The organism is Streptomyces pilosus (assembly GCF_014649835.1).
GTDB lineage: Bacteria > Actinomycetota > Actinomycetes > Streptomycetales > Streptomycetaceae > Streptomyces > Streptomyces pilosus.
In genome coordinates this window covers 171,263-227,113 of sequence record NZ_BMTU01000010.1, presented here as the reverse complement: position 1 = coordinate 227,113, position 55,851 = coordinate 171,263, and the positions used below count along the sequence as shown (strand labels likewise).

The following is a 55,851-nucleotide window of genomic DNA, read 5'->3' as shown; positions in this document are numbered from 1 at the left end:
CCCTGCCGGTCACCCTCGCCCACCTCGTCACCCACACCGCCGGGCTGCCCGCACTTCCCGCGGGCTTCTACCCGCGCGCCCTGCCGGCCTGGCGCACCAACCCCTACGCCCGCTTCGGCGACGCGCGCGTGACCGGCGCCTTCCTGCGCCACCGCCCACGCCACCGGCCCGGCACCCGCTGGCGCTACTCCAACTTCGGCGTCGCCGTGCTCGGCCACGCCCTGGCCGCCGCCACCGGCACCCCCTGGCAGGACCTGGTCACCGGCCGGCTGCTGCGGCCCCTCGGCCTGCGGCACACGGCACTGCGGGCGGACCCCGCCGCGGCGGCGGACGCCACCGGGCACGGCAAGGACGGCACCGCCGTGCCCGCCTTCGACGCGGGCGGCTTCCAGGCGGCCGGGGCCCTCCGGGCCACCCCGCACGACCTGCTCACCTTCCTGGAGGCCCACCTCGACCCCGGCCGGTGCCCCCCGCTGGCGGGGGCGCTGCACGCCGTGCGCACCCCCGTACTGCGGCGCGGACTCGGGCACCGGCACGTGCACACCGTCGCCTGGTTCCGGCACCCGGCGGACGGCGGGCCCCTCTACTTCCACAGCGGGGCGACCCTCGGTCAGCAGACCTTCCTCGGCTTCCGGCCCGGCACCGGGACCGCCCTGGCCGCGGTCTGCACCCGCCGCTTCCGCCCCCACGACCCGTTCCTCGCCACGGCGTACGCCCTGCTGGCCGAGGAGTAGGGGACCCGCCGCCGAGCGGGGCCCGCGCACGCCGGTGCGCCGGCCGCGGCCGAAGCCGTGGCCGGCGCACCGGCCTTCACCGGGTCAGACCCGCTGCCACAGCGCCGGGGTGCCGGCGGGTGCCCAGGCGCCCTGCGCCTGGTGCGTCTGCAGGCACTGGTACGTCACGCCGTCCCGCGTCACGGTCGCCCCCGTCTCGTAGACCCGGCCGGCCGTCCACGCCCGCGCGCCGCCCTCCTGCTGGTCCGGCGTGGTGTTCGCGGCCGACGTGGTGAGGGTGAGCCCGAAGTCACTGAGGATCGGGTTGACCGGCTGGTAGAACGTGGTGCCGCCGGCGGTGCAGTCACCGGACCCGCCGGAGGTGACGCCCTGGGCCTGCGCGCCCGCGACGAACGGCCCGCCCGAGTCGCCCGGCTCCGCGCACACCGTCGTCCGGGTGAGCCCGTCGACCGTGCCCTCGGCGTAGCTGACGCTGGTGTCGTGCTGCTGGACGGTCCCGCAGCGCCAACCCGTGGTCGAGCCGGAACGGCACACCGACGCCCCGACGAGCGCCTGCGCCGAACCGGTGACCTGCACCTCCTGGCTGTCCTGCGCCTTCACGTCGGGCGTCGGCGTCCACTGGTCGTTCGTTGCCACCCACGCCATGTCCTTGCCGGGGAACGTGGAGGCCCGGAAGGTGCCCTGCGCGGTGCGGTCGTACCCGGTGGTCGTCGCGCCCGGCCTGCCGCAGTGCCCGGCGGTCACGAAGCCAGGCTGTTCGTCCCCGGTGACGGAGAAGCCGACGGAACAGCGCGCGGAGTCGTCGATGTAGAAGGCGTCGCCGCCGGTGATGTCCTGCAGCAGCCGCGGCCGCACCGTCGTCATGCGGACGCCGACGTCCTCCCCTTCGAGCCCGGCGGCCTCGACGAACGCGGTGCCGGCGGCCTGACTGGCGGCCTCCAGCACGATCCGGTTCTTCGGCACGTCGACGTACCAGACGGGCGTGTCCGCGGTGGGCACCCGGGTGGCCGCCGCGTCCAGCTTCTCCTTGGCCGCCCCCAGTTCGGCCAGCGTCCGCTGCACCACCCTGGCCCTGGCGCCCTGCGCCTCGATGGCCGCCACGTCCCCGGCGTCGGTGCTCGCGACCGTCAGCTCACCGGAGGTGTCGCCGCTCACCCAGGCACCGGCGAACCGCTCGCCCAGGGCGATGCGCAGCCGGCCCGCGCGGGTCCCCGCCTCCGCCTCGTTCACCAGCCGCTCCGACGCCTGCCCGGGCTCCAGGCCCAGATCGCGCTGGAGGGCGCTGAGCAACTGGGGCGAGGGCCGGTCCGCGCCGAGGGTCTGCGCCGCGCTGGGCGCCGGGCCCGCCCCGGGTGCGGGATCGGCCGCCGCGACGGAGGGGAGTCCGGCGAGGACGAGTGCGCCGAGGGCGGTGAGGGCCGAGTGGCGCACGGCCCGGACATGACTGGGGACCATTCGGTACGTCTCCTTCGATCGGGGCGGCGGAGCTGCCGGGGAGCCTTAGGCCTTTCCCGGCGGGCCCGGCGTGATGTCGGGACACGCCGGGGTTAGCGCTTTGGAGACACGGAGGGACGCCATGTGCAGTACGGCCGTGCGACGGCGGGCATCCGGACGGGTCACACGGGTGTGAGGCCGGGCGAGCCCGCCTCCGTCACGAAGGAGGCGGCCGTCGAGACGGGCGCGCCCGGGGTCGTCACGGCCGGGACGATCCGGAAGTCCGCGCGGGCGTTCTCCCGGCCCAGCTCGACGCGCACGTAGCCGCGCCGGCCGTCGTAGAACCGCAGGTGCGGGTTGGCCCGCATGTAGGTGTCCCAGTTGGCCGGGTGTTCCGCCCCGTCCATGCCGCTGGCGACGGAGGTACAGGTCAGCTCCGTCCCCAGGGTGGGGGAGCCGGGGTCGTCGAAGTCGTCCTTGATGTCGAAGGCGTACGCGACATGGACGTCGCCGGTGAGGACCAGCCAGTTGCCGGCACCGGCGGCCTTCGCGCCGGCGACGAGCCGGCCGCGGTTGGCCCGGTAGCCGTCCCAGGCGTCCATCGACATCCTGGCGTCCGCGCCCAGGTCCATCTTGCGCTGGGAGAAGGTGACCTGCTGGGGCATCACGTTCCACAGGGCGGGGGAGTCCGCCCAGCCGTCGATCAGCCACCGCTCCTGGGCGTCCCCGGTGAGGCTGCGCGCGGGGTCGTCCGACTCCGGCCCGGGAACGTGCAGGGTGTCGCCGTAGGCCTGGTCGGAGCGGTACTGGCGGGTGTCCAGGATGTCGAACTGGGCGAGGGTGCCCCAGCGCAGCCGGCGGAACAACCGGGCGTCGGGGCCGTCGGGCAGCTGGTCGGCGCGCAGCGGCTGGTTCTCCCAGTACGCGCGGTAGGCGGCGGCCCGGCGGATCAGGAACTGGGCCGGGTCGCTGCCGTTCTCGTCGATGTCGCCCGCGTAGTTGTTCTCCGTCTCGTGGTCGTCCCAGGTGACGACGAACGGGTGCGCGGCGTGCACGGCGCGCAGGTCGGGATCGCTCTTGTAGAGCGCGTACCGCATCCGGTAGTCCGCCAGGGTCGTCGTCTCGCGGTTGAACACCGACGGCAGCGTGCCGTCGGTGTAGTCGCGGGCCCCGCCCGCCGAGTCCACGGCGTACTCGTACAGGTAGTCGCCGAGGTGGAGGACCAGGTCGACGTCCTCCTGCGCGAGGTGGCCGTGCACGGTGTAGTAGCCGTGGTGGTACGCCTGGCAGGCGACCGCCGCCAGCCGCAGGCTCGCGGTGCCGCCGTCCGGCGGGGGAGCGGTGCGGGTACGGCCGGCCGGGCTGATCCAGGTGCCCGCGCGGAAGCGGTAGAAGTAGTGGCTGCCCGGTTCCAGTCCCTTCACGTCGACGCGGACGCTGTGGGCGTACTCGGGGTAGGCGAGCGCGGTGCCGCTGCGGACGACCAGGACGAAGGACTCGTCGAGGGCCACCTCCCAGGAGACCTCGATCCGCTGCTGTCCCAGACCCCCGTCCGGTTCGAAGGGCGCGGGGGCGAGCCGGGTCCAGATGAGCACCGAGTCGGGCAGCGGGTCCCCGGAGGCGACGCCGAGGGTGAAGGGGTCCTCGGTGATCCGGGCCGGGTCGAGCCGGGACGCCGCGAAGGCGCCGCGCGGCGGGAGCTGGGTGGTGAAGGCGAGGGCGGCGGCCGCCGCGGTGAAGGTCAGGAACCGGCGCCGGGCCAGATGCCCTGCGGCGGCGCGCAGTTCGGTGTCGTGCGGGGTGGAGGCGAGAGCGGACGATGGTCCGCAGCGGCCCGACAGCGCCATCCGGGGTCCTCTCCTACGGGGGCGGGCGGATCGAACCGACGGGCGCGCGGGCCGCCGGGTCCGGGCGTACGCGGGTGAGCCTCGGGGCACGACGGACCCTGCATGCTAAACAGACAAAATGATCGATAACGGCGTGACGGGCCGGGTGTTCACGCGACAGGCGTACGGATCCCGCGACCCCGGACAGCACGAGGAGCGCCGCCGGCGGGTACCGGCGGCGCTCCTGCTGCGGGGACGGGTCAGGCGGTCGGTGCCTCCGCGCCGACGCGGGAGCGGACCGGCAGGTGGTAGACGTGGAAGGCGCGGCCGATGACCGGCTGGGCGACGTTGCGCACCTTGACCCCGCCCGTGGTCATGCCGTGCTCGGTGCCGGCGTGCGCGTGGCCGTGCACGGCGAGGTCCGCGCCCGCCGTGTCGATCGCCTCGGCCAGCAGGTAGCTGCCCAGGAACGGATAGATCTCCAGCGGTTCACCGGCCAGGGTCTCCGGCACGGGGGAGTAGTGCGTGAGGGCGATCCGGACGTCACAGTCCTGCCGCGCCAGGTCGTCCAGCGCGGCCCGCAGGCCGTCGGCGCACCGCCGGGAGACCCGCACGAACTCCTTCATCACCGGCTCGCCGAACTCCCCGGCACTGGCGCCGACGAACCCGCCGCCGAAGCCCTTGGTGCCGGCCACCCCGACCCGCGCGCCTCCCACCGGGACCACCGTCGACTCCCCCTCCAGGACCGTGGCCCCGGCGTCCCGCAGCACGGCCGTGACCTCGTCCTGCCGGTCGTCGTGGTGGTCGTGGTTGCCGAGCACGGCCACCACCGGGACTCCCAGGTCCCGGATCTCGTCGGCCACCACACGGGCCTCCTCGACGGTACCGTGCCGGGTGAGGTCGCCGGCCAGCAGCAGCAGGTCGGCGCACGCGGGCAGGGTGTCGAACGCGGGACGGAGCACGCCCCGGGTCTCCGGGCTCAGGTGGATGTCCCCGACGGCGGCGATCCGGATCATGACAGCTCCTCCGCGCGGTCGGGGGAGGAGGGCTCGCTGACCACGATGTCGCAGTGCACCTCGAGGCCCGCGAGTTCCTCCCGCACCGTGCTCAGGACCTCCTCGCGGCAGTGCGCCGAGGGGACGGTCCCCGTGACCAGTACGGTCTCGCCCCTGACCTCGGTGCGCACGCCCAGTTCGCCGAGCTCACCGGCGGCGAGCCGGTCCTGGAGGTGGGCGACGCGGTACTCCGGGCTCCGCGCGGCGTGGGTGCCGGCCGCCGGACCGGCGTCGTGGGTGCTCATCAGGGTTCCTTCCGCGGACGTTCAGATGACGTTCAGGCGTTCCAGGAGGAAGAAGAAGGCCGCGGGCATCGGCTCGTCGCCGCTCTCCCGCCGTACCCGGTCCCAGTCGACCTTCTCGCGCAGGGCGCGGGCGATGGGCAGGACCGCACCGAAGTCGCAGTGGTGCTCCGAGAAGGCGGACACCAGGCCGGACAGCAGATCGGTGGGCGCCAGCACCGGCATGCGCACCGACTCCACCGGCAGCTCCTGCGCCCGCTCCAGCATCTCGGTGGAGACGGGCCGGTGCGCCAGCTCGAAGATGATGTCCACGTCCTGCCCGAAACAGGTGGCCTTGATCAGCCAGTCCTCGGGAGGGGCGTAGACGGTCAGTCCCGCCTCGCGGAGCGTGGCGGCCACCGCGTCGGCGTCCTGCGGACGGACGCAGAAGTCGACGTCGTGCTGCAGGTTCCCGCTGCCCCCGTGGGCGCGGACGGCGACGCTGCCGGCCAGGGCGAACAGGTGCCCGCCCCGCTTGAGCACCGCGCCGACCTGCTTGGCCGCCTCCAGGATGGCCTGGTTGCGGTCACGGGGCAGGTCCGGCACCTCGTCCTCCACCGGCGCCGGCGCCTCGCGCCGCACGTCGAGCGGCGGCACCTCGCCCGGGGCGTCCGAGGCCAGACGGAGGTCCGGGACCGCCGGGCGCCGGGCGAGCGTGGTGTCCTCGCCGTTCTCCGTCATGACCACTCCCTTCCCCGGCCGGACGGTCCGTACGGCCGCTGTGTCCGGCTCCCCCGCCCGGGACAGCCCTGTCTGCCCGCACCTAGTACCCGGCGTGCCCGTTCCGACACGGGATGCACGCCGACGGCGGAGAGCGCGCGAGGACCGGCTCGGGCGCACTGGGAAAGCGCTCGGGCCCGTTACGGACGATTATGGGGCCAGGCAGACAAACCGATGGTTTCCCAGAGGGTCCCGCTCGTGGAGGTCGCCATGGACCAGGACACGTCTCGTTCGCCGGATCTCGCGCAGCCCTTCCGGGCGGTCGCCTCCGGGCTGCGCCGGCTGCCCGGCGCGGCACAGGTGGAGAAAGTGGCCGGCGGTGCCCTCGACACGATCGGCGCGGTGTCCCCGCGCGGACGGCGGATGGCCGTCTACGCCGGAGCGGGCGTGCTCGGGGTGGCCGGAGTGGTCGAGTGGCCGGTGGCGCTGACCGGCGCCGCCGTCGCCTGGCTCACCCGGCCGCGCTCCGCGCAGCGGCCCGGGGGAGCGGAGACGGGCACGGACGACCCGGCGGCCGCTCCGGAGCGGGACCGTCCGCGCGCCGCCCGCCCCGCCGGCTCCGAGCCGCCCGCCGGCCCCGGCGACCGGCTCACCCCCTCCCGCCACCGCGACGGCGGTACCGACCGCACCGCGCACCAGGAACCCGCCAAGGTGGGCGACACCGCCACCGCGGAGGGCCTCAAGCACGTGGCCGCGGCCACCGCGCACCACACCCCGCCCGCCGGCTCCGCGCCGCCGCGCGACGACCGGCGCACGCGCTGAGCCGGGAACACGGACCCCCCATGCTCACACTCCTCGACCCCGCCCCCCTCGCCGGTGCCGTCGCCGGCGCCGCCGCGGGAGTCGCCCGCGGCACCGCGCGGAGCCTCACCTCCGTCCACGACACCACCCGCCGCCTGGGCCACGTCGCCCGCAACGCCGCCGGCGGCGGCCGGCACTGGCGGGCCGGACACCGCGTCCACCTGGCCCTGCACAGCCCGGACGGCGCGGTCGCCCCGCTCGCCCGCAGGGCCGCCGCCGAACTCCTCGACCACCCCGACGTGCTGACCGCGTACTGGGACGACGGACTGTCCCGGCTGGTCGTGACCGCCGTGACGGACGCGGCCGGTGACCGCGTGACCGGGCACGCCGTCGAACTCGCCGCCCGTCTCGGACTGACCGAGGACGCGGACCCCGAGGAACAGCCCGGTACCGGGCATCCCGGCGACCCCCGCGACGTACGCGTCGCCGCCGCCGGGCTGCTGCTGGACGCCGCCGGCGTGGCCGGCGCCCTGGCCGGCCGTTCGCTGCGCCTGCCCCGCAGCCCCAAGGCCGCCACCGCCGCCGTCACCCTGCTGCGGGAGAACCCCCGCTTCCGCGCCCTGCTCGGCCGGCGGTTCGGCCACAGCGGCATGGAACTCCTCCTCGCCGCCGCCAACGCCGCCGCGCACGGCGCCGCACAGTCCCCCGTGTCGCTCGTGCTCGACGGACTGCTGCGCACCGGCCAGCTGGCCGAGGCGACCGCCCGGGCCGCCGCGTTCGAGACCCAGCACGACGACATCTGCGGCGAGCGGCGCACCAGCCTGCCCGCGCCCGCCGGCGTCCGCCCGCCCCTGCGCGTGACACCGACCCAGGCCTACGCAGCCCACGCCGGCACCGGCAGCGTGGCGGGGGCCGCCGCCACCCTCCTCATCACGCACAGCACGGCCGAGGCGGCCGAGGCGGTCCTCGCCGGATCCCCCAAGGCGGCGCGCTACGGTCCCGCCGCCTTCGACGCGCTCCTCGGCGCCCGCCTCGCCGCGACCGGCGTCCTGGTCCGCGACGGCAGGCGGCTGTGGCAGCTGGAGATCGCCGACTCCCTCGTCCTGCACGCGGACGCCCTGCGCGGCCGCACGCCGCCCGGCGACGACGCCGTGTTCCACGACCCCGTCGACCCCTGCGCCGAGGCCGTCCTCGACGCGGCCCGCCGGGCCGGGCTGCACGTCGTGATCACCGGCGGCTCCGACCTGAAGGACATCACGCGCCTCGCCGACGAGGTGGCCCCCGCCGACCTGCCGTTCGGCGACGTCGTACGGGCGCTGCAGAACGACGGGCACATCGTGGTGAGCGTCGCGCGCGTGGCCGCGCACGGTGCCGGCGACGTGGCGGAAGGCCTGACCGCGGGCGACGTGGCCATCGCCCTCACCGACGACCGCTCGGCGGTCGCCTGGGGCGCCGACGCCCTCGCCCCCGGCGGACTCGGTGACGTGTGGCGGCTGCTGACGGCGATTCCGGCCGCCCGCCGCGTCGGCCGCCGCTCCCAGACCCTGGCCCGGGCGGGCGCCGCCCTCTCCGGGCTCATGGTGGCCCGCGGCGGCACCCCGGGCGGGCGGCTGTGGCAGCGGCTCACCCGGCACGCCCCGGTGAACATCGCCGCGGCGGCCGCCCTGCTCACCGGCTGGACGGAGGCCGTACGGGTGGCCCGCGCCGCGCCGCCCGAGCCCCGCTGGCACGTGCCCTGGCACGCGCTGGAACCGCACGAGGCACGCGACCTGCTGCGCCGCGCCCGCACCGACGCCGAGCCCGAGGGGCTCGCCCTGTTCGCCGGCCGGGCCCGGCAGCGTGCCGCCCGCCTCTCCCGCACGCCCGCCCTGGCACCCGCCCGCTGGACCTGGCAGGCGGCCGGTGCCGTACGCCGTGAGCTCGACGACCCGCTCACCCCCGTCCTGGCCACCGGGGCGGTCGCCTCGGCGCTGCTCGGCTCGCTCGTCGACGCGCTGCTCGTCGTCGGCGCGATGGACATCAACGCGGTGGCGGGGGGACTGCAGCGGCTGCGCGCCGAACGGGCGCTGGCCCGGCTGGCCGCCCGGCAGCGGCCCCAGGCGCGCCGCCGTGAGGGCCGCGAGGGCACCGTCACCGTGGACGCCGCCCGGCTGCGGCCAGGGGACCGGATCACCCTCGGCGCCGGGGACGTCGTCCCCGCGGACGCGCGACTGCTGGACGAGGACGGGCTGGAGGTCGACGAGTCGTCGCTCACCGGCGAGTCACTGCCGGTGACCAAGTCCCTCGAACCCGCCCCGGGCGCGCCCGTGCCCCGGCGGACCTGCATGGTCTTCGAGGGCACCACCGTGGTGGCCGGCCGGGCCGAGGCGCTCGTGGTGGACACCGGCGACCGCACCGAGGCGGGCCGCGCCGTCGCCCTGGCCGCCCGCACCCCGCCGCCCGCCGGTGTCCAGGCGCGCCTCCAGGAGATCACCCGTAAAGCCCTGCCCGTCACCCTCACCGGCGGGGCGCTGGTCACCGGCCTGTCCCTGCTGCGCGGCAGCCCCGTCCGGCGCGCCGTCAGCGGCGGCGTCGCCGTGGCCGTCGCCGCCGTTCCCGAGGGCCTGCCGCTGGTCGCGACCGTCGCCCAGATGGCCGCCGCCCGCCGGCTGTCCCGGCGCGGCGTCCTGGTGCGTACCCCGCGCACCCTGGAGGCGCTCGGCCGGGTGGACACCGTCTGCTTCGACAAGACCGGCACCCTCACCGAGAACCGGCTCCGCCTGGTCGGGGTCGCCACCGCCGACGGCGGCGTCCGCACCCCGGGAGCCGCCGAAGCCGCGCCCGTCGTCCGGCTGGCGGCCCGGGCCTGCCCGCAGGAGGAGACCGCCGGGGGGCGGCGGGTCGCGCACGCCACCGACGAGGCGGTCCTCGACGCCGCCCCGCCCGACGAGACCTGGACCGCCGAGGGCGAACTGGCCTTCGAGGCGAGCCGCGGCTACGCGGCGGCGGTCGGCCGCGAGGGCGGCACGGGCACGGGCCGGACGCTCGTCGTCAAGGGCGCCCCGGAGACGGTGCTGCCGGCCTGCCGGGACCTTCCCGACGCGGCGGCCGGGGCGGCCCACACCCTCGCGGGGCAGGGACTGCGCGTCCTGGCCGTCGCCCGGCGCCCCTGCCGGGGACCGGACGCGGACGCGGAGCTCGACGCCCCGCTCGACGGCCTGGAGTTCGCCGGACTGGTCGCCCTGGCGGACGTACCGCGCGACACCTCGCAGGAGCTGCTCACCGAGCTGCGCCGGGCCGGCATCCTGCCCGTCATGCTGACCGGGGACCATCCGGAGACCGCCCGTGCCATCGCCGTGCAACTGGGATGGCCGGAGGGCACCACCGTGGTCACCGGGGACGAACTCGTCGCCATGGGCCGCAGCGACCGGGTGCGCGCCCTGCACGGTGCCGGGGTCGTGGCCCGGGTCGCACCCGAGCAGAAGCTCCACGTCGTGGAGGCCCTCCAGCAGGCGGGCCGGGTGGTGGCGATGGCGGGTGACGGCGCCAACGACGCCGCCGCGATCCGCGCCGCCGACGTGGGGGTCGCCATCGAGTCCCGCGGCTCCGCCGCCGCCCGCAACGCCGCCGACATCGTGCTCACCACCGGCGACCTGTCGGTCCTGGTCGACGCCGTCGGCGAGGGCCGCGCGCTGTGGCGCAGCGTCGCCGACGCGGTGAGCATCCTCATCGGCGGCAACGCGGGCGAGGTCGGCTTCAGCGTGCTGGGGACCCTCCTCGCCGGGTCCTCGCCCCTGTCGACCCGGCAACTGCTCCTGGTCAACCTGCTCACCGACATGTTCCCCGCGATGGCGGTGGCGGTGACGCCGAGCGACGACCCGGCGACGGCGGCGCACGCCGAGACCGGCCCGATGGGGCTGGACGTCCTCGGCGCGCCCCTGCTGCGCTCCATCCGCCGCCGGGGCGTGACCACGTGCCTCGGCGCGGTCACGGCGTACCTGTTCGGCCGCCTCACCCCCGGCACCGAACGGCGCTCCACCACCATGGCCCTGTGCGGAGTGGTCGGCGCCCAGCTGGTGCAGACCCTCTCCGGCCGCCGCCACAGCACCCTGGTGTGGGTGACGGCCCTCGGCTCGGCGGCGGTGCTCGCCGCCCTCGTGCAGACGCCGGGCGTCAGCCACTTCTTCGGCTGCACCCCGCTCGGCCCCGTCGCCTGGCTCGGCATCGGCCTGGCCATCGCCCTGTCGGCGGCGGCCCCGCGCCTGGAACGGCTGGAAGCGGTACGACGCCTCTACGACCTCACCGCCCGCCTCCTGAGGCACCTGGCCGCCTCCGCGGCCCGGACCCGCCATCTCCTGGACAGCGGCATCGCCCGCCCCGTGGCCTAGGTGTATTGATCACGAGCGTTGACAACACTCGTGATCAATACACCTGGGGACGGGCGATGCCGTGCCGGTGTGCGGCTCCGCCGTGCGGGCGCGAGAGAAGGGCTCAGCGGCACCCGACCCGGCCCCGCCCTCCCCGCCCCTCCGGCCCGAGCGCATCTTCCGTCCCGCGCCCACACTGGAAGTGCGGGGCGGCCCCGGCACCCACCCGGGCCCCGCCGCAGCGAGCGGGCGCGCACACCCCGCGCCGAAGCCCGCCGCACAGCGAGAAGCGAGAAGCGAGAGGGTGTGGATCGGCATGAAGGGTTACGTCTTCCACGGCCCCGGGCAGTCCGCCTGGGAAGAGGTCCCCGATCCGGAGATCAAGGACCCCGGTGACGTGATCGTGCGCGTCGACGCCGTCACCATCTGCGGTACCGACCTGCACATCCTCAAGGGCGACGTGCCCGAGGTCCGTCCGGGAACCGTCCTCGGTCACGAAGCGGTCGGGGAGATCGTCGAGACCGGCACCGACGTCCGCACGGTACGCCCCGGGGACCGGGTCCTCGTCTCCTGCATCTCCGCCTGCGGGCGCTGCGACTACTGCCGCGTGACCAGCTACAGCCAGTGCCGGGGCGGCGGCGGCTGGATCCTCGGCCACCTCGTCGACGGCACCCAGGCCGAGTACGTCCGGGTCCCGCACGCCGACCTCTCGGTGCACCCGCTGCCCGGGGCCGTGGCCAACGAGGACGCCGTACTGCTCGCCGACATCTTCCCCACCGGCTACGAGGTCGGCGTGCTCAACGGGCGGGTCCGCCCCGGTGACACGGTCGCCGTGGTCGGCGCGGGTCCCGTCGGACTCGCCGCGATCGCCACCGCGCGGCTGTTCGCGCCCGAACGTATCGTCGCCGTGGACCTGGCCGCATCCCGGCTCCAGGCGGCGAAGGAGTTCGGGGCCGACGCCGTGGCCGACGCGAGCGAGGCCCCCGAGCAGCTGATCGGGGACCTCACCGGGGAGCTGGGCGCGGACGTGGTCATCGAGGCGGTGGGCGTACCGGAGACCTTCGAACTGTGCGCCCGCATGGTGCGCCCCGGCGGCCACCTCGCCAACGTCGGCGTGCACGGCGCGCCCGCCACCCTGCACCTCGAGGACCTGTGGAGCAGGAACGTCACCATCACCACCGGGCTCGTCGACACCCGTTCCACCCCCGCCCTGCTGCGGATGGCCGCCGCCGGACGGCTGCCCACCCGGCGGATGGTCACCCACACCTTCCCGCTGGACCACATGCAGGAGGCGTACGACGTCTTCGGCAACGCCGCCGAGACCGGGGCGCTCAAGGTCGTGCTGGGCGTGCCGCAGCACGAGGTGGTGCCCGTGCACCCGACGCCCTGAGGGACCGGAGACCCCGGCCGGTCCGGCCCGCCCGCCGCGTCACGCGCCGGGGAGCGGGCCGTTCGGCCCCGTGCGGGACCGGGTGCCCAGGGTCCACCCTGGAGAGGTGGCGCCGTAGGCATCCTCGCGAGGAGGTGACCTCCCATGGCCGGGACGCATGGTGCGAGGCCGCGGAGGGTGCGGCTGTGGCGGTGGCGGAGCAACCCGCTGCGACGCCGCAGCGACGTGATCGAGGCCTGGGTGCTGCTCGCCACCGTCGTTCTCGCCCTGCTCGTCGGGGCGTTCGCCGGCGTGACGGCGGCCGGAGTCGTGGACGGGTCGATCGAGGACCGGCGTGAGGGCGTCCGCCCCGTTCCGGCCGTCCTCGTGGAGGACGCCGCGCACGCGCTGCCGGCGTCCGTGACGGAGGACAGCGACGGCGGTGTCTGGGCCAAGGTGCGGTGGACCGCTCCCGACGGAGCCGTTCGTACCGGCCGGGCGGAGGTCGGGGCGGGCACGAAGGCGGGCACCGAGGTCACCGTGTGGAACGACCGGGCCGGCCGGCTCGCCTCCGCTCCGCCCGAGGGTGCGGAGGCGCGCTTCCAGGTCGTCATGGCCGGGACCACGGTCGCCGTCGCCACCGGCGGACTGGTCGTGCTCGGCGGATGGCTGCTGCGGTCCCGGCTGCAGTGGCGGCGTCTGGCCGAGTGGGAGGCCGAGTGGCAGCGGGTCGAGCCGTCGTGGCGGAAACGGATGACGGGCTGACGGCGGGGATCCGGTGACGCCCCCTGCCACCGTCAGCCGACGGGGCGCGCGGGCTCGCGGCGGCAGTGCAGGAAGAGGTGGGGTTCCGGGCGGGCGTCCGGGTGGCTCGGGGTGAACATGACGCTGTCCTGCGACTGCACCGTCAGCCCCGCCTCCCGGACCAGGGCGACGACGTCCTCCGCCGCGAAACTGGTGACCCGCACGGGCTGCCCCATGAACACCCCGTCGAACTCCTCGACGTCCAGCGGCACGGTGGCCAGCACGAACAGACCCCCGGGCCGCAGCGCGCGTGCCAGCCGGCGCACGAGCCCGGACTGTTCCGCCCGGGGCATCTGCAGCAGCGCGAAGTACACGCAGACCGCGTCGAAGGAGCCGTCCTCCAGCGCCATGCCGCGGACGTCCGCGCACCGGAACTCGGCCCCGGGAACCTGCCGCGAGGCGATCTCCACCATCACCGGTGACACGTCGACGCCCAGGACCCGGTGTCCGGCGCCGGCGAGCACGGCGGCCGTGGGCCGGCCCGTGCCGCTGCCCACGTCCAGCACCCTGCTGCCGGGCTCCAGCCGTTCGAGCAGCCGGCCCAGGGAAGCGTGATGGGCCGCCGACGAGGCGAACGCCTTCTCGTACTCGCTGCCCAGCGCGTCGAACACCGCCGCCGCCGGTGACCCGTGACCCTCGTGACCCTCGTGACCTTCGTCGACCAAGACACACCCCGTCTCCGCGTTCCGATGCCGGGCATCGTGCCACCCGCGGCCCCGGGCTCACAACGGCCCCGGCTTGCGGGCGCGGCGACCGGCACGGCAAGGTCGGGACGTGCCCACTCTGCTGATCGTCCACCACACGCCCTCGCCGAACTGCCAGGCGATGTTCGAAGCGGTACTGGCCGGTGCCACCACCCCGGAGATCGAGGACGTGCGGGTGGTGCGGCGGGCCGCCCTGTCCGCCACCCCCACCGACGTGCTGGAGGCCGACGGCTACCTTCTCGGCACACCGGCGAACCTCGGTTACATGTCGGGCGCCCTCAAGCACTTCCTGGACCAGGTGTACTACCCGTGCCTGGACACCACCCGGGGCCGCCCCTTCGGGTACTACGTGCACGGCGGCAGCGACGTCACGGGCGCGCTGCGGGGCATCGAGTCGATCACGAGGGGGCTGGGCTGGCGCCGCGCGGCGGAGCCCGTCACGGTCACCGGCGAGCCCGACAGGGCCGCCGTCGAACGCTGCTGGGAACTGGGCGCGACGCTCGCGGCGGGCCTGACGGAATGACAGGGCCGCCCCGGCACCCGCGGGTGCCGGGGCGGCCACGGGGAGGCCGGCCGGTCGCGTCAGGCGTCGTCCACCCGCCTGCGGTCCTGCTCGTCCCAGGCGCGCGTGTCGCGCGGCTGCGTGTACGGCTCCGCCTCCGGCGGGTGCCCTCCGGCGATGGCCCGCTGCCGGGCGATCTCCGCGTCGAACTCCAGCCCCAGCAGAATGGCCAGGTTGGAGATCCACAGCCAGATCAGGAACACGATGACACCCGCCATCGTGCCGTACGTCTTGTTGTACGAGCCGAAGTTGGCGACGTAGAGGGCGAACCCGGCGGAGGCGACCAGCCAGATCACCAGGGCCAGGAAACTGCCCGGAGTGATCCACCTGAAGCCCCTGACCTTGGCGTTCGGGGCCGCCCAGTACAGCAGCGCGATCATCATGGTGACCAGCACGACCAGCACCGGCCACTTGGCGATCGACCACACGGTCAGCGCGGTGTCGCCCAGCCCCAGCAGATCACCGGCCTGCCGGGCGAGCCCGCCGGTGAACACCACGATCAGCGCGCTGATCACGGCCATCAGCATCAGGGCGACCGTCACCCCGACCCGTACCGGCAGCACCTTCCAGACCGGGCGTCCCTCGGGCATGTCGTAGACCGCGTTCGACGACCTCATGAACGCCGCCACGTAGCCCGAGGCCGACCAGATGGCCAGCAGCAGACTCACGATCGCCACGATCGAGCCGATGCCGGCCCGGCCCTGCAGTTGCTCCACCGCCTGCGTCATGATGTCGCGGGCCGCGCCGGGGGCGGTGAGTTCCTGGAGGTTGTCGACCACCTTGTCGGTGGTCGATTTGCCGGTGAGGCCCAGGATCGACACCAGGGCCAGCAGCGCCGGGAACAGGGACAGCACACCGTAGTACGTCAGCGCCGCGGCCCGGTCGGTGAGCTCGTCGTCCTTGAACTCGCGCAGACTGCCCTTGAGTGCCGCGCCCCACGCCCCCTTCGGCAGCTTGGTGGGGGAGTCCGGCGCCGCCCGCTCCACCTGATCGCTCGGCCCGGGGCCCTCCTGCTCACCGCTCCGTGCCCCGTCGTCCGGACGGGGCGCGTCCGTCGCGTCGTCGGGGGCCTGTTTGTCGTTCCGCCCCGGGATATGCAGCCTCATGGCACCCGGGTAACCCGCGACCGCGAGATCACGCCCCAGAACACGCCCCCGACCACGACGGACGGCCCGTCCGCCGGGCTTGTGGGAGCGCTCCCAAGAGTGCAGGATGCCTGCATGACCGAGTCGCCCAGCATCCGTCCGTACCGCCGCGAGGACCGGCCCGCCCTCGACGACGTCTGCGTCCGCACCGCGCACATCGGAGGGGACAGCCGGCCCCACTACCGCGACCCCGCCGTCTTCCCCGCCACCTTCGCGGCCCCCTACGCCCACCTGGAGCCCGAACTGGCCTTCGTGCTGGACGACGGGGCGGGCAGGGCGGTCGGTTACGTGGTCGGCACCGCCGACACGGCCCGCTTCGCCCGTGCCTTCCGGACCGAGTGGCTCCCGCTGGTCGCCGACCGCCACCCGGAGCCGTCCGGGCCCCCGCGGACACCGGACGAGGAGATCGCCTGGCTGCTCCACCACCCCGAGCGCATGGTCGTCCCCGAACTGGCCGCGTGGCCGGCCCATCTGCACATCGACCTGCTGCCCGAGTGGCAGGGCCGGGGCCACGGCCGGCGGTTGATGCGGACCTTCCTCGCCGCGCTGCGGGACGGGGGAGTGCCGTCCGTCCATCTCGTCATGGTCAGGGCCAACACGCCCGCGCGGGCCTTCTACGACCGCATGGGCTTCGAGGAGATCGCCGCCCCGCTGGACGATTCGGTGGTCTGCCTCGGGCGGTCGACGGGGGACCTCGACCGGCTCTGAGCGGTGGAGCCGGCCTTCGCCGAAGGACGTCGAACGCTCAACGGCCCGCCGAGCGCTCCCGAGGGTGCAGGCCGTGACGTGCTCCCGTACCCACGACCCCACGTGGTCGATCCGGCGTCCCGCGACCACGGGCAGTGGCGTGAACTTCGTTCCAGTAGAGCAGACTTCGCAGCTCAAACCCTGAAGTACCCACCTGGCAAGCCGACTTCGGTGGGGACTTCGAGGGTGACGGGGACCGCGTTCCCTGAGATTCGGGGAAGAAGTCGTGGGGCCGTTGAACACAGGACGGCCCGTCTGCGTATGGGGCGTGGGAATCCCATGCCGACCCCCCGCAACACAGCGTAGGAGTACTGTCTTGGCACGCAACACACGCAGACGCCCCAAACAGCGCGCGACGCTCGCCGCATTCGCCCTGATCCTGGGCGGAGGCGGGATGATGGCGGCCAACGTCTACGCTTCCGCGACGGAAGAGGGCGGCGCGGGTGACGCGCAGGTCCTCTCCGGCGCCACGATCGACTGCCCGGACGTGGCCACCCGGCTGACCTCGGTGCCCGAACAGGCGCGGCCGGAGGTGGACAAGGAACTCGCCGCCCTGGACGCGCAGATCGCCGACGCCTACAAGCGGCTCGGGGAGTCCGCCGACGCTCTCCGAACGGACCCGGGCTTCGCCGACAACGCGATCGCGGGACCGCTGAAGGAGAAGCGCTCCGCGACCCTCGCCCGTATCGCCACCGCCATCGACCGGGTGGGCGACCGGCCAGAGGGCCTCGATGAACTCGCCGCCTGTGCCGTGCGCGAGTCCGGCAACGCCCCCGCGGAGCCGGACGCCGGACAGGAGGGCGGGAACGGCGAGCAGGGCGAACAGGCCGGTGGCGGGGAAGAGGGCCAGGAGCAGGGCGGCCAGGACCAGGACCAGGGTGACCAGGACCAGGGCCAGGGTGACCAGGGCCAGGGCGGCAACGGCGGTCAGGCCGGGAACGGGCCGGTCGCCGGCGACTACGTCGACATCAACAGCGTCCAGCCCAACGTCTCCCGGCCGCAGCAGACGGCCGACGCCTCCCGCGGCACCTTCACCAGCGAGTGCGGCGTCAACGAGAACGGCGTGTTCAACTCGGACAACGTGATCGCCGCCCCGGGTGTCAGCAACGGCGCCCACCACTTCCACGACTACATCGGCAACCAGGCCACCAACGCCTTCTCCAGCGACGAGGACCTGGCCAAGGCGGACACGAGCTGCGTGGACCAGAGCGACAGGTCGTCGTACTACTGGCCGGTGCTGCGCCTGCAGAACGGCGTCCAGGAGCAGGACGCCAACGCGCCGGGCGGTGGCATCGAGGGCAACGTGGGTGAGATCGTCACGCCCAAGGAGGTCACCCTGACCTTCGTGGGCAACCCGCAGGGCGAGGTCACCGCCATGCCGCGGCTGCTGCGCATCATCACCGGTGACGCCAAGTCGTTCGTCAACGGCCCCGGCAACGCCAACGCGTCCTGGAGCTGCACCGGCTTCGAGGACCGGCAGCTGACGGACAAGTACCCGCTGTGCCCGCAGGGCAGCGACGTGGTGCGCACCTTCGACTTCCAGAGCTGCTGGGACGGCCGCAACACCGACAGCGCCAACCACCGCACGCACATGGCGTTCGCGGACGCCCAGGGCAACTGCCCGTCCGGTTTCAAGCCCGTGCCGCAGCTGGTGCAGCGCATCGTCTACGACGTCGAAGCGCCGAGCCTGGACGACGGCGGGAAGACCACGCCGCTGTTCGCCGTGGACTCCTTCCCGGAGCAGCTGCACAAGCCGATCACGGACCACGGCGACTTCATCAACGTCTTCGACGAGGACCTGATGAACGAGATGGTCGCCTGCATCAACGAGGGCCGCACCTGTGGTGCGGGAGCCGGTGGTGACGGCGGCAACGGCGGCGGTGACGACGGCGGCAACGGCGGCGGCGATCAGGGCGAGGAGCCCCAGCAGCCGGAAGAGCCCACGGCCACGCCCGACGACCCGGGCCAGGGCGGCGGCGACGGCGACCAGGGCAACGGCGGTGACAAGCCCGGTGACGGCGGCAACCAGGACGACGGCGGCAACCAGGACGGTGGCGGCAACCAGGACGGCGGCGCGGACAAGGGCGACGGCGCGGACAAGGGTGACGGCGGCCAGGAACAGCCGTCCGAGGCCCCGGCCGACACCCCGGCCACCGAGCAGCCCGCGGGTGGTGCCACCGAGCAGCCGGGTGTCAAGGCCTCGACCCCGGCCGCGGACGCCGGTGCCGGTGACCAGGGCGGCAAGGACGGCAAGGACGACGGCGGCCAGGCGGCGCAGGCCGCCGAGGTGCCCGGCAGCCTCCCGGAGCTGGAGGACGGGAACCGGACCGGAACCCAGGCCCAGGGCGGCAGCCTGGCCGAGACCGGGGCGCAGCTCTGGCCGGCCGCGCTCGGCGGTGTGCTGGTGATCTTCGGCTTCTTCGTCCTGCGGAGCGTGCGGCGCAACGCCTGATCCCTCAGCGGCACGACGTACACGGCGGCAGGACCCCGCGCGGGTCCTGCCGCCTCGTGCGTCCCCGGTGCTCCGTCCGCGGTGTCCGTCACGACGGGGAGCGGTCCGGGACCGCCTCCCGTCCCTCCGCGTCGATGTGGGGCATGATCCGGTCCAGCCACCGCGGCGTCCACCACGCGTGCCGGCCCAGCAGGGTCATGACCGCCGGCACCATCAGCAGCCGTACGACGGTGGCGTCGATGAGGACGCTGACCGCCAGGCCCAGCCCGAGCATCTTGACCACGACGTCGTCACTGACGACGAAGGCCGCGAACACGCTCACCATGATCAGCGCGGCGCAGGTGATGACCCGCGCGGTGATCTCCAGGGCGTGGGCGACCGACGCCTCGGCGTCCCCCGTGCGCTTGTAGGCCTCGTGGACGCGGGAGAGCAGGAAGATCTCGTAGTCCATGCTGAGGCCGAAGACGACAGGACGTTGAGGACCGCGGCCTTGACGGCGACCAGCAGCCCGCGGAACACCGCCAGGATGATCAGGAACGCCAGCGCCACCACCACCGCGATGATCAGCGGCAGTCGTCGCGCTCTGCGGGGAGGCCGTCGAGTACACGGTGCCGACCAGCACGTCGCCGTCCTGGGTGGCCGTGAGCGGGGTGACGACGGCCGCCCCCTGTACCCCGTCAGCTGTCCAGGTCCTTCAGCTGCCGCTGGTCGTCCTGGACGACGACCTGGCTGCTGTAGCCCCCCGCCTGCGGATCGTGCCGCTGGAGGACCTCGACGCCCTGCTGGGACTGCGCGTCCGGCAGCGTGAAGTTGTCGGAGTAGGTTCCGCCGGCCGAGCGGCCGGCGGCCTGCAGGGCCACCAGGGCCACCAGCCAGGCCACGATCACGACCACGAAGTGCCGCGCGCACCACTCGCCCAGCCGCCGCAGGCCGCCCGCTCCCGGCCCCGTCGGCGTCTGCGTCGTCCTGGGTCTCGAAGGCATGGACGTTCTCCTCCGCCCGGCCGAGCCCTTCCCGGCGCTCCTTCATTACAGGCGGGCCGTACCGGCCCGGCATCCCGGCCCGGTCACAGGTATGACGGCGGACGTCCCGGGCCGGCGCCGGTGTGTGACACTGGGCGGACAGGCTGCGGTGCCGTCCGAGGGGACGCACCGGACGGCCGCCGAGGGGAGATGCCGTGGACCAGGGGACGACGGTGCGCACGCACGAGGACCACGAGACCGGGGACGCGGCGGCAGCCGTGCGGCAGGCCCGCTTCGGGCGTCTCCCGGAGCCGGTCAGGCCGCAGGACATGGTGGAGGAGCGCCCGGCCACCGACCCCGACCCGGCCCGCGACGCCTACAACCCGGACGAGTGGCTGGTCCGCTACTGCCTGTGAGGCCGCTCCGGCACACCGGGCGCGCACCGATGGCCTGACGGGACGGGCCTCCGGTACGGCGACAGCGCCCCGACGGCACCGTGAGGCCCCCGACGGTGCCGCGCGGGACTCAGCCGTCTGTCTCCCGGTCGTACGCCGTGAGCAGCAGGGCCACGTCGTCCGGGCGGTCCTCGGTCCGGCGGGCCGAGCGGATCAGCCGGTCGGCGAGGTCCTCGACGGAGTCGGTGGGGCTGTCGGCCAGGCAGTCGAGCACCTCCCCGATGCCCGTCTCGATGTCGCCGCCCGGCGTCTCGACCAGTCCGTCCGTGTAGAGGACCAGCACACTGCCGGGAGCCAGGGTCAGCGTCGTGACCGGATAGACGGCGTCCGGCTGCACGCCGAGCATCACGCCGCCGGGCAGGTCCAGGCTCTCCGTCCGCCCGTCGGGGCGGCGCAGCAGAGGCGGGGGATGACCGGCCCGGACCGCCACGGCGCGCCCGGTGGCCGGCTCCAGCTCGATGTAGCAGCAGGTGGCGAAGACGTCCGTCTCCAGTTCGGCCAGCAACCGGTTGGTGTGGGTGATGACCTCCTGCGGCGGCCGACCGCTGGCGGCGAAGGCGTGCACCGCGCTGCGCAGCTGTCCCATGACGGCCGCCGCGCCGACGCTGTGCCCCTCGACGTCCCCGATGACGAGAGCCACCCCGCGTCCCGTCCGGATCACGTCGTACCAGTCACCGCCGATGGCCATGCCCTGCGTCCCGGGCAGATAGCGGCCGGTGGTGCGCAGCCGGTCGATGACCGGCAGCCGGTGCGGCAGCAGCCCCTCCTGCAGCCCCCGGGCCACGGCGGACTCGGCGTCGTAGAGGCGGGCCCGTTCCATCGCCTGCGCGGTCAGTCCGCCCAGCGCGGTCAGCGCGCTGCGCTCCTCCGGGGTGAACCGGTGGGGCGAGTCCCACCCGAGGATGCAGGACCCGACCGGGTGTCCGGAGGCGATCAGCGGCAGGAACGCCCAGGCGCTCTTGGCGTCCACCGTGATCTCCGGATAGGCGTTCAGCAGCGCCTCGGACGACTCGAAGAACAGCGGGAGACGCGTGGTCAGCGCGTGCACGCCGGGCAGGTCGGCGTCGAGCGGGACCCCTTCGAACGGTTCGAGGAAGTGCTCGGGGTAACCGGACTCCCACAGCAGGTGCATCCGCCCCTCGCGGATCGTGTAGAGGGCGATCTCCTGTGCCCCGAACCCGGGCAGCAGCTGCTCGGCCACGGCCCGGCACACGTCCCGCACGGTGACCGCCTCGGTCAGCACACTGGCCATCTGCACCACGTGGTAGAGGGCGCCCGCACGGGTCGGCGCGACCAGTTCCGACGGCGTCCCGGCACCCGCGGTGACCGGCACCAGGGAACGGCCCGGCGCCGCCCCGGCGGGCGCGTCGGTGCGGAAGACGCGGCCCGTCACCCCGTGCACACCGGGGTAGAGCACGAAGCCCAGCCAGACGCCCCCGGGGGCGTGCGCGAGGTACGACACCGGTTCCTGCGACAGCATCGCCGCCCGGTAGCGGTCCTCGTAGGCCGGATCGCGCAGCCAGGGGAGCACCTCCCACGGGTGGTGGCCGAGCAGGCGCTCCAGTTCGCTCCCCAGCAGTTCCTGGCAGCGGTGGTTGGCGTAGATGACCCGGCCGTCCTGGTCGAGGGAGAACAGCCCGTCCGGCAGGCGCTCCGCGGCCTCCGCGGCGGTCACCCCGCCGGCCGCGTCGACCAGGGCGCCCACGAGGATGCGGGCCGCTCCCTCCATCCGTACGACGTGGCCCCACAGTTCCACCGGCCGGTAACGGGCGCGGCCGTCGTCGTCGGGCCGGTCCAGCACCCGGAAGTGCCGGGCCCTGACCTGACCGGTCTCCTCCGCGTCCCGCCGGCTCGCCCGCAGCTCGTACAGGTCCTCGGGGCTGACCCGCGCCTCGACCTCCGCCAGCGTGCCGCCGAACTCCTCCCGGGTGACGCCCAGCAGGGAGAGGGCGTCGTCGTCCCCGGACCAGCGGTCGCCGTCCAGGTCCCACTCGACGATGCCCACCTCCACGGCGAGGGCCGGAGGAGTGGGCAGCCGTACGTTCACCGGCTGGCCGTCGTAGTCGATGCCGCCGGCCACCGCGTCCGCGGCGCCGGGCACCCGGCGGGCGAACTCGGTCAGACGCTCCTCCATGTCCCGGCCGGCCTCGCGCAGCGCCGCCCGCACCGCCCGCTCGTCCGCCGGCTCCCGGCTGGCCGAGCGCAGCACGGCGAGGACCCCCACGTCCTCGCCGCCGACCCGCACGGGGCGGTAGGCGTGCGCGAACGAGTACGGCAGGGCCGCGGTGAACTGCGGGAAGCGCAGCATCGTCGCCCGCTCGTCCGGCAGCCACAGCTCCTCCCCCCTGCGGTACGCCTCGGACATCGGCAGGGAACCGCCCACGGGTATCCGCCACCAGGGCTTCAGCAGCGATCTCGGGACGCCCGACACCACGCACAGCACCAGCGAGCGCCGGTCGCGTGAACGCAGGTAGACCAGACCGCCGTATCCGCCGACGTCCTGCACCGCCGCCACCACCGGATCGGCGAGCGCGTCCTCGACCCGGTGCTCCGGGTGCGAGGCCCGGCTCTCCCCGGCGCCCCGGCCGCGCACGTCCGCCGGCCGCTTCCCGTGCGGTACGGCGGCTGCCTCATCCATGTCGCGCCCTCCCGGTGCGGACGCACGGGACATCCATTCGGTTGCTCCCCCCCAGGATGTGCCATGCCCGCCGGTCCGGCGACCGGCCGGAGAGAAGCCGCAACCTTCCGGGCATCCCGCTCGTCTCACCCCATACCACAAGGTTGCGAGCCCAGGGGGCATAAAATGCTTAAACCAAGAACGGTCTGTGCGACGGTCGTCCTCGCGGGTGCGGTGCTGGCGACGGCAGCGGTCCCGGCCGCGGCCGTCGCGGCGGCGCCCGCCCGCGCCGCGGTGGTCTGTCCCACCGGCTGGGGCAGCCTCGCCAAGTCCGACTCCGACAGCACCGTCGCACCGGTGCGCGACATCAGGACCGGCAGGCACGACTGCTTCGACCGGATGGTCGTCGACGTGCCCGGCGCCGCGAGCGGCGACCTCGGCTACTCCGTCCGGTACGTCGACCGCCTGTACCAGGACGGATCGGGCCGGCACATCCCCGTCGCGGGCGGCGCCGTCCTCGAGGTCCGGGTGGCCGCGCCGTCGTACACCGCGGAGACCGGCGAGGCCACCTACCCCGCGCGCGCCGGACACCCCCTGCCCGGTGTGAACCTCACCGGGTACCGCACGTTCCGGGACGCCCGGTTCGCCGGCAGCTTCGAGGGCGAGACACAGGTCGGCCTCGGCACGCGCGCCCGGCTGCCGTTCCGTGTCCTCGAACTCCCCGGCCGCCTCGTCGTCGACGTCGCCCACAGCTGGACGGCGGGCGGCTGACCCACCCGGCCCCGGCCCGCGCTCACTTGTCCGCGGTGCCGGTCTCGCAGACCCGGCGCGCCACCTCACGCAGCTTGGTGTTGGTGCGCTGGGACTGCGTGCGCAGGATGTCGAAGGCCTGGTCCTCGGTGATGTGATGCCGCCCCATCAGGATGCCCATCGCCTCGCCGATCAGATGCCGGGTGGCGATGGCCTCCTGCATCTGGGCGTCGGTCAGGGCCGTGGAGAAGGCGACCGCCGCGTGGGAGGCCAGCAGCCAGCCCGCCGTCTCGCTCTCCTCGGTGAACATCCCCGGCTTGCGGGAGTACATGTTGAGCGCCCCCAGCTCCTCCTCCCGCGTGTACAGCAGGAACCCCATCATGCTGCCGACCCCCAGCTCCCGGCAGCGGGGCACGAACGCCGACCAGCGTCGCGGGTCCTCGGTGAAGTCGGGGATCCGGAAGACCCGCTCGGACAGGTCCGGCCGCGCCGCGTCGAAACACGGCCCCTCCCTCAGACCCTCCTGGAGCCGGTCGCTGTCGATCACGAGCTGCTCGGTGGGGGCCAGCGAACTGACCCGGCCGTCCCGCAGGACGAGGATCCCGGAGGCGTCGCAGCCGTCGACGAGGTCCACCGCGGAACGGGTGATCTGCTCCAGGGTCGAGTCGAGCGTGTGCTCGGCCAGCAGATCACGGGCCATCGAGGCCATCTGCCGAGCGAATCCCCGCCAGTCCACAGTCCGCCTCCAGGATCGCCGCCACCGGCACACAGCCCACCTACCCCGCGCGCGGACGCGGCACGCAGGTGAACGGACCGATCCCGGGCACACGGCGTACGTGATCATCGGCGGCCCCGCACAGCCCGGGGCGCGCCGTGCCGGCTGCCAGAGAAGGGAACCACCACGGTGACCATGCCCCAGCGCCGTACGCGTCCGCTGTACCGCCGGCGGCGCTTCGACCTGCGCGCCACCGCCATGTTCTTCGGCCTGCTCGCCACCGCCCTGATCGCGGGCGGCTTCGCGGTGCGCGCGCTGGCCGAGGCCGCGCAGCGACGTCCCGTGTGGGTCACGATACTGCTCTGCGTCACCGTCGCCGCCCTGCTCGCCCACCGCCGCAGAAGGCGGCTGTCCGCCGCCCGAATAGCCCGCCGGACGGGCGAGGCGCTGCACCGGGCGACGGCCACGGCCCTCGACGCCCTGGACGCGCCGCCGCCCGCCCCGGCGGCCCCCGTGCCGGCGCCGGCCGCGCCCCGGGACGACGCCCCGCCGGCTGCCTACGAGGACGACCCGCCGTTCGTGTACGACTTCGACGCCCTGAGCCCGGAGGAGTTCGAGGAGGCGACCGCGGCCCTGTGCGTGCGCGACGGCTGCTCGGACGTGGAGGTCGTCGGCGGGGCCGGTGACCTCGGGGCCGACGTGCTCGCGGTGTCCCCCGGGGGCCGCCGCATCGTCATCCAGTGCAAGCGCTACAGCGACGACAACAAGGTCGGCTCGCAGGACCTGCAGCGCTTCGGCGGCACCTGCTTCACCGTCCACGAGGCGGACCTGGCACTCGTCGTCACCACCAGCGAGTTCACCGCCCCGGCCGAGGAGTACGCCGCGCAGTGCGGCATCGTCTGCGTCCCGCGCGAGGCCCTGCTCGCCTGGAGCGAGGGCCGGGCGCCGGCACCGTGGGAGACGGACACCGCCGGCCGCGGGACGCACGACCGGGAGGTCTGCGTCCCGGAGGTCTAGGACCGATTGTCAGTGGCGGATGCCACCCTGCCGGTATGGACGAGCTGGAGTTCATGCGCGGACGCGTCTACGGGGCGGACCACGACGACCCGGGCCCCCGCGCGGGCCGGTCGTACGCGGAACTGGCCGGCGGGCCGCTGGACGGTCTGCTGCTGGACGTCACCGGCAGCGAGGAGACCGGACCGGGGGAAGGTGTCCGCCTGCGCACCGAGATAGGCCGCTATGGGGCGGGGGGACGCTCGGTCTACGTGCCCCGGCAGCCCGGTGGCAAGGTGTACGACTGGTGGGGCGACGTCCCCTGAGCGGTCCCTGAGCGGTGTGGACACCGAGGGGACGCGGGCAGACGTAAGCCATGGGCGCCCGCGGCCGTCGTGGGCACGAAGAGGGCGGAGCGAGTCATGGGACTGCTGACGGAAGGCGGCACCGTGCTGCGCGACCGGATCGGCCACGCGATCTTCTCCAGGGTGGCCGGACCCGACGGCCCGGACAACCGCGCGCGTATCCACGGCACCCCGGGCCCGCGCTGGTTCGGCCCCGAGCGGCCGGTGAGAAGGGTGCACGGGGACGCCTCGATGTTCATCGGCGGTCTGTCCGCCCTGCTGCTCCAGTCGCTGCACCCCCTGGCCATGGCGGCGGTCGCCGGCCACTCCGGGTTCCGCGGCGACCCGTGGGGGCGCCTCCAGCGCACCAGCACGTTCCTCGCCGTCACCACCTACGGCACCGCCGACAGCGCCCAGCGGGCCGTCGACCGGGTGCGGGCCGTCCACGAGACGGTGCGCGGCATCACCGCCGACGGTGAGGAGTACCGGGCCGCCGACCCCCGGCTGCTGTGCTGGGTCCACGTCGCGGAGGTCGACTGCTTCCTGCGCGCCCACCAGCGCTACGGCGCCCACCCCCTGGACGCACGGGGCTGCGACGCGTACGTCGCCGACATGGCCCGCATCGCCACCGCCCTCGGCGTGCCCGACCCGCCGGTGGACCGGGCCGGTCTCGACGAGCGGCTGGCCGCCTACCGTCCCGAACTGCGCGCCACCCCCGAGGCGCGTGCCACCGCCCGCTTCCTGCTGCTCAACCCGCCCGTCCCCCTGCTCGCCCGGCTGCCCTACGGCGTCCTCGCCGCCAACGCGGTGTCCCTCCTGCCCGGGTGGGCCTCCCGGGCCCTGCGGCTGCCCCGCGTGCCCCCCGCCGAGAGCCTGTGCGTGCGCCCGCTCGGCACCGCCGTCACCGCGGGCATCCGCTGGGCGCTGGCCCCGGCCCGCGACCCCGCCTGACCCGGACGGGCCCTCTTCGCGGCTCCGCCGGTTGAGACGGGCCGCAGCGGGCACTCAGTGCTGGCCGGCGCCGGTACGGTACACGGGAGGTCGAAAGTGGCGGTGCGTCATCGTCTGATCAAAGCGAGCCCGCGGTCCGTGTGGACCGTTCTCGAGGACGGCACACGGTACGCGGACTGGGTCGTGGGGACGTCGTCGTCCGAACCCGTGCGCGGGCACTGGCCGCAGCTCGGCTCCGCGATCGGCTACGAGATCCGCCTGGGGCCCGTCACGCTGCACAACGAGACCGTCGTCCGGCGCTGCGTACCCGGCGAGGTCCTGGAGCTCGAGGCCAAGGCGGGACCGCTCGGCACGGCCAGGGTCGCCATCGAGGTGCACACCTGGGGCGACCACAGCCTGGTGAAGGTCGACGAGCATCCGCTGCGCGGCGCGGGCGGCCGGGTGCACAACGTGGCCGTGGAAGCACTGATCCAGATCCGCCACCGCGCGATGCTCGCCCGCCTGGCGGACCTCTGCGAGGCCGAGGCCGCGGAGCAGGAGCGGCGCCGTCCCATGGGGCAGGTCGTCGCACCGCAGAGCGACGCGGGAGGCGCCCGTGCCTGACGCGGTGGTGATCGGGGCCGGGCCCAACGGACTGGTCGCGGCGAACCTGCTCGCCGACGCCGGCTGGAGCGTGGAGGTACTGGAGGAGCAGCCCGGACCCGGCGGCGCCGTCCGCCACGACCGGGGCGTCGACCCCGGCTTCGTCAGCGATCTCTGCAGCTCCTTCTACCCGCTGGCCGCCGCCTCCCCGGTCGTCTCCGGGCTGCACCTGGAGCGCCACGGTCTGCGCTGGAGCCACGCCCCGCACGTCGTCGCGCACCCGCTGAGCGACGGCCGGTGCGCGGTGCTCGACCGCCGGGTCGACGTCACCGCCGACTCGCTGGACTCCTTCGCCCCGGGCGACGGCGCGGCCTGGCGCCGGCTGCACGACGTGTGGGAGACCCTGCGCCCCGACCTCCTGGACGCCCTGTTCACCCCGTTCCCGCCCGTCCGCTCGGGGGCCCGGCTGGCCCTGCGGCTGCGTGGCACGGGAGGGCTCCGCATGGCACGCACCCTGGTCCTGCCGGTGCGCCGCATGGCGGAGGAGGAGTTCCGGGGCGAAGGCGGAGGACTGCTGCTGGGCGGCAACGCGCTCCACGCCGACCTGGCTCCGGAGGCCGCGGGCAGCGGCGGCTTCGGCTGGCTGATGTCGATGCTCGGGCAGACCTACGGCTTCCCGGTGCCGGCCGGCGGCTCCGGAGCGCTCACCGAGGCCCTGGTACGGCGCCTGGAGTCGCTCGGCGGAGTGCTGCGCTGCGGACAGCGCGTCGACCAGGTGCTGGTGCGCGACGGCCGGGCCACCGGAGTGCGCACGGCCGGCGGCGAGACGGTCGCGGCGGACCGCGCCGTGCTCGCCGACGTGGCCGTGCCCGCCCTGTACGGGGACCTCGTCGCTCCCGAGCACCTGCCGGCCCAGCTGCTGGCCGACCTGCGGCGCTTCGAGTGGGACTTCGCCACCTTCAAGGTCGACTGGGCGCTCGACGGGCCGGTCCCGTGGACCTGCGAGCAGGCCGCGGGCGCCGGCACCGTCCACCTCGCGGACGGACTCGACGAACTCACCCGCTTCGCGGCCCAGCTCGCCACCCGCCACGTCCCCGACCGGCCCTTCAGCCTGTTCGGCCAGATGACGACCTCCGACGCCTCCCGCTCCCCCCGGGGCACCGAGTCCGCCTGGGCCTACACCCACGTGCCGCACCGCATCACGGGCGACGCCGGCGGGGAGTCACTCACGGGCTCCTGGGACGCCCGGGAACAGGAGGTCATGGCCGACCGTGTGGAACGCCAGGTGGAACGCTTCGCGCCCGGCTTCCGCGCCAGGATCAAGGCCCGGCGCATCCTGGCCCCGCCCGCCCTCCAGGCTCTCGACCGGAATCTGCACGGCGGCGCCATCAACGGCGGCACCGCGGCCATGCACCAGCAGCTCTTCTTCCGCCCGGCCCCCGGCACCGGGCGACCCGAGACCCCCGTCAAGGGCCTGTACCTGGCCTCCGCCGGCGCCCATCCGGGCGGCGGCGTGCACGGCGCGCCGGGCGCCAACGCCGCCCGTGCCGCGCTGCGCCGGCCCCTGGCGCCCGCGCTGACGGGGGTACAGCGCCTGCTCGCCCACCGCGACCGCACGGGCCGCAGGCAGCCGGACAGGGGAGAGCGGGCCGACGGCGGATGACCGTCGGGCACACCGGCCCCGGGACGAGATCGAGCACAGGCGGAGACGAGACGATGACCGGACACCACGACGGCCCCGACCGCGCCCACCGGCGCCCCGAAGGCGTCAGCGACGAGACGGTGGAGGCGCTCGGGTCGCTGTCCAAGGCCCTGGAGACCACCGAACGGGCCAGAGGGCACCTCTACAGCTTCCACCAGCTCACCGGCACGGCCGACCTCGAACTCGACCGCGCGGTCGAGCTGCTGCGCAAGGCCGGGCACCCGGACTGGGCCGAGACGGTGCGCACCCAGGTCCTCGGCCGCAACGTCATCCCGGGCCACTGGACCTTCCAGATCGTCGAGGCCTACGACACCACCTACTACCAGCCGTTCAAGGAGATCGAGCAGGGCGCCGTCGAGGAACTCGCCGACGGCCGGGACCACCTGTACGAGGCGGAGATGAAGGAGTCCCGCCGCACGGCCGGTCACCCCGACCACACGGCCCGCCCCGAATCCACCCCGCAGGCCCGGGGCGGGGACGCCCGATGAGGAGCCCGGCCCCGCTGCGCGGCCGCACCGTCGTGGTGACGGGCGCCGGGCGGGGCATCGGCGCCGCCCTGGCCCGCGACCTCGCCCGGCGCGGCGCCCGCGTCGCGCTCCTCGGGCACGAGCGGGCCCGCCTGGAGGCGGTGGCCGGCAGCCTGCCCACGGCGGCACTGGCCTGCGAGGTCGACGTCACCGACGACACCGCGCTGGACGCGGCCGCCGAACAGGTCAGGACACGCCTCGGCACCCCCTCCGCCGTCGTCGCCAACGCCGCCGTCGCCGAGGGCGGCCCGTTCGCCACCTCCGACCCGGAGCTGTGGCGACGCGTGATCGACGTCAACCTGACGGGCAGCGCGGCCACGGCCCGGGCCTTCCTCCCGGACCTGCTGGCCACGCGGGGCTACTACCTCCAGGTCGGCTCGCTGGCCTCGATCGGAGCCGCCCCGATGATGAGCGCCTACTGCGCCTCCAAGGCCGGTGCGGAGGCCTTCGCCCACGCCCTGCGCGCGGAAGTGGCCCACCAGGGTGTCGCCGTCGGCATCGGCTACCTCGGCTGGACCGACACCGACATGATCCGCGACGCGGACCGCCACCCCGTCATGAGGGAGCTGCGCGGACGGATGCCGCCGCCGGCCGGACGGCTGCACCCCGTCGACGAGGTCGCCGTCCGGCTCGGGGCGGCCGTGGAACACCGGAGAAGGGCCGTCTACGTACCGCGCTGGCTGCGCCTGGCTCAGATGGCGCGCACCGCGCTGCCCCCGGTGGTGCTGCGCGCGACCCGCGGGAAGCTGGCCCGCCTGGAGGCCCGCGACCCCCTGCACCACACCGGGCTCCTGGGCGCCGGCGGCGCGGCCGACCGCACCGCCACCCGCCCCGGCCGGTGACCCGGCCCGGGGTGGGGGCGGTGGCCGCCGGCCGGCGGCCACCGCCCGGCTCCCGCGACGGCCGGGGCGCCCTGAGCCGCACGCCCCGTGCGCCCGCCCCTGACACCGGCAACCGCCCCGCCCCTCCGCCCCGGGAGACCGCATGATCCTGCTGCGCGACGGCCGTCTCGCCACCGCGTTCGACCACGCGTCCCGCAGTTACGACGCCCTGGTGGCCGCCAACCCCGGCTACCACGCCCACCTGCGCCGCTCGGCACGCCGCCTGGGGCTCCCGCACCGGGGCGAGGGACTGCGCGTCCTGGACCTCGGCTGCGGCACCGGCGCGTCGACCGCCGCGCTCGCCGCCGTGCTGCCCGGCGCGCGCATCGTCGGCGTGGACGCCTCCGCCGGCATGCTCGAACGGGCCGCGGCCAAACCCTGGACGGACCGGGTGACCTTCCTGCGGGCACCGGCGGAAGCCTTGGACGGGGCCGGGGTGCGGGGCCCGTTCGACGCGGTGTTCGCGGCCTACCTGCTGCGCAACGTGGCCGACCCCGACGCCGTGCTCACCACCGTGCGCCGGCTGCTGTCCCCCGGCGGGAGGCTGGGCGTGCACGAGTACACCCTCGGCGGCCGGCGCTCCGACCGCCTGGTGTGGAACCTGGTCTCCCGCGGCATCGTCCAGCCGGCCGCCGGCGCGCTCGGCGACGGCGAGCTGTACCGCCATCTGCGGCGCAGCGTCCTGGAGTTCGACACCGCCGGCCGTTTCGCCGCCCGGCTGCGCGCGGCGGGCTTCGACGCGGTGCGCGCCCTGCCGATGCCGGGATGGCAGACGGGCATCACCCACACCTTCGTCGGCCGCCGCCCCCGCACCGGGAGCGGGCCCGGCCGGTGACACGCCGGCCCGGCTCAGCCGCCGCCGGAACCGGGATGCTCAGCGGAGCCCGCGGTGGCCGGCGGCGCCTCCGCGGGGTCCGCGGCCGTGAGATGGTCCAGGACGTTCGTCTGGCACAGGAGTCGTTCGAGGACCGCGGGCCGGTTGTCCAGGTGCAGCACCGCACGCGCGGCGCTGGTGTGACGGTGGATCATGAGCAGCGCGGCCAGCCCCAGCGCGTCGACGCCCACCAGCTCGCGGAAGTCCAGCCGCACGGTGCGCGACGGCGCCGGGCCGCTCAGGTGCGCCACGACCACGGCGGTGAGCTGCGCGCCGCAGGTGTCGTCGAGCTCCCCGCTCACGCGCACCGTCAGTGTGGCCGTTCCCGGGTCGTGCTCCGGGTGGACGCCGGCGTGACGGACCCCGTTCATACCGCGGTGCCGGCGGCGCCGGCGGCCGCCCCGTCGCGCAGGGCGGCCGCGCCCTCGCGGACGAGACGCAGCCCCCGCGGGAAGTCGTGCAACTGCTCACCGATGATGTCGAGCCCCGACACCAGGGAGTGCACCGGAACACCGCGCGCCGTGAGCACCTCGGCGGTCCACCGCAGGAAGCCGGTGAACACCTCCGCGTCGTCCAGGTACAGGGCGGTGGCCAGGAAGTCCATGATGTGGACCAGGTCCTCGGCGGTCCGCTCCCGCTGCGCGTCGCTGTAGGCGCCCATCGCCGGGAACCGGCTCTCCAGGTCCGCCAGCACCTGCTTGACCAGGCGGCTGCGGGACCGGACGACCATCGTGTACTCCTGGTCCGCCAGGTGCGGCAGGTCGTCGACCGTGTTCCGGGCCGCCGCGGGACGCGCCAGACCGGCCTCCAGCGCGGCGGCCGCGCCGCGGGCGTCCGGGGCCCATGCGTCGGCGCCCAGCGCCCGTGCGTACCGGCCGTCCGCGCCGAAGGCCCTGCCGCCGGCCACCACCGGCACTCCGACCGCCTGACAGGCCGTGATCGCCGCGTGCGCGGCCGGCAGGTGCGTGGAGATCGACCCGGAGAGCAGGACGGCGTCGGAGTTGGTGCGGTGCTGGTGGGCGACGAGATGCGGGGTGGGCGTCTGGGCGCCCAGGTAGTCCACCCGCCAGCCGCGCAGCCGCAGCACCTCGGCGACGAGCCGGGCCGGGAAGGCGTGCCACTCGCCGTCCACGCAGCTGACCGTCACCCGCCCGCGGTACGGGCCGGCGGGCCGGTCCGCCGGCCGGCGGTGGACGAGGGCGGTGATCACGCGTTCGTTGATGGCCGTGGCGGCGTGCTCCTGCGCCACGGTGATCCGGTCGGCGGCCCATTCGGCACCGATCCTCTCCTGCACCGCCGCGACGACGTCGAGCAGCAGCGCCTCCTCCTCCCACCCGGCGTCGAGACCGGCGCGCACCGCGTCGACGGCCTCGAACTCGCCGCCCTCGATCACTGCCTGCCAGAGCCGTTCGCGCAGCTCCGCGGCCGACAGGGGGGTCCCGCTCACACCGTCCTCCTCCAGTGGCCGTTCCCGCTGGTCGCGGACCTCACCGGCGGGCCGTGCGCGGCGCGCTGACGGCGACGGTGGCCATGTCGTCGTGGGCGCCGGTGCCCAGCCACTGCGCGGCCAGCATCTGCACCCGTTCCACCACCGCTTCCCCCGGCATGCCGGCGCATTCCCTCAGGGCCTGCCGCAGCCGGTGCTCCCCGAACAGCTCGTCGCCGAGGGGTCCGCCCCGGGCTTCGGTGATGCCGTCGGTGTAGAGCAGGCACGTCTCGCCGGGGGCGAGCCATTCCTCGGCGGTCCGCACCGAGATCGACGGCAGCGCCCCGACCAGGGTGCCGTGGGTGGCCGCCTCCTCGACGCGTCCGTCGGCGCGGACGATGAGCGGGGGCATGTGCCCCGCGCTGGTCAGCCGGAGCCGGACCCGGCCGTCGTCCGCACGCCTGACGCAGGCCAGCACCAGGGTGGCGAAGCGCGTGTGGTGCGAGCTGAGCAGGGCGCCGTTGAGCAGGGTGAGGACCTGCTCGTGGTCGGACGCCAGCGGCAGCAGCGCGTGCAGCGTGTTGCGGATCTTCCCGGTGAGGACGGCCGCTTCGAGCCCCTTGCCGGCCACGTCCCCCAGCACGACGAACGTCTCCCGCGAGCTGTCGGCCCCGGCGTGGACGTCGTAGAAGTCACCGCCGATGCGCTCGTGGTCGCTGGCGGCGCGGTACCGCCCCGCGTAGTCCACCCCGTGCACGTTCTCCAGGGTCGGCGGCAGCAGCTCCCGCATGAGCGTGGTCGTGATCGCGCTCTGCTCGCTGTAGAGGCGCGCGGCCGACAGGGCGGCGCCGGCGCGGGCGGCGAAGAGGCGTGCGAACTCCTCCTCGTCCGCGGTGAAGGCATCCTCGGTGCCGGAGCGGAGCAGGACGAGCGCGCCCGCGGGCACCCCGTGACCGGGGAGTGGCGCGACGATGACGGAACCGACCGCTCCGTCGAAGCCCGCCGGCACCACCCACTCGGGGAGGGCCGCGGGATCGATCCAGCGCGCCGGCACCGGGGGGTATCCCTGGAGGGCCTCGGCCAGCCCCGGTACGTCCCGGGGATCGATCCGGCGTGAGGTGTGCACGGCGCGTCCGCCGCGCAGCGCGTGGGTCACCGCGTACCGGCGCCCGACGGGCGGCAGCACGAGCAGCGCCGCGTCGGCGAGGTGCTCCGACGCCGTCTGTGTGGCCACCTCGGCGCAGCGCGGCACGTTCAGCGACGACAACAGGGTGCTGGAGACCCTGGCGCGTATCTCCGCCTGTCTGCGGGCGCCGCGCAGGGACCGCTCCGCCTCGTGGCGGCCGGTGGCGTCGACGAGCCACCAGGTGGCGCTCCCGTCGGCGGCCGGACCCGGGTGCGCCTCGAAGAACCGGCCGGCGATCTCCCCCGCGGCGGGTGGCGCCGCCGCCGGTCCGCCGGCCCCGTCGGTGAGGCCCCGGTGCGCGTCCGCCAGCCAGGCCGGCACCCCGTCACGCCGCGCGCCCTTCTCCTCGCCATGGCCCGCCAGCACGTGCCGGGCGGCCGGATTCAGGTCCGCGAGCGTGCCGTCCGCGTCGAGGACCAGTACCGGGTAGGGGGCGTCCAGCCACGACGGCCCGTCACGGAGATCCGTGGCGCGCGCGTGGGCGGGGGAGCCGGGGGAAGGAATCACAAGCGCAGGCACGCGTCGTGCGCACCCCACCACCTCTCTGCCGGGAAATCGGTTCAGCTGCCACGGTCCCTCATCCGTCACCGCGAAAGCAACCGACCAGGGCGCCGGCGTGCTCGCCGGCGGCTGCGTACCCCGGAACGCGACTCCCACGCGCGGTGCTCCACGCGCTTCCGTACGTGCGCCGCCCCCGCCGGGCCCGGGGGAGGGGCCACCCCGCACGACCGGGGGCCTCAAGGCACCGTCACGGCCCTGCGTACGGCGTGGTGGACGGCCCGGGCCAGCCGTGCGCCCCACAGGGAACGGGGCCCGGCGAACGCGTGCGCCTCGTCCCCGGCGACGGGAGTGACGGCAATCACGCACACCGCGTCGGTCGGAGTGCCGGAACAGTCGTGACCGGTCTCCACCAGCGCCTGCACCTTCGCCTCCGTGGCCGTGGCCACCGCGTTGACCAGAGCGGAGTCGGTCAGCGGCACGGGGACGGCGGCGACGATGTTGATGGTGCCCGGCGGCTGCGGTCCGCCCGCGCCGGGCACGGCGGCCCAGCCGCGCACCTCGACACCGGCCGTGACGAAGGCGTCCGCCCCCTCGTCGTGTCCGTGGGCGTACGCCGAGACGTCCGCCGCCGTCATCAGTCCCACCCCCGGTCCTCGGGCGCCGCCGGCGGCGGCGAGGCCGGCGAGGTGCCGGTCGGGGTCGGTGCGCCGGTATCCGTGGGAGACCTGCGCGTTCAGGACCCAGGCACGCTCGCCGATGCCGCCGCCGAGCACCGCGCTGCTGATCATCCTCCGGCCCGGGCCCGCCGCCCAGAACAGGGCGTGCAGCCGGTCGCCGTCCTCCTCGCGGGTCAGGTGCCGCGGGTGCGGGAGCGTGACGGCGGCGGTGCGGGGAGGCGGGAGGACGGCGGTCACCGGGCGGGGCTCCTTGCGGGATCGGACCGGCCGATCCTACGGCGGGGCGGCCGTGCGCCCGGCACGGGGGCCGGTCAGTGGCGCACCGGTTCCGCCGCCCCGGGGCCGCGGAAGCAGGCCGTGATGGTCTTGCCGTGGGGACAGGGGTGCGCCTCCCACGCGTCGGCGAGGGCGTCGACGAGGAACATGCCGCGTCCGCCGATCCGCTCGGTGCTCGGACCGCGGGGCGCCGGCAGGGTGGCCGAGGTGTCGTGCACCGAGATGTGCAGACACCGCTGGTCCCACGTCATGATCAGCTGGGCGTTGCTGTGGGCGTGCCGATGGGCGTTGGTGACGAGCTCCGACACCGTCAGCAGCACGGCGTCCACCGCCTCGGGAGCGGTGGTGGTCCAGCCCAGCGAGTCGAGGTGCTCGCGCGCCCAGTCCCGGGCCGCCTTCACCTCGCTGTCCAGCGGCAGGGAGCGCGCCCAGCCCACTGCGCGGACCGACGATCCGGTCATGGTGGTCCTTCCTGGTCACGGTCGCACGGCCCGGCCCTGTCGTGCCGGACCGTGCGCGGGGGTGGGACGGGGCTCAGCGGTGACCGCCCCGGAACCTGCCCAGCAGACGCTGCGCCTGGGCCCGGCGCCGGGGGTCGGCCGCGGCCCTGCGCACCTGTTCTGCGGTGCGCCGTCCCTGGGGGCTCCTGGCGAACTGCTTGATGCGCTCCATCATGCTCGGCATGGGTGCTCCTCTCCGCGGGGGTCCGCTGCGATGCCTGCGGTACTCCGCCTACCCCCTGGGGGCGAGGTCAGCCCTGCGCCCGGGCCGCGGGGCCCAGGTGTCCCCGGAACGGCGTACACCCCGCCCCCGGCCGCACGTCCGCGCCGCCCCCTCCCGCGGGCCGCCCCCAAACCCTCCCGCCCCGTGACGCGTTGGCCGGCGGTGCCCGGGACCGGCGGCCAACGGCCCGTGCGAAAGGGCGTGTTTGCCACGGAGGACAGCGGCAAGTCGGGTGTCCATGAGTGAACAGAAGAACGCCAACCAGAAGACCACGACGACCGCCCGCTCCGCCGCGTCCAAGACGCGGCAGGCCGCGGAGAAGGCGACCGCTCCGGCCGGGAAGGCGGCGGGCGGCGCCGCCGACAAGGCGAGTGACGCGGCGTCGGCGACCGCGTCGGGTGCCGGACGCGCGGCACAGGCGGCGAGCGGAGCCGCGCAGACCGCGGCCAAGGGGGTCGAGGCGGGCCGCCGCGCGGTCGTCGCCACCTCGGGACAGGTCGTCTCCGGTGCCAAGACCGCCTGGACCGTGATCGCCAACCGCAGGCTCGTCGCCGCCGGTGCCGCGGCCGGCCTGACCGCGCTGACCGCCGCCTCCTACGCGGTGGGCCGCCGCGCGGAACGCCACACCCACGGCCCCCTCACCCGGATGACCGGCGGACGGATCTGATCCCGCGAGGGGGACGGACCGGGGACGGTCGATCCGGCCCGCGGTGCGCGGAGCCGGGCCCGGCACGGCCGGGCCCACTCGCGCGGTGCGGCTCCGAAGAGGAAAGATGTCTCCGCAAGCGAAGAATCAACCCATGCGGAGGAGTGGGCACATGCAGCACGAGCGAGCGGGCGGCCCGGCCGGCCCCGAGGATCTCGTCGACGTCGCTCGGCTGGTCACGGCGTACTACGCGCTGCACCCCGATCCGGAGGATCCGGGACAGCGCGTCGCCTTCGGGACGTCGGGACACCGCGGTTCGTCCCTGACGGCCGCGTTCAACGAGGACCACATCGCCGCGACCAGCCAGGCCATCTGCGAGTACCGTGCCGGACAGGGCACCGACGGGCCGCTGTTCCTCGGCGCCGACACCCACGCGCTCTCCGAGCCCGCCCGGGTCACCGCCCTGGAGGTGTTCGCGGCCAACGGGGTCACGGTGCTCATCGACAGCGCCGACGGCTACACCCCGACCCCGGCCGTCTCGCACGCCGTCCTCACCCACAACCGGGGCCGCACCACGGGTCTGGCGGACGGCGTCGTCGTCACGCCGTCCCACAATCCGCCCGCCGACGGCGGATTCAAGTACAACCCGCCCAGCGGCGGACCCGCGGGTTCGGACGCGACCGGCTGGATCCAGGACCGGGCCAACGACCTCATCCGCGGCGGCCTCAAGGACGTCCGCCGCATCCCGTACGCCCGCGCCCTCACCGCGCCCGGGACCGGCCGCTACGACTTCCTCGGCACGTACGTCGCGGACCTGCCCGAGGTGCTGGACCTGGAGGCGGTCCGCGCGGCCGGTGTCCGGATCGGTGCCGACCCGCTGGGCGGGGCGTCCGTCGCCTACTGGGGCCGGATCGCCGAACAGCACCGCCTCGACCTCACGGTGGTCAACCCGCTCACCGACCCCACCTGGCGTTTCATGACCCTGGACTGGGACGGCCGGATCCGCATGGACTGCTCGTCGCCGTACGCCATGGCGTCCCTCATCGGCCGGCGCGACCACTTCGACATCGCCACCGGCAACGACGCCGACGCCGACCGGCACGGCATCGTCACCCCGGACGCCGGGCTGATGAACCCCAACCACTACCTCGCCACGGCGATCGGCTACCTCTTCGCGCACCGCGAGCGGTGGCCCGCGGCGGCCGGCGTCGGCAAGACGCTGGTGTCCTCCGCGATGATCGACCGGGTCGCCGCCGACCTGAAGCGCGAACTGGTCGAAGTGCCCGTCGGTTTCAAGTGGTTCGTGGACGGTCTCGTCGACGGTTCCCTCGGCTTCGGCGGCGAGGAGTCGGCCGGGGCGTCGTTCCTGCGCCGGGACGGCTCGGTGTGGACCACCGACAAGGACGGCATCATTCTCGCGCTGCTCGCCTCCGAGATCACGGCGGTCACCGGGAAGACGCCCTCCGAGCACTACGCGGCGCTCACCGCGCGCTTCGGCGAGCCCGCCTACGAGCGCATCGACGCCCCCGCCACCCGCGAGGAGAAGGCCCGCCTGGCGAAGCTCTCCCCGGCCCAGGTCACGGCCGACACCCTCGCGGGCGAGCCGGTGACCGCGGTGCTCACCGAGGCACCGGGCAACGGCGCGTCCATCGGCGGCATCAAGGTGACCACGGACAGCGCCTGGTTCGCCGCCCGCCCGTCGGGCACCGAGGACGTGTACAAGATCTACGCCGAGTCGTTCCAGGGCCCCGGCCACCTGCGCCGCGTGCAGGAGGAGGCCAAGGCCGTGGTCCTCGCGGCGCTGGAAGGCTGACCATCGCCGCAGGGAGCGTCCCGGCCGCCTCCAGGGGCGGCCCGGGGCGCCTCAACCGGCCTGGACGGCGGGGCCGGACGGGGACGGGGTGACCGGTCCGGAGGGTTCCGGCACGCCCGTCGGCACATCCGCCGGGGCCACCTCCGACTGCTGCAGCACGGTGTCGCCGCCGGGCCCCTCGACCGGAGTGCCCCCGCCGGTGGACAGCAGGGACCACGCGCCCAGCGCCAGTGCGATCGCGGCCGCCGTGCCCGCCACGCGTCCGGTACGGCGCAGTTTGCCGCCGCGGTCCAGGTCCCGCCAGGCCGGGCCCTGCCACGGGTCGTCGGGACACCACAGGTCCCCGACCGGTGCCGGGGCGCCGTCGTCCTCCAGGGGTATGCCGGCCCCCGTGCCGGCCGTGCGCCGGTACGCCGGGGGCTCCTTCGGCGCGGTGGCGCGGATGGCGTGCTCGGTGTCGGTGAGGAACCGCTGCCAGACGTCCTCCGGCACGGACGGCACGCCGTCGTGCTCGTCCGGCGATCCGCCGGCGTCCGGGCTCTGCGCGGTCACGGTCCCTCATTCCTCTCGCAGCCGTCCGGGGGCCCACGTCGGCCTCGTCCCACGGCCGGATCCCCGGGGGCCCCGGGGGCAGGATCATCGCACAGCGTGAAAACCGGGGGACAGAGGGCCGGGCCGCTCACCGCCCCCGATGCGGCCACGCGGGCCGGGAGGGCCGCAACCGCTCCCGCCCGTCCCGAGTGGTCCCGTCCGGCGGGCCGTACGCGCCGGCGGACGGAGACACGGCGAGACGGCGCGGCGCCGCGCCCGCCCGGCCGCGGTGCCGGACCCGCCCACCCGCGGTGCTAGGTTCGTCCCCGCGGAGCGCACCCGGGCAGCCGCGCGTATGTGCACAGGGGACGGTGACACTCATGACGTCGGAAGGCAGCGGCACACCGGACGCGGACCTCCCCCTCCCACGGATCCTGTGCGACACCGCCGGCCTGGCCGCCGCGCCCGGCGACACGTCCGCCGGGGCCCTGTGGCGGCTCGCGGAGCCCGGCCGGCAACTCGACGCCAACGTCGTGCGCCTGCCGCCGGGACACCGGGTCGAGACCCACCGCGAACCCGAACTCGACGTGCTCCTGCTGGTCCTCGGGGGCGACGGGACCCTCACCGCTCCCGACGGCCCGCACCCGCTCGCCGCCGGCACCCTGACCTGGCTCCCGCACGGTTCCACCCGCGATCTCGCCGCGGGCCCCGACGGGCTGACGTATCTCACCGTGCACCGCCGGCGCCCCGGCATGCGGATCGGGCACGGCGACCCGGCGGCACGGACATGATCATCACGACAACGAAGTGGTAACAGCAGACAACGCGTGAAGCCGGCATGGGGTCTTGACCGCCATGAAGGTTTCCTTTCTGATCCACAACGCCTACGGGATAGGAGGCACGATCACCACCACGTTCAATCTGGCGGGCGCACTCGCCGAACGGCACGAGGTGGAGATCGTCTCGGTGTTACGGCACCGGGAGCACCCCCATCTCACTCCGCACCCGGGCGTGCGGCTGCGGGCGCTGGTGGATCTCCGCCGGGAGCGGGACCACCCCCTGCACCGAAGACCGGCCCAGGTGTTCCCCGCCGCCGAGTACCGTCACCGCCAGTACAGCGAGCTGACGGACCGGCGGATCGCCGAGTCCCTCGCGGACACCCCCGCCGACGTGGTGATCGGCACCCGGCCCGGGCTCAACGTGCACCTCGCCGTCCAGGCCCCCCGGCACGTCGCACGCGTCGGTCAGGAACACCTCACGCTCGACAACCACTCGCCCGCGCTGCGCACCGCGCTGCGCCGCGCCTACCGCGGGCTCGACGTGCTCACCACCGTCACGGAGGCCGACGCCGCCTCCTACCGGCGCAAGATGCGACTGCCCGGGGTGCGGGTCGAGGCCCTGCCGAACAGCGTGCCCGACCCCGTCCTGCCCACCGCCGACGGCACCGCCAAGGTCGTGGTGGCGGCCGGCCGGCTGGTGCCCGTCAAGCGGTTCGACCTGATCATCGAGGCGTTCGCCCGGGTCGCCGCCGAGTTCCCCGACTGGCAGTTGCGCATCTACGGCAAGGGGGAGGAGCAGGACCGGCTGCGCGGCCTGATCGAGAGACTCGGGCTGTGGAACAACGTCTTCCTCATGGGGGCGGCGACGCCCATGGAAGCCGAGTGGGTCAAGGGCTCCATCGGCGTCGCCGCCTCCGACTTCGAGCCGTTCGGCATGACCCTCGTCGAGGCGATGCGCTGCGGACTGCCCTTCGTGAGCACCGACTGCCCCCACGGCCCCCGGGAGATCATCAAGGACGGAGAGGACGGCCGGCTGGTGCCGGTCGGCGACAGCGCAGCGTTCGGCGAGGCGCTCCTCGGCCTGGTCCGCGACGACGAACTGCGCCGGCGCATGGGCAGGGCGGCCCTGGACAACGCCCGCCGCTTCGCTCCCGGCCCCGTCGTCGCCCGGGCCGAGGGGATGCTCCAGGAGGCGATCGAGGCCCGCGGCGGCGACCGCCCCGGCGCACCGTCAGGGGGCGGTGTGCACCGCACCCTCGTCAGCCAGGGCCACGCGGCCCGTGACCTCGCCCGCGCCGCCGCCTCCAGCGCGCTGCGCACCGTACGGAAGGGACGTAGGTGAGCACCGTGCTCCGCACCCGCTGCACCGTCGACGCCGACGGCCGGATCACCTTCCGGCTGTCACCGCCCGAGGCCGCGCGCCCCGAACTGGTGCTGGTGCTGCGCCCCAGGAAGGGCCTGCCCGAGGAGACGATCCACACCCTCGTCCTCGAACCGGACGGCGGTGAGGGGGAGTTCCGCGCGGTGCTGGAGCCGCGGCCCGCCCTCGCCGAGGGGCGCTGGGACGTGTACCTGCGGCCCGGTCCGGACAGCGGGCGCGAGCGGCTGCGACCCGGCCCGCGGGACGTGCGGGTCCTCGTCGACGGCGGCGTGCGCGACCGGCCGTCCCCGGTGGCCGTCCGGGTGCCGTACACGACCAAGGACGGTTTCCTCGCGATACGGGCGTGGCTGCGCACCGCCCACGCGGAGGCCGGACCCCTCGTCCTCGCCGACGGGGCCATGACGGTGCGGGCCCGCCTCCACGGGGCCGAACTGACCGAGGCGGCCGAGGTGTCGCTGCGGCTGCGGACCGACAAGGACACGGTGCTCACCGTTCCGGCGCGGGCCGCCGCGGACGGCGGCGGCACCTTCACCTTCACGGTGGCCCACGCGCAGTTCGCCGGGGCCGGCAGCGGAATCTGGGACGCCTTCCTCCGCCCGGCCGCCGACGCGACACCGGTCAGGATCGGCCGCCTCCTGGACGACGTGGCGGACCGCGGCAACGTCTTCGTGTACCCACGGGTCACCGTGGACGGCGCGGTGGTCCGCCCGTACTACACGGTGGACAACGACCTGTCCGTCGAGGTGACGGACGCGGCCTGAACCGCCCGCGGGACGGGGCCGGGGGCGACGAGGGTGGGCGGCGCGTACCGCGCGGCGCACGCCACGCCGGTGACCTGCCGCGCAGCGGCGGACGGCGGGTCGTCCCGGCCAACGAGACGGTCACGGGTGTGCGTTGACAGTCGCCGAGAGGTGCCCGCAGGATGTGGGACATGCACACGACGCACCCCGGTGTGATGTGCCGCTACGTGGACCTGCGGCGCACCAGCAGCGCCCTCTGTCGCTGAACACCCGCCGCATCCGGCCCTTCTCGCCCGCGACCGCCGCCTCCGCCGGCCTGTCGCGCGGCTGAGCCGGACCCGGCGTCGTCCCGTCGCGTTCCCCGCGCCGTTCCCCGCCCTCGTCCGGTCGGCCCTGTGTGTCCGCCGCCCGTGGGAGGGCCTCGCGCCCCCGCCCCGAGCCGTCGCCGGCCCGCCCGCCGCCGGCCGGTGGTGCGGCGCCGGCCCGGCCGTCCCCGAACCGAAAGGTGCCGTCATGGCCACCATCCTCTCCGTCTCCGGCAGCCCTTCCGCCACCTCCCGCACCGCACGGCTCCTGCGTCATCTCGACGACCGGCTCAGACACCAGGGCCACGACGTGACACCGCTGGACGTGCGCACCCTGCCCGCGGACGCCCTGCTGGGCGCCGACTTCGGCCATCCGGCGATCGTCGAGGCGACCGCCCTGTTCGCGCGGGCGGACGCCGTGGTGATCGGGACCCCCGTCTACAAGGCCGCCTACTCGGGCCTGCTCAAGTCGCTGCTCGACCTGCTCCCGCAGTACGCCCTGGCGGGGAAGACCGTCCTGCCGCTGGCCACCGGCGGCACCACCGCCCATGTGCTGGCCATCGACTACGCCCTGCGCCCGGTGCTCATGTCCATGGGGGCCGCGCACATCGTCCAGGGCTGGTTCACCCTCGACAAGGACATCACCGTGGGCCCCGACGGCACCCTCAGTGTCGCACCGGCGGCCACCGAGGCACTGACGGCGGTCACGGACCGCTTCTCCGCCGCGGTGGGCGGCCGCACGCCCGCGCTGCCGGCGCCCGTCGGCTGAACCCGCCGCCGGGGCGGCCACGCGACCCGGCGGTGACGGCGCCGCGCGCCACGGAGCCGGCCGCTCCGGGGGAGGACCGGACGGCCACCCGGTCCTCCTCCGATTCCTCTGAACGGTCCATTGACCGTTCGCCGGGCGGGCACCGACGATTCTCCTGTCCCGCACCGCCGTGTCCCGGACGCGCAGGAACCGCGGGGGCACCCTGCCCGTACGAGGAGTGCCCACCACCATGACCGTGCCCCCGGCCGGCCCGCGTCCCCGCCCCCGCGCCGCACTGGCCATGTCCCCGGACGCCGCCTCCGCGGTCCTCGGACCCGAGTCGCTCTCCGCCCTCTCCGACCTGTGCGACCTCGCACCGCTCCCGGCACTGGACGACCTCACCACGCCCCGCGCCCGCGCCGTGCTCGCCGGGGTGGACCTGCTCGTCACCGGCTGGGGCTGCCCGCCCCTGGACGCGGACGTGCTGCGGGCCGCGCCCCGGCTCCGGGCCGTCGTGCACACCGCGGGCAGCGTCCGCGGTCACGTCACCGACGCCTGCTGGGAGCGCGGCATCGAGGTGTCGTCCGCCGCCGCGGCCAACGCCGTCCCGGTCGCGGAGTACACCCTCGCCATGATCCTGCTCACCGGCAAACGGGTCCTGGAGACGGCGCGGGACCACCGCGCCTCGCGCACCGCGCCGGACTGGCTGCGCACCCCCCGCACCGTCGGCAACCACCACCGCACCGTCGGCATCCTGTCCGCGTCACTCATCGGCCGCCGGGTGATCGAACTGCTCCGCCCGCACGACTTCGAGGTGCTGCTGCACGACCCGTACGTCGACGCCGGTGAGGCCGCGGAACTCGGCGTGGAACTCGTCGGGCGGGCGGAGCTGTTCCGCCGCGGCGACACCGTCAGCGTGCACACCCCGCTGCTGCCCGGGACCCGCCACCTGGTCGGCCGGGACCTGATCGACTCCATGCGCCCCGACGCCGTACTGATCAACACGGCTCGCGGCGCGATCGTCGACCAGGACGCCCTCACCGACGCCGTGCTGGCCGGACGGATCCGCGCCGTGCTCGACGTGACCGACCCCGAACCGCTGCCGCCCGACCACCCGTTGTGGCGGTGCGACAACGTGCTCCTCACCCCGCACCTCGCCGGCTCCCAGGGCAACGAGTGGCGACGCCTCGCCGGCCTCGCCCTCTCCGAGATCGCGCGCTGGACCTCCGGCGAGGGCTTCCGTCACCCGGTACGGCGCGAAAGGCTGGCCTTCCTGGCATGAGCATCCCGTTCGCACTGCCCGCCGACGACCGCTCCCTGAGCCCGCGCACCGGTTACACCCGCGGCCACTGGGAGGCGGTGGCGGACGGACTCCTCGGCGCGGCATGGCGCTGGAGCACCCCCGGCGGCGCCCTGCTGGACCTGCCGGGGCGCCCCTCCCGTTCGGGAGTACGCTCCGACGGACTCGAGGGCTACGCCAGGACGTTCCTCGCCGCCGCGTTCCGCACGAGGGGAGCGGACGGCCACGACCCGCACCACTGGCTGGAGCGGTACGCGGGCGGCCTCGCCGCGGGCACCCTCACCCCGGGCCGCGAAGACACCGAGTCGTGGCCGCCGATCCTCGACTTCGACGTGCGGGGGCAGCCGATGGTGGAGGCGGCCTCGGTCGCGCTCGGCCTGCGGCTGACCGCGCCCTGGCTGTGGGAACGGCTCGACCCCGGCGTGCGGGACCGCACGGAGGAGTGGCTGCGGGGCGCGCTGCGGCACACCCCGGCGCCCAACAACTGGTACCTCTTCCCGTACACGGTCGCCGGGTTCCTGGAGTCCGTCGGACGCGGCGACGCCGAGACGGCCGCCGCGCGGCGGCGCGCGGCGGAACTCCTGGAGGGCTGGTACCGGGGCGACGGGTGGTACGCCGACGGGGACGGGCGCGCCTTCGACCACTACAACGGCTGGGCCCTGCATCTGTACCCGGTCCTCGACGCCCACCTCGCCGGCGACGGCCGGGGGCCGGCGCACCACGGCGCACGCCTGCGCACCCATCTGGAGAGCTACGCCCTGATGTTCGCGGCGGACGGGGCACCGCTGTACTTCGGCCGGTCGCTGACGTACCGCTTCGCCGCCTCGGCGGCGGTGTCGCTGGGGGCGGTGACCGGCAACACCCCGCTGACGCCGGGTGTCTCGCGCCGCATCGCCAGCGGCAGCCTGCGTCACTTCCTGGACCGCGGCGCGCTGACCGGGGACGGCCTGCTGAGCCTCGGCTGGCACGGTCCGCACGAGGCCGCTCTGCAGAGCTACTCGGGCCCCGCGTCACCGTACTGGGCGTCGAAGGCGTTCGTCGCGCTGCTCGCCCCCGCCGGCCACGCCTTCTGGACGGCGCGCGAGGAGGCCGCACCCGCGGAGGAGGCCGACCGGGTGCTGGCCCTGCCCGCGCCCGGACTGCTCCTCCAGTCGACCCGGGCCGACGGGATCGTACGGCTGCACAACCACGGCAGCGACCATGTGCGCCCGCACGAGGGCGAGTCGGCGGCCGAGGACGACCCGCACTACGGACGCCACGCCTACTCCACCCGCACCGGACCCACGGCGCCGGGGAACACCGCCGACAACCACGTGTCCGTGGAGACCGGCGGGCGGCGCAGTGTGCGCCGCCGCATCCATCCCCTCGGCGCGGGACACGGTGACGGCTGGGGCTGGGCGGCCTCCTGGCACCGGCCCGTGTTCGCCGCGGGCCCGCCGATGGTGCCGGGCCTGCGCGTGGAGAGCGTCACCGTGGCGCGCGGCCGCCACGAACTGCGGGTGCACCGGGTGGTGGGGGCACCGGCCGGGACCCGGCTCACCTGCACCGGCTGGGCCGTCGGCCCCGGGGAGTCCCTGACGTCCGCCCTGTACGGGCTGCACGGCTGGGAGGATCAGGACCCGGAGCTCGTCAGCGCCCCGCAGGGCACGGCCTGGACCCGCTGGGCCCGGATTCCGCGCCTCGGCGGCCGCTGCGGGGGCACCACCGTGCACGTCGCCCTGGCGTCCCTCACCGCGGAGCCCTCGCCCGCGCCCCTGCCGGAGGCCGTGGAGGAGGTGCTGGTCGACGACGGTGCGGTCGAGGTCGTCTGGGCCCGCGGCACGGGCCGCACCCGGATCACCTTCGACCCGGTGGACGTGCGTCACTCACCGCCCGCCGCGGGCGGGTGAGGCGGCGTCAGGAACGCGCCGCGTCGGCCTGCCCGGCCTGCTCGGGGGCGTCGGGCGCGGTGTAGAACACCGAGGTGCCCTGCTTGGTGCGCTGGGCCCGGTTGCGGGCGACGAGCCCCTCCAGGGTGTTGCGCACCACCGTGGTCCTGAAGGCCCGCCCGGGGTGCGCCTCACCGAGGGCTCCGGCCACCTCCGCCGCCGAGCGCGGCTCGCTCTGCCCCTCCAGGTGCGCGCGGACGAGTTCCACCAGCTTGGGACCGTCCGCGCGGCCCTCCTTCGCCTTGGCCGACGGACCGCCGGCCCTCTTCGCCTCGGTCCCCTTCGCCTCGGTCCCCTTCGCCGCGGCCCTCTTCGCCCCGGCGGTCTTCGCCTTGGCCGGCCGGCTGCTGCCCGCCGGAGCTCCGGAGCGGTCCGCCTCGGCCGGGGCCGGCTTGCGCGCCGGTTCGGCGGACGCGGTGCGCCCGGCCTCCTTCTTCGCCCGCCTGGGCTTCCGGTCCCCGGGCCTCGTTCCGCTCGTCCCGCGCGGCGCCGGGACGGTGGCGCCGCCCGGTGCCTGCTCCCCGGCGGCGTCCGGGACACCGGTCACGGCCGGGGGGCCGGCGGGCGCCGCGGCGAGGCCCAGCGCCTGCTGCATGTTCACCAGGATCGTGTGGTCGTGCTGCAGCACCGTCAACTGCTCCTGGAGCGCGGCGATGTCGGCGGTCACCCGCTCCTGCTCCTTGACGTTGCGCTCCAGGTCGTTCGCGACCTGGGCGCTGTACTGCGAGGTGAGGTCGGTGGCTGCGGTGGAGTTCTCGGACACGGAAGTGCCCCTTTCTTCCCGTTGGTTCACCTGATGGCCAGCCATGGTACGGCCGAGCGCGGTTGACCGTTTCTGCGGTGCGCTTCCCGGTTGACGTGCTCCGCCGGCCGCGGGAGGGCCGGGCCACGGGGTCGCCGGCACCGTCCCGGTGCCGGGACGGGCCCCGCCGTGGACGACCCACAGGCCGCCCACCTCACCGACGGCCGTCAACTCCGCTCCCGCAAGGGCCCGGCGGAGGCGTTCCCCCCGCTGGTCCGTGTCGACGGCCGAAGGGGCCGCCCCCGCCGACGACCGGAGCCGCGCCCTATTCACTCGTTCGTGGCGCACCGACGCCGGCGGCGACCCGGGCACCCACGGGGAGCCCCACAGCCGCGACCCCGCCTCGACCGAGTGCCGGCCGGCGACGGTCGGGAGCGGGAAGACCCTCACCGACGCGGATCCCAAGACCGCGGCAGGTGACCGGGCGGCGGACCACCCACAACGGCTCCGGCGTCCGCACCGCGGGCGGCGGCCGTGGCGGTGCCACTCCGACGGACGCCGCCCTCACCGTTTCGGCCGAAGGGGGCGTGGTGAGCGGATCGGGCTCGTGGTTCGTCACCCTCCGGTGGCACCGCACCGGCGCGGGTACTCCGTCCGGCGGGCCCGTACTCCACCCGGGGTGCGGGTTCGTCACCCGTCCGGGTGTCGTCCGGGGCCGGACGTTGCCACAAGGGGGCGGCGCAGACGGGGGACTTCGCCGGACTCGCGCCGGGAGCCGAGGCGAATCCGGTGAGCCGAAGTCAGGCTGAGACCATGGTTGCATCGATCGACTGCCCGCGCCGTCCGCGTCTTCGAGCCCCGTCCCGGGCCGGACGCCGGGCCGCAGTCCCCGCCCGAGCACGCGGCCGTGTGCCGTCGGCGGCCGTCGTCCTCTGCGTACTGGCGGCCCTGACCGGATGCGGGAGCACCGGCGGCACGACCCCGGACACCTCCTCGGCCACCGCGCCGGCCGCCGGGCCGCCCGGCACCGCGAGCACCGCGCAGGGCCGCAGCGGTGCCGGAGCGCGGAAGCGGGCGCCCGCCGAGATCCCCGGCCTCGGCCCCCGGACACGGGCGTGGATTCCGGAGCAGGCCCGCCAGGTGCTCGTGGTGACCGGCAGGGGCAGGGACGCCAACCGTTCCGAGGCCGTGCTGTACGAGCACACCGGCACCGGCTGGGAGGCCGGCCCCGCCTGGCCCGCACGCAACGCCCTCAAGGGCTGGACCGACGACCACTGGGCGGGCGACCTCCGCTCACCGATCGGCGTCTACACCCTCACCGACGCCGGGGGACTGCTGCCCGATCCCGGCACCGACCTGCCCTACGACCGGTCGGACGGGTTCGGCGTCAGCGGCACCGGCTTCCTGGGCGAGCCCCTGGAGGGATCCTTCGACTACGTCGTCGCCATCGACTACAACCGGGAGCCGGGCACCACGCCGCTGGACCTGACCCGTCCGCTCGGCGGCGACCGGGGCGGCGGCATCTGGCTGCACGTCGACCATCAGGGGCCCACCCAGGGCTGCGTCAGCCTGCAGAAGGAGCACATGCGGGATCTCCTGCGCGCCCTCGACCCCGACCTGCGTCCGGTGGTGGTGATGGGCGACGCCGTGTCACTCGACGAGTGACACGCGGGCCGGGACGGCCGGGGGACACCGGGGGAGGAGCACTACCCGGTGTCCCCCGGCCGCCCGCCGTCCCGCCGCCCCGCGGCGGTCTCCCCGGCCGTCAGGTGCTCCAGCACCTCCACCAGCTCCTGACAGGCCCGCTCCACCGACCGCCGCACGTGCTGCTGTTCGGTGATCACCGCGGACAGCAGCAGGGAGGTCAGCGCCATGGCCCCGTTGAAGGCCTGCAGATTGACCAGCACCTGAACGTCCGTCATGTGCGCGAACGGCCCGATCCGGTCGGTCGCCGCCACCGTGGCCAGCACGGAGGCGTACAGCGCGCACGGCATGCTGCCGGGCAGCCGGAACCGCAGCGCCGCCCAGATCAGCAGCGGATAGATCGCGAAGAGCAGACTCGCCGGACTGCGCGTGGCCGGCGGCACGAGACAGCCCGCGACCACGGCCAGTCCCACCGCCTCCTTCCACCTCGCCCGGGGCAGCGGGAACCGCAGCCGCGGGAGCAGCAGCAGGAGCGGCGTGACGAGCAGTACGCCCATCGCGTCGCCGACCCACCAGGCCAGCCACACTCCCCAGAAGCCGCGCCCCGGCAGGTCACCCGTGGCGACGAGGAGCGCGGCACCGGTCGACGAGCTGATCAGCATGGCCGCGAAGGCGCCCAGGAACACCAGGGCGAGACAGTCGCGCAACCGGCTGAGGTCCGTACGGAAACCCACCCTGCGCAACAGGAGGTATCCGGCCACCGGCGCGGCGGTGTTGCCCACGAGGACGCCCACCGAGGCCGGCTCGAGGGAGGTGAGGTGCGTCAGCACGAGCAGGGCGCCCAGCGCGATCCCCGCCCAGCAGCGCGGCCCGAGGACCAGCAGGGCGGCGACCGCCACCCCGGTCGGCGGCCAGAGGGGTGAGACCACCGCGCCGGCGACGGTCAGCTCGCGCAGCAGTCCGAGCCGCCCTCCGGCGTAGTAGCAGGCGGCGACGGCCAGCGTCTCGAGCACGAAGACGGCCGGTGTACGGAGATTCTGGCGAGCCACCACACAAGCCATCAGACACCGGGGACGCCGCCCCGGCGAGGCGGGGCCGCGGAGCCTGTCGGCCCTATGGACGAGTGGCCGGCTCCTCGTGCCCGATCACGAGGACGGCCGCGTCGTCGTCGTGCCCCACCCGCTCCGCGCCCTTGATCAGGGCGGCGGCGAGCCCGTCCGTGTTCATGCCCGCGACCGCGGCCGTGCCCGCGAGCCGTGCCGCCTGGTGCAGGCCCTCGTCGAGCGGCATGGACGGACCCTCCACCACCCCGTCGGTGAGCATCACGAACATGCCGCCGGTGTCGAGCCGGTACCGGGTGACCGGGTAGACGGTCCCGGACTGGACGCCCAGGGGTGGGCCGCCCTCGTCCCGGGTGACCCCGCTGCGGCCGTCCGCGGTGGCCCACACACACGGCAGGTGACCGGCGCGGGCGCTCTCCAGCAGCCGGGTGCCCGGATCGAGCCGCAGGAAGGTGCAGGTGGCGAACAGGTCGGAGCCCAGGGACAACAGCAGTTCGTTCGTCCGGGCGAGGAGTTCGCCCGGGTCGCCGTCCACCGAGGCCAGCGCCCGCAGTCCGACCCGGACCTGTCCCATGAAGGCCGCGGCCTCGATGTTGTGCCCCTGCACGTCGCCGATGGACAGCCCGATCCGGCCGTCGGGCATGGTGAACGCGTCGTACCAGTCGCCGCCCACGTTGAGACCCTGGTTCGCGGGCGCGTACCGCACGGACAGCCGCACGCCGTCGGCGACCGGCAGCCCCCTCGGCAGCATGCCGCGTTGCAGGGCGACGGCCAGTTCCACCCGGGAGCGCTGCACCTCGGCCTGCGCACGTGCCTGAGCCGTCAGCGTCCGGAGCCTGACCAGCAGCTCGTCGCCGTCGTCCGTGGAACCGATGCGGAACATGGATCACTCACTCGGGCGAGGACACCCACGCGCGGTGACCGCCGACGGGGGACGAAGCGCGCATGCGCATATGAAAGGGATGATAGTCGCCGGAAGGACGACGGAGCCAGTCGCGGACCGTTCCGGACCGGTGCCGGGGGCGGTAGGGCCGGGCCCGCCGGGGACCGGGCCGGCCGTTCCCTCCCGCCCGGTCACCGCCGCTGTCTAGGCTGTGCGCATGGAACAGCGGGAGATCATGCAGCGGAGCGTCGGCATCCTCACCGAGGCACTGGAGATGCGGCGGCGGCTGCGGGAGAACCCGGACGCCGACGTGGCCAGGAACGGGGCGGTCGCCACCCTCCTGGAGGAGATGCTGCCGCACGTCCAGCTGCCGGCCGACGCGAGCGCGCGCGAGGTCGCGGACATCGTCACCGCGAAGCTCGGTCCCGCCATCGTCCAGATCGCCTCGTCCCTCACCTTCGCCTTCGTCCAGCTCGCCGAGATCCACGACGAGGGCCGCACCGACGTGTCGTCCGCCGACGTGCTGCGCTCCATCTCGATGCACTACGAGACCGGCGGCGGGGCCTAGCCTGCCGGGCGGATCCCCCCGGGCCGGACGTCCCGCAGGCCGGTGACGCGCGCACCCTTGACGGCCTACGCGCCAGTAGCGATTCTCGGCCCAGGCGCTTGTGAAGGTCATGACAACTCCGCGACGGAGGGACGTGCGCAATGACCACGCACCGCACACGACGACACCTCGGGGTCGTCACGCTGCTCCTCCTCGTGCTGGCCGCGGCCCTCGCCCCCACGCCCGGCTCCGCGGCCGACGGGAACTGGTGGGACCCCACCGCCCGCCCCGCGCCCGACTCCGGGATCGGCGTCACCGGCGAGCCGTTCACCGGGACCGGCGCGGACGGTGAGGTGCGCGGTTTTGTCGACGCGCACAACCACGTCATGTCCAACGAGGCGTTCGGCGGCCGCCTCATCTGCGGCAGGGCGTTCTCGCAGAAGGGCATCGCCGACGCGCTCAGGGACTGCCCCGAGCACTACCCCGACGGCTCCCTCGCCGTCTTCGACTTCATCACCAACGGCGGCGACGGCAGGCACGATCCGGCCGGCTGGCCCACCTTCCGCGACTGGCCCGCCCACGACTCGCTCACCCACCAGCAGAACTACTACGCCTGGATCGAGCGGGCCTGGCGCGGCGGCCAGCGCGTCATGGTGAACGACCTGGTCACCAACGGCGTGATCTGCTCGGTGTACTTCTTCAAGGACCGCAGCTGCGACGAGATGACGTCGATCAGGCTCCAGGCGAAACTGACCTACGACCTGCAGGCGTACATCGACGGGATGTACGGCGGGCCGGGAAAGGGCTGGTTCCGCGTCGTCACCGACAGCGCGCAGGCGCGGGACGTCGTCGCGCGGGGCAAACTGGCGGTCGTCCTCGGGGTCGAGACCTCCGAACCCTTCGGCTGCAAGCAGATCCTGGACGTCGCGCAGTGCGACCGCGCCGACATCGACGCCGGACTGGACGAGCTGTACGCGCTGGGTGTGCGCAGCATGTTCCTGTGCCACAAGTTCGACAACGCGCTGTGCGGCGTGCGCTTCGACTCGGGCGCGCTCGGTACCGCCATCAACGTCGGGCAGTTCCTGTCCACCGGCACCTTCTGGCGGACCGGGAAGTGCGCAGGCCCGCAGGCCGACAACCCCATCGGCCTCGCCTCCGCGCCGGCCGCCGAGCGGGAACTGCCGCCGGGCGTGGAGGTGCCGGCCTACGCCGAGGACGCCCGGTGCAACGTCCGGGGGCTCACCGAGCTGGGCGAGTACGCCGTGCGCGGCATGATGAAGCGCAACATGATGCTCGAGATCGACCACATGAGCGTCAAGGCCACCGGCAGGGTGCTCGACCTCTTCGAGGCCGAGTCCTACCCCGGCGTCCTCTCCTCGCACAGCTGGATGGACCAGAACTGGACCGAACGGGTCTACGCGCTCGGCGGGTTCACCGCCCAGTACATGAACGGCTCCGAGCACTTCGTCACGGAGGCGAGGCGCACCGAGCGGCTGCGCGACCGGTACGGGGCGGGCTACGGCTACGGCACGGACATGAACGGCGTCGGCGGCTGGCCGGCCCCGCGCGGCGCGGACGCACCGGACGCCGTCACCTACCCCTTCCGCAGCGTCGACGGCGGTTCCGTCCTCGACCGGCAGACCACCGGCGAGCGCACCTGGGACCTCAACACCGACGGCGCCGCGCACTACGGTCTCGTCCCCGACTGGATCGAGGACATCCGGCGTGTGGGCGGGCAGGACGTGGTGGACGACCTCTTCCGGGGTGCGGAGTCCTACCTCGACACCTGGGGCGCCTCCGAGGCGCACCGGGCGGGGGTGAACCTCGCCGAGGGTGCGGAGGCCACCGCCAGTTCGACGGAGTGGAACCCGTTCACCTCCTATGCGCCCGGCCGGGCCGTGGACGGGGACCGGGGCACCCGCTGGGCCGCCGATTGGAGCGACGACCAGTGGCTGCGCGTCGACCTCGGCGGCACCCACCGGGTCGGGCGCGTCACCCTCGACTGGGAGCGCGCCTACGGCAGCGCGTACCGCGTCGAGTTGTCCACCGACGGCACCGACTGGCGCACCGTCTGGTCCACCACCGCCGGTGACGGCGGCCTGGACACGGCCGTGTTCACCCCGTCGCCGGCCCGCCACGTCCGCCTCCGCTTCCTGGACCGGGGGACCGACTGGGGCTACTCGCTGTACGAGGTCGGCGTCCACGGGCGCTGACCGGCCGCTCGGCCGCCGTCCGGCAACTCCCCGTCGGTCAGGGCCCGTACCGCCTCGCGTGCCGTCTCCCGGTCGGCGGGGACGAGCCCGATGCGGGTGCGGCGGTCCAGTACGTCCGCCTCGTCGAGCGCGCCCTCGTGGCGCAGCGCCCAGAGCAGTTCGGCACGGGTGACCGGGTACCCGGGCAGCACCGGCTCGGCGAGGCCGGGGTCCCGCGTGCCGAGCGCGTGGACGGCCGGGGCCTCGGTGCCGTAGAGCCGGACGAGCCGGCGCGGGGCGGGCAGGGCGGCGAGGACGTGCGGCGGCGCGGCGCCCACCAGGGGCAGGGAGGCCGTGGGGGACGGGCCGGCCCCGAGTCCGCGGAGCCGGACGGCGGCGTCGACGGCGTCCTCGGCCATGCGCCGGTACGTGGTGAGCTTGCCGCCGACGACGGTGACGACGCCCTCGGAGGAGGTGAGCACCGCGTGCCGCCGCGAGAGGTCGGCGGTCCTCGGCGCCGCGTCCGCGGGCCCGGCCGCGGTGTCCAGCAGGGGGCGCAGGCCGGCGAAGGCGCCGACCACGTCGCCGCGGTGGACCGGGACGTGCAGGACGGAGCAGAGGACGTCCAGGAGGAACCCGATGTCCGTCTCCGGGGCCTCGGCGACGTCGGGGACGTCGCCGTCCACGGGTTCGTCGGTGAGGCCGACGTAGACCCGGCCGTCGTCCTGGGGCAGGACGAGGACGAAACGACTGCTCTCCCCGGGGATCGGGATGTGCAGACCCGCGGTGAGCGGCCCTAGGCTCTCCGGCCGCAGGACGAGATGGGTGCCGCGGGAGGGCCGGATGCGCACCCCGTCGACGAGGCCGCCCGCCCACACGCCCGAGGCGTTGATCACGGCACGGGCGCGGATCTCGCCCTCCTCGCCGGTCAGCTCGTCCCGGACCCGTGCCCCCGTGGAGGTCAGCTCCAGGGCCCGCACCCGGGTGAGGATCCGCGCGCCGCGCGCGGCGGCCGTCCGGGCGAGGGCGGTGACCAGCCGGGCGTCGTCGGTCAGCCGGCCGTCCCAGGACAGCAGTCCGCCGCGCAGTCCGTCCCGGCGCAGGGCCGGGGCGAGATGCCGGGTCTCCACCGCGGAGACCCGGCGCGGCGGGGGCAGGGTGGTCCGGGCCGTGCGGGCGGCCAGCCGCAGCGTGTCCCCGGCCCGGAAGCCCGCCCGCGCCAGGGCGGCCTGACCGTGTGAGACGAGCGGGGTGAGCGGCAGCACGAACGGCTGGGCGTGCACGAGGTGGGGCGCGGTGCGCTCCATCAGCACCCCGCGCTCGACGGCGCTCTCATGGGCGACGTCGAGCCGTCCGGAGGCGAGATAGCGCAGGCCGCCGTGAATCAGCTTGCTGCTGAACCGGGAGGTGCCGAAGGCCAGGTCGTGGGCGTCGACGGCGACCACGTCCAGCCCGCGGGCGGCCGCGTCCAGGGCGGCCCCCGCGCCGGTGGCGCCGAGGCCGACGACCAGGACGTCCACGGCGGGTCCGCCCACGGAGCCGGCCAGTTCACGGGCGCGCCGGGCGGCGGACAGGGACGAGGCGGAGGTGCGGGGGCCGGAGGCGTTCACGGGGTGAGGGTCCTTTCCAGGATGGCGCGCAGTTCGCCGAGGAACGCCTCGTGGGCGAGCTCGGGGTCGTCCTCCTCGGTCATGGTCCGCAGGGACAGGGTGAAGGACTGCACGATCAGCAGCACCGACCTGGCCTGCCGCTCCGGGTGGGCGGCGCGCACCGAGCCGTCGGCGTGCCCGTCGCGCAGGGCACCGGCCAGCAGTTCCAGCAGGGCCTCCTGGCTGGCCCCGCGACGGTCCAGCACGTAGGGCAGGAGCAGTTCGGGGTCCACGTCGAGGATCTTGCGGAACAGCGGATGGGCGTCGAACGCGCGCACCGCCGTCACCAGCCCCTCGGTGATCACCTCGCGGGCCGGCACCCCGGGGGCGCGCGCGGGGAGGGCGCCGGTCGCCACCGCGATCCACTCCCGGGTCATCAGGTCGCCGACCAGCGAACGGACATCGGGCCAGCGCCGGTACAGCGTCATCCGGGAGACCCCGGCACGGCGGGCCACGTCGGTGAGCGTGGTGCGGCGGACCCCGACGGCCAGCACGCAGTCCCGCACCGCGTCGAGCACCGCGTCGTTGTCCGAACCACCGGAAGCGTTGTGACGAATAGGCGTCATGTGTCACAGTGTAACGCCACGTGAGGCCGTCGGTCGACGGCATCGCCCGTTTCCGACCGGTGAGGACGACAGTCATGGACATGCTGTGGAGCGGCTGGGGGGACCCGGCCAAGGCGACGCCGCTGCCCGACTCGGTGATCGGGCTGTTGCGCGATCTGCTCGGGGTCACGCCGCGTCGGACGGCCCCCGTGCCCATCGAGGACATGGCCGTCCCCGACGGCCCACTGGCGCCCGAAGCGCGTCGCGCCCTGATCGCGGCCCTGGGCGGAGAGGCCTTCGTGCGCACCGACGCGGAGACCCGCGTCCGGCACACGCGCGGCAAGTCCACCCCCGA

At 74.9% G+C, this 55,851-nt stretch carries 52 protein-coding genes and 1 pseudogene (2 of these 53 only partly in view); 30 read left to right on the top strand and 23 right to left on the bottom strand.

Annotated elements, in window-relative coordinates; genetic code table 11:
- On the top strand, positions 1–734 hold the 3' portion of the coding sequence (locus tag IE118_RS24045; RefSeq protein ID WP_189560097.1) for a serine hydrolase domain-containing protein. The gene continues 355 nt to the left of window position 1, outside the view; only the last 734 of its 1,089 coding nucleotides appear in the window; the start codon falls outside the window, past its left edge; its stop codon occupies positions 732–734.
- Positions 735–818: 84 nt separating this feature from the next.
- Here the strand turns inward: IE118_RS24045 and IE118_RS24040 are convergent, their stop codons facing one another.
- From IE118_RS24040 to IE118_RS24020, 5 genes are all read right to left on the bottom strand, one after another.
- Positions 819–2,189, bottom strand: coding sequence for an alpha-lytic protease prodomain-containing protein (locus IE118_RS24040; protein ID WP_189560096.1), 1,371 nt, complete (start codon positions 2,187–2,189; stop codon positions 819–821).
- Positions 2,190–2,350: 161 nt separating this feature from the next.
- Entirely contained in the window at positions 2,351–4,015 is a 1,665-nt protein-coding gene (locus IE118_RS24035) for an alkaline phosphatase D family protein (RefSeq protein ID WP_189560095.1), read from the bottom strand.
- Between the two features lie 239 nt (positions 4,016–4,254).
- Positions 4,255–5,010, bottom strand: a complete 756-nt coding sequence (locus tag IE118_RS24030; RefSeq protein WP_189560094.1) for a metallophosphoesterase family protein — start codon at positions 5,008–5,010, stop codon at positions 4,255–4,257.
- Complete coding sequence (locus IE118_RS24025) at positions 5,007–5,294, bottom strand: hypothetical protein (protein WP_189560093.1); 288 nt, start codon at positions 5,292–5,294, stop codon at positions 5,007–5,009. Before IE118_RS24025 ends, IE118_RS24030 begins: the two co-directional genes overlap by 4 nt.
- Before the next feature lie 21 nt (positions 5,295–5,315).
- Complete coding sequence (locus IE118_RS24020) at positions 5,316–6,011, bottom strand: nucleotidyltransferase family protein (RefSeq protein ID WP_189560092.1); 696 nt, start codon at positions 6,009–6,011, stop codon at positions 5,316–5,318.
- A 213-nt stretch (positions 6,012–6,224) separates the two neighbouring features.
- On the opposite strand from IE118_RS24020, the gene IE118_RS24015 reads away from it, so the two are divergent.
- From IE118_RS24015 to IE118_RS24000, 4 genes are all read left to right on the top strand, one after another.
- On the top strand, positions 6,225–6,812 hold the full coding sequence (locus IE118_RS24015; RefSeq protein WP_373298327.1) for a hypothetical protein: 588 nt from the start codon (positions 6,225–6,227) through the stop codon (positions 6,810–6,812).
- Positions 6,813–6,832: 20 nt separating this feature from the next.
- Positions 6,833–11,158 carry a cation-translocating P-type ATPase gene (locus IE118_RS24010; RefSeq protein WP_189560091.1) on the top strand — a complete coding sequence of 1,442 codons (4,326 nt, stop codon included), beginning with the start codon at positions 6,833–6,835 and terminating at the stop codon, positions 11,156–11,158.
- 295 nt (positions 11,159–11,453) lie between these two features.
- Positions 11,454–12,527: a zinc-dependent alcohol dehydrogenase family protein gene (locus IE118_RS24005; RefSeq protein ID WP_189560090.1), complete on the top strand. Its 1,074-nt coding sequence runs from the start codon at positions 11,454–11,456 to the stop codon at positions 12,525–12,527.
- Between the two features lie 144 nt (positions 12,528–12,671).
- The gene (locus IE118_RS24000) at positions 12,672–13,271 is read left to right on the top strand and encodes an Rv1733c family protein (protein WP_189560089.1); all 600 of its coding nucleotides are present in this window, start codon (positions 12,672–12,674) and stop codon (positions 13,269–13,271) included.
- 32 nt (positions 13,272–13,303) lie between these two features.
- On the opposite strand, the gene IE118_RS23995 is transcribed toward IE118_RS24000, so the two are convergent.
- The gene (locus IE118_RS23995; RefSeq protein WP_189560088.1) at positions 13,304–13,975 is read right to left on the bottom strand and encodes a class I SAM-dependent methyltransferase; all 672 of its coding nucleotides are present in this window, start codon (positions 13,973–13,975) and stop codon (positions 13,304–13,306) included.
- 109 nt (positions 13,976–14,084) lie between these two features.
- Between IE118_RS23995 and IE118_RS23990 the strand changes: the two genes are divergently transcribed.
- On the top strand, positions 14,085–14,537 hold the full coding sequence (locus IE118_RS23990; RefSeq protein WP_189560087.1) for a flavodoxin family protein: 453 nt from the start codon (positions 14,085–14,087) through the stop codon (positions 14,535–14,537).
- 59 nt (positions 14,538–14,596) lie between these two features.
- Here IE118_RS23990 and IE118_RS23985 read toward each other — a convergent pair whose 3' ends face one another.
- Positions 14,597–15,682, bottom strand: coding sequence for a YihY/virulence factor BrkB family protein (locus tag IE118_RS23985; RefSeq protein ID WP_189560086.1), 1,086 nt, complete (start codon positions 15,680–15,682; stop codon positions 14,597–14,599).
- A gap of 114 nt (positions 15,683–15,796) precedes the next feature.
- On the opposite strand from IE118_RS23985, the gene IE118_RS23980 reads away from it, so the two are divergent.
- On the top strand, positions 15,797–16,429 hold the full coding sequence (locus tag IE118_RS23980) for a GNAT family N-acetyltransferase (protein ID WP_189560085.1): 633 nt from the start codon (positions 15,797–15,799) through the stop codon (positions 16,427–16,429).
- Positions 16,430–16,865: 436 nt separating this feature from the next.
- Positions 16,866–18,920 carry a DUF1996 domain-containing protein gene (locus IE118_RS23975; RefSeq protein WP_189560150.1) on the top strand — a complete coding sequence of 685 codons (2,055 nt, stop codon included), beginning with the start codon at positions 16,866–16,868 and terminating at the stop codon, positions 18,918–18,920.
- 88 nt (positions 18,921–19,008) lie between these two features.
- Here IE118_RS23975 and IE118_RS23970 read toward each other — a convergent pair.
- Together IE118_RS23970 and IE118_RS23965 are read right to left on the bottom strand one after the other, a co-directional pair.
- Positions 19,009–19,605, bottom strand: a pseudogene (locus IE118_RS23970) (MMPL family transporter); the annotation flags it as partial.
- Positions 19,598–19,903: a hypothetical protein gene (locus IE118_RS23965; protein ID WP_189560084.1), complete on the bottom strand. Its 306-nt coding sequence runs from the start codon at positions 19,901–19,903 to the stop codon at positions 19,598–19,600. The gene IE118_RS23965 and the pseudogene IE118_RS23970, both read right to left, overlap by 8 nt.
- Positions 19,904–20,115: 212 nt before the next feature.
- Between IE118_RS23965 and IE118_RS23960 the strand changes: the two genes are divergently transcribed.
- Positions 20,116–20,298, top strand: a complete 183-nt coding sequence (locus IE118_RS23960; protein ID WP_189560149.1) for a hypothetical protein — start codon at positions 20,116–20,118, stop codon at positions 20,296–20,298.
- 109 nt (positions 20,299–20,407) lie between these two features.
- Here the strand turns inward: IE118_RS23960 and IE118_RS23955 are convergent, their stop codons facing one another.
- On the bottom strand, positions 20,408–22,975 hold the full coding sequence (locus IE118_RS23955) for a SpoIIE family protein phosphatase (protein ID WP_189560083.1): 2,568 nt from the start codon (positions 22,973–22,975) through the stop codon (positions 20,408–20,410).
- 165 nt (positions 22,976–23,140) lie between these two features.
- On the opposite strand from IE118_RS23955, the gene IE118_RS23950 reads away from it, so the two are divergent.
- Positions 23,141–23,725 (top strand): AMIN-like domain-containing (lipo)protein, encoded by a 585-nt coding sequence (locus IE118_RS23950; RefSeq protein ID WP_189560082.1) that lies wholly within the window; start codon positions 23,141–23,143, stop codon positions 23,723–23,725.
- A 22-nt stretch (positions 23,726–23,747) separates the two neighbouring features.
- Here IE118_RS23950 and IE118_RS23945 read toward each other — a convergent pair whose 3' ends face one another.
- Positions 23,748–24,413, bottom strand: a complete 666-nt coding sequence (locus IE118_RS23945; protein WP_229846923.1) for a GAF and ANTAR domain-containing protein — start codon at positions 24,411–24,413, stop codon at positions 23,748–23,750.
- A gap of 195 nt (positions 24,414–24,608) precedes the next feature.
- Between IE118_RS23945 and IE118_RS23940 the strand changes: the two genes are divergently transcribed.
- The 8 genes from IE118_RS23940 (at position 24,609) to IE118_RS23905 (ending at position 31,234) form a co-directional block, all read left to right on the top strand.
- Entirely contained in the window at positions 24,609–25,436 is an 828-nt protein-coding gene (locus tag IE118_RS23940; RefSeq protein ID WP_229846922.1) for a restriction endonuclease, read from the top strand.
- A gap of 35 nt (positions 25,437–25,471) precedes the next feature.
- Positions 25,472–25,738 (top strand): hypothetical protein, encoded by a 267-nt coding sequence (locus tag IE118_RS23935; RefSeq protein ID WP_189560080.1) that lies wholly within the window; start codon positions 25,472–25,474, stop codon positions 25,736–25,738.
- A gap of 96 nt (positions 25,739–25,834) precedes the next feature.
- On the top strand, positions 25,835–26,707 hold the full coding sequence (locus IE118_RS23930; RefSeq protein ID WP_189560079.1) for an oxygenase MpaB family protein: 873 nt from the start codon (positions 25,835–25,837) through the stop codon (positions 26,705–26,707).
- Between the two features lie 96 nt (positions 26,708–26,803).
- Entirely contained in the window at positions 26,804–27,310 is a 507-nt protein-coding gene (locus IE118_RS23925; protein ID WP_189560078.1) for an SRPBCC family protein, read from the top strand.
- Positions 27,303–28,952, top strand: coding sequence for a phytoene desaturase family protein (locus IE118_RS23920; protein WP_189560077.1), 1,650 nt, complete (start codon positions 27,303–27,305; stop codon positions 28,950–28,952). The genes IE118_RS23925 and IE118_RS23920 overlap by 8 nt, the downstream gene beginning before the upstream one ends.
- A gap of 53 nt (positions 28,953–29,005) precedes the next feature.
- Positions 29,006–29,479: a hypothetical protein gene (locus IE118_RS23915; protein ID WP_189560076.1), complete on the top strand. Its 474-nt coding sequence runs from the start codon at positions 29,006–29,008 to the stop codon at positions 29,477–29,479.
- Positions 29,476–30,360 (top strand): SDR family oxidoreductase, encoded by an 885-nt coding sequence (locus IE118_RS23910; protein ID WP_189560075.1) that lies wholly within the window; start codon positions 29,476–29,478, stop codon positions 30,358–30,360. Before IE118_RS23915 ends, IE118_RS23910 begins: the two co-directional genes overlap by 4 nt.
- A 142-nt stretch (positions 30,361–30,502) precedes the next feature.
- Entirely contained in the window at positions 30,503–31,234 is a 732-nt protein-coding gene (locus tag IE118_RS23905; RefSeq protein WP_189560074.1) for a class I SAM-dependent methyltransferase, read from the top strand.
- Positions 31,235–31,248: 14 nt separating this feature from the next.
- Here the strand turns inward: IE118_RS23905 and IE118_RS23900 are convergent, their stop codons facing one another.
- From IE118_RS23900 to IE118_RS23875, 6 genes are all read right to left on the bottom strand, one after another.
- Complete coding sequence (locus tag IE118_RS23900) at positions 31,249–31,575, bottom strand: STAS domain-containing protein (protein WP_189560073.1); 327 nt, start codon at positions 31,573–31,575, stop codon at positions 31,249–31,251.
- Between the two features lie 65 nt (positions 31,576–31,640).
- Positions 31,641–32,720: a cobalamin B12-binding domain-containing protein gene (locus IE118_RS23895; RefSeq protein ID WP_189560072.1), complete on the bottom strand. Its 1,080-nt coding sequence runs from the start codon at positions 32,718–32,720 to the stop codon at positions 31,641–31,643.
- Between the two features lie 40 nt (positions 32,721–32,760).
- The gene (locus IE118_RS23890) at positions 32,761–34,404 is read right to left on the bottom strand and encodes a PP2C family protein-serine/threonine phosphatase (protein WP_373298326.1); all 1,644 of its coding nucleotides are present in this window, start codon (positions 34,402–34,404) and stop codon (positions 32,761–32,763) included.
- 218 nt (positions 34,405–34,622) lie between these two features.
- The gene (locus tag IE118_RS23885; RefSeq protein ID WP_189560071.1) at positions 34,623–35,300 is read right to left on the bottom strand and encodes an adenosylcobinamide amidohydrolase; all 678 of its coding nucleotides are present in this window, start codon (positions 35,298–35,300) and stop codon (positions 34,623–34,625) included.
- 74 nt (positions 35,301–35,374) lie between these two features.
- A complete protein-coding gene (locus IE118_RS23880; RefSeq protein WP_189560070.1) occupies positions 35,375–35,800 on the bottom strand; it encodes an ATP-binding protein in 426 nt (141 codons plus the stop codon).
- A gap of 73 nt (positions 35,801–35,873) precedes the next feature.
- On the bottom strand, positions 35,874–36,023 hold the full coding sequence (locus IE118_RS23875) for a hypothetical protein (RefSeq protein WP_163013459.1): 150 nt from the start codon (positions 36,021–36,023) through the stop codon (positions 35,874–35,876).
- Positions 36,024–36,300: 277 nt separating this feature from the next.
- Between IE118_RS23875 and IE118_RS23870 the strand changes: the two genes are divergently transcribed.
- Together IE118_RS23870 and pgm are read left to right on the top strand one after the other, a co-directional pair.
- Positions 36,301–36,729: a hypothetical protein gene (locus IE118_RS23870; protein WP_189560069.1), complete on the top strand. Its 429-nt coding sequence runs from the start codon at positions 36,301–36,303 to the stop codon at positions 36,727–36,729.
- 151 nt (positions 36,730–36,880) lie between these two features.
- Positions 36,881–38,521 carry a phosphoglucomutase (alpha-D-glucose-1,6-bisphosphate-dependent) gene (gene pgm / locus IE118_RS23865; protein ID WP_189560068.1) on the top strand — a complete coding sequence of 547 codons (1,641 nt, stop codon included), beginning with the start codon at positions 36,881–36,883 and terminating at the stop codon, positions 38,519–38,521.
- 51 nt (positions 38,522–38,572) lie between these two features.
- On the opposite strand, the gene IE118_RS23860 is transcribed toward pgm, so the two are convergent.
- Positions 38,573–39,073, bottom strand: a complete 501-nt coding sequence (locus IE118_RS23860; protein WP_189560067.1) for a hypothetical protein — start codon at positions 39,071–39,073, stop codon at positions 38,573–38,575.
- Positions 39,074–39,432: 359 nt separating this feature from the next.
- On the opposite strand from IE118_RS23860, the gene IE118_RS23855 reads away from it, so the two are divergent.
- The 6 genes from IE118_RS23855 to IE118_RS23830 all read left to right on the top strand — a co-directional run bounded on the left by IE118_RS23855 (position 39,433) and on the right by IE118_RS23830 (position 46,194).
- On the top strand, positions 39,433–39,843 hold the full coding sequence (locus IE118_RS23855; RefSeq protein WP_189560066.1) for an AraC family ligand binding domain-containing protein: 411 nt from the start codon (positions 39,433–39,435) through the stop codon (positions 39,841–39,843).
- Between the two features lie 64 nt (positions 39,844–39,907).
- Entirely contained in the window at positions 39,908–41,173 is a 1,266-nt protein-coding gene (locus IE118_RS23850; RefSeq protein ID WP_189560065.1) for a glycosyltransferase family 4 protein, read from the top strand.
- A complete protein-coding gene (locus IE118_RS23845) occupies positions 41,170–41,973 on the top strand; it encodes a transferase (RefSeq protein ID WP_189560064.1) in 804 nt (267 codons plus the stop codon). Before IE118_RS23850 ends, IE118_RS23845 begins: the two co-directional genes overlap by 4 nt.
- A 492-nt stretch (positions 41,974–42,465) precedes the next feature.
- Positions 42,466–43,026, top strand: coding sequence for an NADPH-dependent FMN reductase (gene ssuE, locus IE118_RS23840; protein ID WP_189560063.1), 561 nt, complete (start codon positions 42,466–42,468; stop codon positions 43,024–43,026).
- 229 nt (positions 43,027–43,255) lie between these two features.
- A complete protein-coding gene (locus tag IE118_RS23835) occupies positions 43,256–44,287 on the top strand; it encodes a hydroxyacid dehydrogenase (protein ID WP_189560062.1) in 1,032 nt (343 codons plus the stop codon).
- Entirely contained in the window at positions 44,284–46,194 is a 1,911-nt protein-coding gene (locus IE118_RS23830) for a DUF2264 domain-containing protein (protein WP_189560061.1), read from the top strand. Before IE118_RS23835 ends, IE118_RS23830 begins: the two co-directional genes overlap by 4 nt.
- Positions 46,195–46,201: 7 nt before the next feature.
- Here IE118_RS23830 and IE118_RS23825 read toward each other — a convergent pair whose 3' ends face one another.
- Complete coding sequence (locus tag IE118_RS23825; protein ID WP_189560060.1) at positions 46,202–46,996, bottom strand: hypothetical protein; 795 nt, start codon at positions 46,994–46,996, stop codon at positions 46,202–46,204.
- A gap of 792 nt (positions 46,997–47,788) precedes the next feature.
- On the opposite strand from IE118_RS23825, the gene IE118_RS23820 reads away from it, so the two are divergent.
- Positions 47,789–48,640, top strand: coding sequence for a L,D-transpeptidase family protein (locus IE118_RS23820; RefSeq protein ID WP_229846921.1), 852 nt, complete (start codon positions 47,789–47,791; stop codon positions 48,638–48,640).
- 41 nt (positions 48,641–48,681) lie between these two features.
- On the opposite strand, the gene IE118_RS23815 is transcribed toward IE118_RS23820, so the two are convergent.
- Positions 48,682–49,680, bottom strand: a complete 999-nt coding sequence (locus IE118_RS23815; protein WP_189560059.1) for an MASE1 domain-containing protein — start codon at positions 49,678–49,680, stop codon at positions 48,682–48,684.
- Between the two features lie 52 nt (positions 49,681–49,732).
- Positions 49,733–50,563: a PP2C family protein-serine/threonine phosphatase gene (locus IE118_RS23810; RefSeq protein WP_189560058.1), complete on the bottom strand. Its 831-nt coding sequence runs from the start codon at positions 50,561–50,563 to the stop codon at positions 49,733–49,735.
- 217 nt (positions 50,564–50,780) lie between these two features.
- Here IE118_RS23810 and IE118_RS23805 point away from each other — a divergent pair, with 217 nt between their 5' ends.
- The gene (locus IE118_RS23805; RefSeq protein ID WP_189560057.1) at positions 50,781–51,131 is read left to right on the top strand and encodes a hypothetical protein; all 351 of its coding nucleotides are present in this window, start codon (positions 50,781–50,783) and stop codon (positions 51,129–51,131) included.
- Positions 51,132–51,271: 140 nt separating this feature from the next.
- The gene (locus IE118_RS23800) at positions 51,272–53,323 is read left to right on the top strand and encodes a galactose-binding domain-containing protein (protein ID WP_189560056.1); all 2,052 of its coding nucleotides are present in this window, start codon (positions 51,272–51,274) and stop codon (positions 53,321–53,323) included.
- Here IE118_RS23800 and IE118_RS23795 read toward each other — a convergent pair.
- Positions 53,287–54,912, bottom strand: a complete 1,626-nt coding sequence (locus IE118_RS23795) for a glycerol-3-phosphate dehydrogenase/oxidase (RefSeq protein WP_189560055.1) — start codon at positions 54,910–54,912, stop codon at positions 53,287–53,289. The two genes, IE118_RS23800 and IE118_RS23795, sit on opposite strands and share 37 nt — an antisense overlap.
- On the bottom strand, positions 54,909–55,517 hold the full coding sequence (locus IE118_RS23790) for a TetR/AcrR family transcriptional regulator (RefSeq protein ID WP_189560054.1): 609 nt from the start codon (positions 55,515–55,517) through the stop codon (positions 54,909–54,911). Before IE118_RS23790 ends, IE118_RS23795 begins: the two co-directional genes overlap by 4 nt.
- 74 nt (positions 55,518–55,591) lie before the next feature.
- Here IE118_RS23790 and IE118_RS23785 point away from each other — a divergent pair, with 74 nt between their 5' ends.
- A protein-coding gene (locus IE118_RS23785) for an FAD-binding oxidoreductase (RefSeq protein ID WP_189560053.1) crosses the window boundary here: on the top strand, positions 55,592–55,851 show its 5' portion. It continues 1,333 nt past the right edge of the window; the window shows 260 of its 1,593 coding nt (coding positions 1–260); it begins with the start codon at positions 55,592–55,594; its stop codon lies off the right edge, out of view.

What these genes read in the sequence shown, in the direction of transcription:
- IE118_RS24040 (WP_189560096.1), bottom strand. Translation starts at nt 2,189, where the DNA reads ATGGTCCCCAGTCATGTCCGGGCCGTGCGCCACTCGGCCCTCACCGCC.
- IE118_RS24035 (WP_189560095.1), bottom strand. Translation starts at nt 4,015, where the DNA reads ATGGCGCTGTCGGGCCGCTGCGGACCATCGTCCGCTCTCGCCTCCACC.
- IE118_RS24030 (WP_189560094.1), bottom strand. Translation starts at nt 5,010, where the DNA reads ATGATCCGGATCGCCGCCGTCGGGGACATCCACCTGAGCCCGGAGACC.
- IE118_RS24025 (WP_189560093.1), bottom strand. Translation starts at nt 5,294, where the DNA reads ATGAGCACCCACGACGCCGGTCCGGCGGCCGGCACCCACGCCGCGCGG.
- IE118_RS24020 (WP_189560092.1), bottom strand. Translation starts at nt 6,011, where the DNA reads ATGACGGAGAACGGCGAGGACACCACGCTCGCCCGGCGCCCGGCGGTC.
- IE118_RS24015 (WP_373298327.1), top strand. Translation starts at nt 6,225, where the DNA reads ATGGTTTCCCAGAGGGTCCCGCTCGTGGAGGTCGCCATGGACCAGGAC.
- IE118_RS24010 (WP_189560091.1), top strand. Translation starts at nt 6,833, where the DNA reads ATGCTCACACTCCTCGACCCCGCCCCCCTCGCCGGTGCCGTCGCCGGC.
- IE118_RS24005 (WP_189560090.1), top strand. Translation starts at nt 11,454, where the DNA reads ATGAAGGGTTACGTCTTCCACGGCCCCGGGCAGTCCGCCTGGGAAGAG.
- IE118_RS24000 (WP_189560089.1), top strand. Translation starts at nt 12,672, where the DNA reads ATGGCCGGGACGCATGGTGCGAGGCCGCGGAGGGTGCGGCTGTGGCGG.
- IE118_RS23985 (WP_189560086.1), bottom strand. Translation starts at nt 15,682, where the DNA reads ATGAGGCTGCATATCCCGGGGCGGAACGACAAACAGGCCCCCGACGAC.
- IE118_RS23980 (WP_189560085.1), top strand. Translation starts at nt 15,797, where the DNA reads ATGACCGAGTCGCCCAGCATCCGTCCGTACCGCCGCGAGGACCGGCCC.
- IE118_RS23975 (WP_189560150.1), top strand. Translation starts at nt 16,866, where the DNA reads ATGGCGGCCAACGTCTACGCTTCCGCGACGGAAGAGGGCGGCGCGGGT.
- IE118_RS23965 (WP_189560084.1), bottom strand. Translation starts at nt 19,903, where the DNA reads ATGCCTTCGAGACCCAGGACGACGCAGACGCCGACGGGGCCGGGAGCG.
- IE118_RS23955 (WP_189560083.1), bottom strand. Translation starts at nt 22,975, where the DNA reads ATGGATGAGGCAGCCGCCGTACCGCACGGGAAGCGGCCGGCGGACGTG.
- IE118_RS23950 (WP_189560082.1), top strand. Translation starts at nt 23,141, where the DNA reads ATGCTTAAACCAAGAACGGTCTGTGCGACGGTCGTCCTCGCGGGTGCG.
- IE118_RS23945 (WP_229846923.1), bottom strand. Translation starts at nt 24,413, where the DNA reads ATGGCCTCGATGGCCCGTGATCTGCTGGCCGAGCACACGCTCGACTCG.
- IE118_RS23935 (WP_189560080.1), top strand. Translation starts at nt 25,472, where the DNA reads ATGGACGAGCTGGAGTTCATGCGCGGACGCGTCTACGGGGCGGACCAC.
- IE118_RS23930 (WP_189560079.1), top strand. Translation starts at nt 25,835, where the DNA reads ATGGGACTGCTGACGGAAGGCGGCACCGTGCTGCGCGACCGGATCGGC.
- IE118_RS23915 (WP_189560076.1), top strand. Translation starts at nt 29,006, where the DNA reads ATGACCGGACACCACGACGGCCCCGACCGCGCCCACCGGCGCCCCGAA.
- IE118_RS23910 (WP_189560075.1), top strand. Translation starts at nt 29,476, where the DNA reads ATGAGGAGCCCGGCCCCGCTGCGCGGCCGCACCGTCGTGGTGACGGGC.
- IE118_RS23905 (WP_189560074.1), top strand. Translation starts at nt 30,503, where the DNA reads ATGATCCTGCTGCGCGACGGCCGTCTCGCCACCGCGTTCGACCACGCG.
- IE118_RS23880 (WP_189560070.1), bottom strand. Translation starts at nt 35,800, where the DNA reads ATGACCGGATCGTCGGTCCGCGCAGTGGGCTGGGCGCGCTCCCTGCCG.
- IE118_RS23875 (WP_163013459.1), bottom strand. Translation starts at nt 36,023, where the DNA reads ATGCCGAGCATGATGGAGCGCATCAAGCAGTTCGCCAGGAGCCCCCAG.
- IE118_RS23870 (WP_189560069.1), top strand. Translation starts at nt 36,301, where the DNA reads ATGAGTGAACAGAAGAACGCCAACCAGAAGACCACGACGACCGCCCGC.
- pgm (WP_189560068.1), top strand. Translation starts at nt 36,881, where the DNA reads ATGCAGCACGAGCGAGCGGGCGGCCCGGCCGGCCCCGAGGATCTCGTC.
- IE118_RS23855 (WP_189560066.1), top strand. Translation starts at nt 39,433, where the DNA reads ATGACGTCGGAAGGCAGCGGCACACCGGACGCGGACCTCCCCCTCCCA.
- IE118_RS23850 (WP_189560065.1), top strand. Translation starts at nt 39,908, where the DNA reads ATGAAGGTTTCCTTTCTGATCCACAACGCCTACGGGATAGGAGGCACG.
- ssuE (WP_189560063.1), top strand. Translation starts at nt 42,466, where the DNA reads ATGGCCACCATCCTCTCCGTCTCCGGCAGCCCTTCCGCCACCTCCCGC.
- IE118_RS23835 (WP_189560062.1), top strand. Translation starts at nt 43,256, where the DNA reads ATGACCGTGCCCCCGGCCGGCCCGCGTCCCCGCCCCCGCGCCGCACTG.
- IE118_RS23830 (WP_189560061.1), top strand. Translation starts at nt 44,284, where the DNA reads ATGAGCATCCCGTTCGCACTGCCCGCCGACGACCGCTCCCTGAGCCCG.
- IE118_RS23820 (WP_229846921.1), top strand. Translation starts at nt 47,789, where the DNA reads ATGGTTGCATCGATCGACTGCCCGCGCCGTCCGCGTCTTCGAGCCCCG.
- IE118_RS23815 (WP_189560059.1), bottom strand. Translation starts at nt 49,680, where the DNA reads ATGGCTTGTGTGGTGGCTCGCCAGAATCTCCGTACACCGGCCGTCTTC.
- IE118_RS23810 (WP_189560058.1), bottom strand. Translation starts at nt 50,563, where the DNA reads ATGTTCCGCATCGGTTCCACGGACGACGGCGACGAGCTGCTGGTCAGG.
- IE118_RS23805 (WP_189560057.1), top strand. Translation starts at nt 50,781, where the DNA reads ATGGAACAGCGGGAGATCATGCAGCGGAGCGTCGGCATCCTCACCGAG.
- IE118_RS23800 (WP_189560056.1), top strand. Translation starts at nt 51,272, where the DNA reads ATGACCACGCACCGCACACGACGACACCTCGGGGTCGTCACGCTGCTC.
- IE118_RS23790 (WP_189560054.1), bottom strand. Translation starts at nt 55,517, where the DNA reads ATGACGCCTATTCGTCACAACGCTTCCGGTGGTTCGGACAACGACGCG.